This window comes from Leifsonia sp. NPDC077715 (assembly GCF_040686855.1).
Lineage (GTDB): Bacteria > Actinomycetota > Actinomycetes > Actinomycetales > Microbacteriaceae > Leifsonia.
On the sequence record NZ_JBFBOG010000003.1, the window covers coordinates 774,255 to 830,168 of the forward strand.

The window sequence follows — 55,914 nt, forward strand, 5'->3', positions numbered from 1 at the left end:
TGGGGACCGGTGATCCGCTCGGGCAACGGCAACCCGACGCAGGCGCTCGTCCTGCTCGACGAGTGGGCCCCCGCTCCCCCGCCGCTCGAGCCCGACGAGGCGCACGCGCAGTTCCTCCTCCGGTACCTCCAGGGACACGGTCCGGCGACCATCCGCGACTTCGTCTGGTGGACCAAGGGCACCATGGCGGGCGCGAAGACCGGGCTCGCCGTGCTCGGCGACGCCGTGACGACCGTGGAGAGCGACGGCGTCGAGTACCTGGTGACCGCCGAGCTCGCCGATCGTGCCGCCTCCACGCCGGCGACCCGCGCCGAGAAGGATGCGGTGCACCTGCTGCCCGCGTTCGACGAGTACCTGCTCGGCTATCAGGACCGCTCGCCCATCCTGGACGACGGCCACTTCGAGCTGATCGTGCCCGGTGGGAACGGGGTCTTCCAGCCCGTCATCGTCGCCGGAGGCCGCGTGGTCGGCACCTGGCGCCGGGACGGAGCACGGGTCGCTCCGCAGCCCTTCGCGCATCTCACCGAGGCCCGCAGCACCCGGCTGGAGCGCGCGGCGAAGGCGTACGCGCGCTACGCCCGGTAGCGTGGAGTCCGTGGCACGCACCAGCACGAGACGCCGCCGGCTCCCGGCCGGGATCGCGCTCCCCGCCACCATCCGGACCAGCACGCGGGCACCGTTCCTCCAGGTCGTGAAGACCGCGGTCGCCATGATCGTCGCCTGGGCGGTGGCGAGCGTGTTCGTGCACGGCGAGCTGCCGATCTTCGCGACGATCGCGGCGCTGCTGGTGGTGCAGCCCAGCGTCAACCAGTCGGTGGGACGCGCGATCGAGCGCTCCCTCGGCGTGATCGTCGGGGTCGTGATCGCCTACCTGATCGGCCTCGCCTTCGGCACGAACAGCTGGATCGTGCTGCTCGCGGTCGTCGTGTCGGTCCTCCTCGCGTGGGCGCTGAAGCTGACGCCCGGGACCGCCAACCAGGTCCCGATCACCGCAATGCTGGTGCTGGCGATCGGCGCGTCCGACCCCGAGTACGCCCTCGCGCGGATCGTGGAGACGGTCATCGGAGCAGCGATCGGCGTCGTCGTCAACGTCGCCATCGTCCCTCCGGTGCTGACCGCCCCGGCGCGGCAGGCGGTCGTGGCGCTGGGGAACGAGATCGCCTCCACCCTCGACCGGCTGGGCGACGCGCTCCGCACGACGCATACCCGCGGCGAGCTGGATGCGCTGCTCATCGAGGCCAGACTGCTCCGGCCGATGGAGGCGAAGGCGCAGACGGCGATCACCGCGGCCGACGAGAGCCTGTCGCTGAACCCGCGGCAGCGAAAGCACCGCGTCTACCTCGAGCACGACCAGCAGCTGTTCGCCAGCCTGCGTCCGCTGATCAACCGAACGCTGGGGATGACGCGCGCCTATCACGACCATTACGACGACAGCCTCGCGGCCGAGCCGACCATCCATGCCATCAGCGACGAACTGCACCGGGCAGCGCACGACCTGCGGCTCCTGGCCCGCGATCCGGACGAGCCGGTGGTGGAGCCGGGCACCGAGACGGCCGGCGTCCCGGTGCTGACGGCGCCGCTGACCATCGCGACGCCCGACCCGCGGCACTGGGTGCTCATCGGCTCGCTGGTGGAGGATCTGCGCCGCATCCACGTCGAGATCGCCGGCGACGACGAGGCGGCGGCGTAGCGGAGGCGACGCGGCGGCCGGGCGGGGCTAGTGCGACCCCAGTCGCTTGCGGAGGAAGTCGATCCGCGCCTGCAGCTGCGTGACGCTCGCCTGCGCGACGGCCGGACCGCCGCAGACGCGCCGGAGCTCGGCGTGGATGAGGCCGTGCGGTTCCCCCGAGTTCTTCGAGTAGAGCCCCACGAGGCTGTTGAGCAGCTGACGCTGCTCCTTCAACGTCCGGTGCAGCGGCGCCGGCGGGTGACCCTCGGCCGTGGCCGGACGTGACGAGTGGCGGCGGGCCTGGCGCTGCTGGCGCTGCAGCAGCAGCTCGTGAACCTGCTCGGGCTCGAGGATGCCGGGCAGCCCGATGAAGTCGTGCTCCTCGTCCGTCCCGGGCACGGCGAAGCTGCCGAACTCCTTGCCGTCGTACAGGACACGGTCGAAGTTCGCCTCCGATCCCAGCGCCTCGAAGGCGAACTCCTCGGTCAGCGCCTCCGACGCCCGCTCCTCGCGGTTCGCCTCGGCGACCATCGCGTCCTCGGGATTCCACAGGTCGCCCTCGGCGTTCTCCTCGACGACGCGGTCGAGCGCATGGTCGCGCTCCAGCTCCATCGCGTTCGCCAGCGCCATCAGAGTGGGGACGTTCGGCAGGAAGACCGACGCGGTCTCTCCGCGCCGTCGTGCGCGCACGAAGCGGCCGATGGCCTGCGCGAAGAACAGCGGCGTGGAGGCGCTGGTCGCGTACACCCCCACGGCGAGCCGTGGCACGTCCACACCCTCCGACACCATGCGCACCGCGACCATCCAGCGCGAGTCGCCCTTCGAGAACGCCTCGATCCGGTCGCTCGCCTCCTTCTCGTCCGAGAGCACCACCGTCACCGGCTCGCCGCTGATCTGCTGCAGCAGGTCGGCATAGGCGCGGGCGGCGTAGTGATCGGTCGCGATGACGAGGCCGCCGGCGTCCGGGATGGAGTTGCGCACCTCGGTCAGGCGGCGGTCCGCGGCCGACAGCACCGCCGGGATCCACTCGCCGCGCGGGTCGAGGGCGGTGCGCCACGCCTGTGAGGTGATGTCCTTCGTGTTGCCCTCGCCGAGCCGAGCCTCCATCTCGTCGCCGGTCTTGGTGCGCCAGCGCATGTGGCCGGCGTAGACCATGAAGATCACCGGACGGACGACGCCGTCCTCCAGCGCCCGGCCGTAGCCGTAGTTGTAGTCGGTGACCGAGGTACGGATGCCCTGGCGGTCGGGCAGGTACGTGACGAACGGGATCGGCGCCGTGTCGGAACGGAACGGCGTACCGGTCAACGACAGGCGCCGCGTCGCGCGCTCGAAGGCGTCGCGGATCCCGTCGCCCCAGCTGAGCGCGTCGCCGCCGTGGTGCACCTCGTCGAGGATCACCAGCGTCTTGTGGGCCTCGGTGATGTCCTTGTGCAGGGAGGGGCGCATCGCGACCTGGGCGTACGTGACTGCGGCGCCGCGGTAGTGCCGCGCGTACCTGCCGTCCGAGTTCTTGAAGTCCGGGTCGAGGTTCAGCCCGACCCGGGAGGCCGCCTCCGCCCACTGACGCTTCAGGTGCTCGGTCGGCGCCACCACGGTGACCCGCTCCACCACCCGGCGCGAGAGCAGTTCGGTGGCGAGGCGGAGGGCGAAGGTCGTCTTACCGGCGCCGGGCGTCGCGGCGGCGAGGAAGTCCCGCGGCTCGTTCACGAAGTAGGCGTCGAGCGCTTCGGCCTGCCAGGCACGGAGCTTTCCGGCCGTTCCCCACGCCGCGCGCTCAGGGAACGACGGCGACAGGTGCTCGGCGGCGAAGCTTCCGGCGTGCGCGCCGGGTCGCTCGGACTCGTCCGGCTCGGGTGTTGCTGTCGTCTCCACTTGGATCAAATCTACCCGAGAGCACCGACACCCTCGGGCGTTGCAGAATGGAGCAATGGCCGAAGCTCAGCATCCCTGGTCCCGCTACGTCGCCCTGGGCGACTCGTTCACCGAAGGCATCGGCGACCCGGAGCCCGGCAGCCCGGGAGGCCACCGCGGTTGGGCGGACCGCGTGGCCGAGGTGCTGAGCCAGAAGACCGACGACTTCGCGTACGCGAACCTCGCGGTGCGCGGCAAGCTGATCAAGCAGATCCTGGACGAGCAGGTGGATGCGGCCGTCGCGCTGCGCCCCGACCTCATCACCATCTCGGCGGGCGGCAACGACGTCATCCGCCCGGGGACCGACCCCGACCAGATCGCGCTGCTCTTCGACGAGGCCGTGTCGCGCCTGAGCGTCGACGGCGCGACCGTCGTCGTCTTCACCGGCGTCGACGTCGGCTTCTCACCGGTGTTCCGCGGCATCCGCGGCAAGGTGGCGATCTACAACGAGAACGTGCGCGCCATCGCCGCCCGGTACGACTGCATCGTGGCCGACCAGTGGTCGCTGACCGAGATCCAGGATTCCCGGATGTGGGCGCCCGACCGCCTCCACCTCGCGCCGCTCGGCCACCACACGGTCGCCCGCATGGTGCTGGCCGCGCTGAACGTCGAGAACGACCTGCAGCCGATGGAGCCCGAGCCGCTGCCGCCGCGGACGTGGCGACAGGCGCGGTCGGAGGACCTGTCCTGGGCGCGCGAGTACCTGGTCCCCTGGGTGCTGCGCCGCATCCGCCACCAGTCGTCCGGCGACCACATCACGGCGAAGCGCCCGCAGGCCGGGCCGTTCCTGATCAGCGGGGACTGAGCGCGAGGGACGCGCTACGTCCCGAGCCCGCCCGGGTGCGCCAGCCGCCAGCCGAACCCGGGATCGGGCACGTCCTTCGCCAGCGCGAGCGGCACCGTCTCGGTCTTGCCGTTCAGCGTGAAGGTGCCCTGTCCGAGGATGTCGCCCGTGAATCCGGACGACAGCGGCCGGGTCTGCAGGTCCACCGCGATGGGCGTGTCCGACCAGACCACGAACGACTTCGTCTCGGTGGCGATCAGCTTCGAGGATGCGCCCCACGCCGTCGTGTAGGTGCCGAAGACCTGACCCTTCTCGACCGGCGTCACCTGGTGGAAGCCCGCCTTCACACTCGTCAGCAGCGCCTGCACCCCGGCCCAGAGGTCGTCATGGGTCGGCGCACCCAGCACGACGCCGAGGACGCGCACCTTCGTGTTGCCGACGGGAACCTGCGCCGAGAACAGGAGGCAGTTGCCCGCTTCGTCGGTGTTGCCGGTCTTGATGCCGTCCATGCCCTCGAACCCGAGGAGCGTGTTGGTGTTGTCCTGCGCGCCGGCGCCCGGAAGCGTCACGCTCTTCTGCGACACGATCGACGAGAGCGCCGGCGATGCGAGCACGAGCTTCCCGATCCCGATGAGGTCCTTCGTGGTGCTGACGTTTCCCGGGTCGAGGCCGTCGGGCGTCGTGATCTTCGTGCCGGTGAAGCCCTTCTGCGCCAGCCAGTCGTTGGCGGCCTTCACGTACGCGCCGGTGGAGCCGTACGCCCAGTTCGCGAGCGAGATGGCGTAGTTGTTCGCCGACGGCAGCAGCATCGCCTCGAGCGCCTGCTTCTCGGTCATCGACGTCCCCGCGACGACCGGCGCCCACGAGCCGCCCGCTCCGATGACCTGGTTCCAGATGTCGACGTCGCGCTGGGTGAACGCAATGTCCGGCCCCTGGTCGTTCCCGTCGAGCGGCTTCTTCTCCAGTACCACGAGCGCCGTGATCGTCTTCGTTATGCTCGCGATCGGGACGCTGGCCTCGCTGCCGTGCGAGGCCGACGCGCCGGGATAGTTGGGCGCGACGATCGCCGCCGATCCGTACCCGGGCCACGCGAGCTGCGCGGCCGGCTGCGCGATCGTCTTGTCGTGCGCGGTGACGGCGGCGGTCGCCGGCACGGGAGCCACGAGCGACCCGACGACGTACACGAAGGCGACCAGGATGGCCGTCAGCAGCCCGAAGACGACGATCCGGCGGCGGCGATACACCTGACGGGAAACACGGCGCGGCGGATCGGCGAGGACTTGCTGGGGCACGCCTCGATGGTATCCGGGCCTACCGATGCGACGGCTGAGAACGCGCGCGCAGCGCCCACAACGCGACAGCGGAGGCGGACGCGACGTTGAGCGAGTCCACGCCGTGCAGCATCGGGATGGTGGCCACCGTGTCCGCTGCGGCCAGCGCCCGGCGGCTGAGCCCGTCCCCTTCCGCGCCGAAGACCATCGCCACCCGCTCCGGCGGTGCTGCCGCGTACTCGTCGAGCGTCACTGCGTCGTCGGCGAGGGCGAGCGCCGCGATGTCGAAGCCGGCGTCGTGGAGCAGCGGGACGGCGTCATCCCACTCAGGCAGTCGCGTCCACGGCACCTGCAGCACCGTGCCCATGCTCACCCGGACACTGCGCCGGTAGAGCGGATCGGCGCAGCGCGGCGTGACGAGCACGGCGTCGGCGCCGAGACCGGCGACCGCGCGGAAGATCGCCCCGACGTTGGTGTGGTCGACGATGTCCTCGAGCACGACCACGCGCCGCGCGTCCCGCAGCAGCTCCGCGGGATCGGGCAGCTCCGGCCGGTGCATGGCGGCCAGGGCGCCGCGGTGCAGGTGGTACCCGGTCAGCCGCTCCAGCACCTCCGCCGATCCGACGAACACCGGGACGTCCGGATACGGCGCCAGCAGCGGCTCGACGTCCGGCAGCCACTGCTCCTGCAGCAGCACCGACCGGGGCCGGTGCCCGGCGGCCAGCGCCCGGGTGATGACCTTGGTCGACTCGGCGATGTACAGGCCGCCCGCGGGCTCGCTCACCCGGCGCAAGGCCACGTCGGTGAGGCGGGAGTAGTCGGCGAGGCCGTCGGCCTCCAGGTCGTCGATGCGGTGCAGGAGCATGGCGTCCACATTGCCAGGCCGACGAAACAAATCCGAAAACTGGGGTGTTTAGAGTGGAGGAGGATCTGGAGGTGCCTGTGACCACGCTGACGACCGAGCTCCCGCCGGAGCTGGCCCGCGGCATCGACCAGACCGTCGAGCTCCTGAGCGGTCGCCGCTTCGCGGTGCTGACCGGTGCGGGCGTGTCCACCGACTCCGGCATCCCGGACTACCGCGGCGAGGGCGCGCCGAAGCGCACGCCGATGACGTTCCAGCAGTTCCTCGCCGACGACCGCTTCCGCAAGCGCTACTGGGCCGGCAGCCACCTGGGCTACCGCCGGTTCGCGGCCGCGCATCCGAACGCCGGCCACCGCGCGCTCGCGTCGCTGGAGGCGTCGGGCGCGGCGAACGGCGTCATCACCCAGAACGTGGACGGCCTGCACAAGCAGGCGGGATCCCGCCGCGTCGTCGACCTGCACGGCGCGATGGACCGGGTGCTCTGCCTCGTCTGCGGCCAGATCTTCGCCCGCGAGGCGATCACCGCGCGCATCGACGCCGCGAACCCATGGCTGGATACGGAGGGCGCCGTCGAGATCGCTCCGGACGGTGACGCGATCGTCACCGACATCGACGCCTTCATCGTCCCCGACTGCACGGTCTGCGGCGGTCACCTCAAGCCGGATGTGGTGTTCTTCGGCGAGTTCGTCCCGGCCGAGAAGTACCGTGAGGCGAGCGCGCTCGTCCGGTCGGCGGACGCGCTGGTCATCGCGGGCTCGTCGCTGGTCGTCAACTCCGGCATCCGCCTGCTCGAGGAGGCGCGGCGCCGCCGCCTTCCGATCGTCATCGTCAACCGCGGCCAGACCAAGGGCGACGGCCGCGCGACCATTAAGCTGGACGGCGGGACGACGGAGACGCTCGTCGAGCTCGCCAAGCGGCTCGGCTGAACCAGCCGGCACCTGCGCGTCCCGCGGCGAAAGGACGCGCGTGACCTTCATCTCCCTCGTTCGGCACGGTCAGACCGACTGGAACCTCGCGAAGCGCATCCAGGGCTCCAGCGACATCCCGCTCAACGACACGGGCCGCGCCCAGGCGGAGACGACCGGACTCGCGCTCTCGGGAGGCCGGTTCGACGCGATCTACGCGAGCCCGCTGTCTCGCGCGCTCGAGACCGCCCGGATCATCGCCGGGCACGTCGGCCTCGGCGACCCGGAGCGGCTGCCCGCGGTAGCCGAGCGCAACTACGGCGAGGCGGAGGGGTTGACCGGCGAGCAGATCCTCGACCGCTGGCCCGACGGGATGCCCGTCCCCGGCCGCGAGACCCGCGACGAGGTCGTCGCCCGGGCGCTGCCGGCCCTGCGCGAGCTGGGCGAGCAGCATCCCGGCGAGAACGTCATCGTGGTCAGCCACGGAGGCGTCATCTCGTCGCTGGTGCGTCACGTGACCGACCATGCGCTGCCCGGGCCGGGCGAGCTCATCCCGAACGGCTCGGTGCACCGCTTCATCTACGACGACGGCGAGCTGACCCTCGACCGCTTCAACCTCGGGCCGGAGGATCGCGACCTGTTCACCGCGTCGGTGATGTAGCCGTCGTCAGCGCGACCGCGCCGCCGTCGTCTCCAGCACCGTGAGCAGGTGCCGCGCCGACCCGTCCCAGGTGTACCGCTGCGCCTGCGCGCGACCGGCAGCCGACCGCGCGGCCCACACGCCGTCCTCCTCCAGGTGCCGTACGCGCGCGGCGACCTCCTCGGCGTCGTCCGCGGAGAAGAACAGCGCAGCCTCCCCGCCGATCTCGCGGAAGATCGGGATATCGCTGACGACCACCGGCGTCCCCAGCTCCATCGCCTCCACCAGCGGGATGCCGAAGCCCTCGTCGTGCGACGCCGTCACCAGCGCCGTCGCCGCGGCCAGCGTCTCCGCGTACTCCTCGTCGCTCGCGCCGTCGTGGAAGACGATGCGCGCGCCCGGTGCGAGCTCGGCCAATCGCTGACGCTCGTCGTCGGACACCCGGCTCATCAGGTGGAGCGTGTAGTCCGGCAGCAGCGCCGCTGCCCGCACCAGCGTGTCCACGTTCTTATACGGCATGAACGAGCCCATGTAGACGAGGCTCTTCGACTCGGGTGCGGTGCGCTCCGCACGGCCCGGCGCGAGCGCGGGCATGTCTGCCGCGTTCGGCACGACATAGACCGGCTTCTTGGTCAGGTGGTGCTCGGCGATGAGGCCCTCGGTCGTCTCCGACACGGTGACCACCGCGTCGGAGCGGTTCAGCAGCATCCGCTGCGGCCACCACGCCAGGTGGTACAGCCGCCACAGCCCCCGCACGAACGCCGGCAGGTCGCGCGGCGGCGTCGGGTGCCGATAGTAGATGAGGTCGTGGACCGTCAGCACGAGGCGGTACTTCCGGCCGAAGCCGCCCATCGTCTGCATCGGGGTGAAGACGATGTCCGGGTCGAGCTTGTTCACCGTGCGCGCGACCCAGGGCTCCCCGGCGGAGGTCGGCGACGGGATGAGCTCCCACGGCAGGTCGGGCAGCAGCTCCAGCTGGCGGTGGTCGCTGATCAGCATGGTGACCGGGTGCAGCTTCGCCAGCGCGGTCACGACGCCCGCCGTGTAGCGGCTGATGCCGTCGTGTCGGCCGATCCGGGTGTAGCGGCAGTCGAAGAGGATCTTCACGCGGACTCCCCCAGGAAGCGCTCGATCGCCCCGGCGGCCGACACCGGCGTCTCGTAGTGGATGAGGTGCCCGACGTCCGGGATGGCGACCAGCTCCGCGTCGGGGAACAGCGTCTGCAGCCGGAACTCGGCCTCGATCGGCGTGATGTCGTCCTTCTCCGCGGCGACCAGCAGCGTCCGCTCGGGGATGCGCGCCGCGTACTCGCTCACGTCGTGGGACACGGAAGCGCGGAACGCCTCCAGCACCACGCGGCGGTCGCTGAACGCGGAGAAGTAGCGGTCGTGCTGGTCGTGGATCCAACGACGGAGGGACGCATCCCTCGTCTTCGCCATCGCCATGCTCATCACGCGCACGATGACGCGGTTGCGCAGCAGCCCGAAGCCCAGGCGTTCCGGCAGCGCGGCGGCGAGCCAGTAGTAGAAGATCGCGAGACGGGTGAAGACACCGCGCGGGCCCTCCAGCGCGGGCTGGCCGATGGGGTTCACGAGCACCACGGCGTCCGGACGGGCGACGCCGGAGGATGCCGTGGCCAGCGACCCGGACACCACGATCGAGCCGAACGAGTGGCCCAGCAGCACGACGCGTCCGCCCGCGGGCAGCTCCAGCCCGGCCACGAACTCCCGCAGCCACCGGCCGTACCCGTCGATGTCGTGCGCCGCCTCGGTCATCGGCGTCGACTCCCCGAACCCCGGGAGATCGGGCGACACCATCCGCACACCGCGCAGCTGCGCCACCACCGGCTCCAGGCCGTGATGGTCGCCGCGGAAGCCGTGCACGAGCACGAGCGTCGTGTCCGCATCCGGGTCGCCGTAGTCCCAGAACCGGGTGGTCGAGCCGAGGATGCCGAGGGCCCCCTCGCGGACGGGGACGCGCTCGAGGTCGGCGGCGTAGGGGGAGGTGATGAACATCGTCCGCCAGTCTAGGCAACCGAGGCGCGCGGGAGCCCGAATGAACCTTAGACTTCACTGGTTGTAATCGTTTGCACCCGCCTCTTCGCCCCCAAGGAGAACCGTGAGTTTCACCGCGCCCATCACGCTGCCCGGGCTCGCCCTCGATCCCCAGTGGTACCGCCGGTCGGTCTTCTACGAGGTCATGGTGCGGTCGTTCGTCGACAGCAACGGCGACGGGTCGGGCGACATCTCGGGGCTCACCTCCAAGCTCGACTACCTGCAGTGGCTCGGCATCGACGCCCTCTGGCTGCCGCCGTTCTTCCAGTCGCCGCTGCGCGACGGCGGGTACGACGTGTCCGACTTCAAGGCGATCCTGCCCGAGTTCGGGACGATCGAGGAGTTCCGCGAGCTCGTCACCAAGGCGCACGAGCGCAATATGCGCATCATCATCGACCTGCCGATCAACCACACCTCCGACCAGCACGAGTGGTTCCAGCAGTCGCGGTCCGACCCCGAGGGCCCGTACGGCGACTTCTACGTGTGGAACGACACCGACGACAAGTGGCCGGACATCCGCATCATCTTCGTCGACACCGAGGACTCCAACTGGGCGTTCGACGAGGCCCGGCGGCAGTACTACTTCCACCGCTTCTTCTCGCACCAGCCCGACCTCAACTTCGAGAACCCGGCCGTGCACGAGGCGATGTACGACATCGTCAAGTTCTGGCTCGACCTCGGCGTCGACGGATTCCGGCTCGACGCCATCCCCTACCTCTACGAGTCCGACGAGGGCAACGGCGAGGGTGAGCCGAAGACGCACGAGTTCATCATCCGGCTACGGGAGTGGGTGGACCGCGAGTACCCGGGCCGCATCATGATCGCCGAGGCCAACCAGTGGCCGCGCGAGGTCGCCGCGTTCTTCGGCAGCGAGGAGGAGCCCGAGTGCCACATGGCCTTCGACTTCCCCGTCATGCCGCGCATCTTCTACGCGCTGCGGTCGCAGCAGGCCGGCGAGCTCGTCCGGGTGCTGTCCGAGACCACCGACGTGCCCGAGGGCGCCGCCTGGGGCGTGTTCCTGCGCAACCACGACGAGCTGACGCTCGAGATGGTGAGCGAGGAGTATCGCCAGGCGATGTACGGCTGGTACGCCTACGACCCGCGCATGCGAGCCAACATCGGCATCCGCCGCCGCCTCGCCCCGCTGCTCGACAACTCCCGCGCCGAGCTGGAGCTCGCCCACGCGCTGCTGTTCTCGCTGCCCGGCAGCCCGTTCCTGTACTACGGCGACGAGATCGGGATGGGCGACAACATCTGGCTGCCCGACCGCGACAGTTCACGCACTCCGATGCAGTGGACGCCGGACCGCAACGCCGGCTTCTCCAGCGCCGACCCGGGCAAGCTCTACCTGCCCGTCGTGCAGTCGCTGGTGTTCCACTACAACCAGGTGAACGTGGAGGCGCAGCTCGCCCAGTCCCGGTCGCTGCTGCACTGGATCCGCAACGTCATCCACGTGCGCAAGGCGCACCCGGTGTTCGGGCTTGGCGACATCCGCGTCCTGCCGACCGACCACGAGTCCGTGCTCGCGTTCATCCGCTCCTACGAGGGCAGCGGGACGCACTTCGGCGACCAGCCGGAGGACGTGCTGTGCGTGTTCTCGTTCGCGCACAATCCCGTGTCGGTCACGCTGGAGGCGCCGGAGTTCGCCGGGCGGACGCTGTACGACCTGTTCGGCGGGGCGGAGTTCCCGACCGTGGCCGAGGACGGCCGGTTCACCCTGACCCTCGGCACGCAGAACTTCTACTGGCTGCACATCGAGCCGCGCCGCGACTGAGCCTTCGTCGGCACGCCGAAGTGCAGGTAGTTGCGGCCTCCACCGGCGTGTCGACCGCAACTACCTGCCCTTCGGCGTGTGAGCCGTACGAGTGACGGTGGGGGTGCTTAGCGTTGGGGTATGAGCAACTGGCACCACCGGCTGGGGGTCTTCGATCTGGAGACCACGGGGATCGACGTGGAGTCCGCTCGCATCGTCACCGCGCACGTCGGCCTGCTCGACGAGACCGGTGAGGTGCTGCACCGCCGCGACTGGATCCTCGACCCGGGTGTCGAGATCCCGTCCGAGGCGACCGCGGTGCACGGCGTCACGACCGAGCGCGCGCGGGAGCTGGGGATGGATCCGGCGCGCGGTGTCGCCGCGATCGTCGCGCAGCTGCGCAGCCTGTTCGACCGCGACATCCCGGTCGTCGCCTACAACGCGCCGTACGACTTCACCCTGCTCGACCGCGAGGCTCGCCGCTACCGCGTGGCGCCCCTCGTCTCCCCCGGCCCGATCATCGACCCGCTGGTGATCGACAAGGCCGTGGACAAGTTCCGCCGCGGCAAGCGCACCCTCACGGTGACCGCGAGCCACTACGGCGTCGACCTGCTCGCCGCCCACGACGCCGGCGCCGACGCGATCGCGGCCGGCCGTGTCGCGCAGGCGCTCGCACGCATCCACGCCGACGCCCTGGCCCTGGAGGCTGCGGAGCTGCACCTGCGTCAGGTGGACTGGTGCCGGGAGCAGGCGGCCGACTTCCAGGAGTACATGCGGCGCGAGCGCGACCCGGAGTTCACCACCTCCGGAGCCTGGCCGCTGCGCTGACCGTTTTTCGTCGCGCTTCCCCCGCATGCGGGGGCTGGTAGCCGCCCCCGCTGGCCCATTACCCTGTGGGCCATGAGCGACTCCAACCTGAACCCGCAGCCTCTTCCTCCGCAGCAGCAGCCCCAGTACCAGCAGCCCTACGGCGCTCCTGCGCAGCGGGGCTGGAACGTGCTGGCGATCGTCGCGTTCATCGCGACCTTCTTCATCAGCATCCTGGGCATCATCCTGGGCTTCATCGCCCTGTCGCAGATCAAGCGCACCGGCGAGCAGGGCCGCGGCCTCGCCCTGGCCGCCGTCATCATCGGCTTCATCTCGCTGGCCCTCGGCATCATCATCTCGATCATCGTCATCGCGACCATCGCCGCCAACCCGAACGTCTACTACCAGGGTTCCTGACTCCCGCCCCGCGACGACGAAGGCCCCCGTCCACAGGACGGGGGCCTTCGTGCGTGCGTGCGCCCCTGCATTCTCCCGCGATTCGCGACGAACGCACGTCATTCGTCAGGAATGGGGTCCATTCGTCACGAATCGAAGACGAGCCAGTCGCGAACAGCGACCAGGGAGGGCGGGCCCACGTCGGAGATCGGGCGTCGAATCTCCGTCCGACCGCGGTCAGGAAGGAGTTTCGAACACTGAGAGGGCGAAACTCCGACACTGCGGAGGCGGGACAAGGAGCCCCCAGACACGCCGAAGGCCCCCGTCCAGTGGACGGGGGCCTTCGTGCAGCGGCAGGAGCCGCGCGGCTTACTTGCCGAAGTTCTTGTAGCGCGAGTTGAACTTCTCGACGCGGCCGGCCGAGTCGAGGATGCGCTGCTTGCCCGTGTAGAACGGGTGCGACTCGGAGGAGATCTCGACGTCGATCACCGGGTAGGTGTTGCCGTCCTCCCACTCGATGGTCTTGTCGCTCGAGACGGTGGAGCGGGTGAGGAACGTCGCACCCGAGGCCAGGTCGCGGAAAACCACCGGGGCGTAGTCGGGGTGGATGCCAGTCTTCATCAGGACTTCCTTGTTGCGTTGTCGTATTCGGTCGTGTCCGCGCCGGACGGCGTGAGGACGGGAAGCTTGTCGGCCCGGACCGGGCCAGCTACCTACTTTAGCAGATAGAGGCTCGGGTCGCCGTCACGACGTGGCGCGCGCGGCGTAGCGGCCGTCGGTCTCGCTGAGCTCGACCGCGACGCCGAAGGTGTCGCTCAGGTTCTCGCTCGTCAGCACCTCGTCGATCGGGCCGGCGGCGGCGATCCGCCCGTCCGCCAGCAGCAGCGCGCGGTTGAAGCCCTGCGGGATCTCCTCGACGTGGTGCGTGACCATGACGATGGCCGGCGACTTCGGGTCGCTGGCGTACCCGCCGAGCAGCTTCACGAGCTCTTCGCGGCCGCCGAGGTCGAGGCTCGCGGCGGGCTCGTCGAGCAGCAGGATCTCGGGGTCCGTCATCACGGACCGCGCGATCTGCACGCGCTTCTGCTCGCCGTCCGACAGGCTTCCGAAGGTGCGCTCGGCCAGGTGGTCGAGGTGCCACTCGCCGAGCACGCGCAGCGCCCGGCGCTCGTCGATCTCCTCGTACAGCTCATTCCAGCGGCCGGTGACGGCGTAGGCGGCGGTCATCACCACATCCAGGACGCGCTCGTTGCGCGGGATGCGGCGGGCCAGCGCGCTGGACGCGAAGCCGAGCAGCGGCCGCAGCTCCGACAGATCGGTGTGGCCGACCGACTCGCCGAGCACGACGGCCTCGCCCGAGCTCGGGTGCAGCGCCGCCGCGGCGATCTGCAGCAGCGTGGTCTTTCCGGCGCCGTTGCGGCCCAGGATGACCCACCGCTCGTCCGGCTCGACCGCCCAGTCGATTCCCTGGAGGACGGGGTTGCCGTCCCGTACAACGGACACGTCGGTAAGTCGGATAACGCTGTCGGCCATGTCGTCCAGCCTACCTGCGCCGGGCGCCCCTCCGTGACGAAGCGGACGCGTCACCGCGCCAGCAGCGACCGGTAGACGTCGCGGGTCTGCTCGGCGATCGTGGTCCAGCTGAACGACGTCTCGGCGCGCTCCCGCCCGGCCTCGCCCATCTCCGCCGCGCGGGCCGGGTCGCTCACCACCTCGATCAGCGCTGCGGCCAGGTCGTCCACGAACCGCTCGGGGTCCGTCGGCGTCCCCGTGCCGTCCTGCAGCTGCTGGATGGGAACGAGCCGTCCGGTCACGCCGTCCACGATCACCTCGGGGATGCCGCCCGTCGCGGTCCCGACGACCGGCAGCCCGCAGGCCATCGCCTCGAGGTTCACGATGCCCAGCGGCTCGTAGATGGACGGGCAGACGAACACCGTGGACGCGGTGAGCGCGATCCGCAGCTCGTCGTTCGGCAGCAGACGGTCGATCCACACGACACCGTCGCGCTCCGCCTGCAGCTGCTCGACCAGCCCGGTCACCTCGGCAAGGATCTCGGGGGTGTCGGGCGCGCCGGCGCACAGGATGATCTGCACCTCCGGCGGCAGCTGCCGCACCGCGCGGAGCAGGTACGGCAGGCCCTTCTGGCGGGTGATGCGCCCGACGAAGATGACGGCCGGACGGTCGGGATCGATCCCGAGCGCCCGCGCCCGCTCGTCGTCGCGCAGCGGCTGCCAGCGTTCGAGGTCGATGCCGTTGTAGATCGTGACGACCTTGGTCGGGTCGAGCACGGGGTACGCGGCGAGGATGTCCCGACGCATCCCGTCGCTCACCGCGATCACGGTGTCGGCGGCCTCGAAGGCGGTCTTCTCGATCCAGCTGGACACGCGGTAGCCGCCGCCCAGTTGCTCCGCCTTCCACGGGCGCAGCGGCTCGAGGCTGTGCGCCGTGACGACGTGCGGGACGCCGTGCAGCAGCTTGGCCAGGTGGCCGGCGCCGTTCGCATACCAGGTGTGCGAGTGGACGACGTCCGCTCCCCCGCAGTCCTGCGCCATCTGCAGGTCGACGCCCAGCGTCGCGATGGCGCCGTTGGCGTCCGCCAGCTCGGCGGGAACACGGTAGGACGCGGTGTCCGGCTCGTCCCGCGGCTCGCCGAAGGCGCGCACGACGACCTCGGTGTCGGTCCGCAGGGCACGCACCAGCTCGGTGACGTGCACCCCGGCTCCCCCGTAGATGTCCGGCGGGTACTCCCGGGTCAGTAGATCGACGCGCATGACCGAAACGCTAGTACAGCCCCCACTTCGCCTCTACTGTTATGCACATGGCACCAGGCAAGAAGATCTTCGGCATCGTCCTCGCGGGCGGAGAGGGAAAGCGGCTGATGCCGTTGACGGCGGACCGCGCGAAGCCCGCCGTCCCGTTCGGCGGGCAGTACCGCCTGATCGACTTCGCGCTGTCGAACCTCATCAACTCGCAGCTGCGGCAGATCGTCGTGCTCACGCAGTACAAGTCGCACAGCCTCGACCGCCACGTGTCGCAGACCTGGCGCCTCGACGGCATCACCAGCTCGTACATCGCCTCCGTCCCCGCGCAGCAGCGCCTCGGCAAGCGCTGGTTCAGCGGATCGGCCGACGCCATCCTGCAGAGCCTCAACCTGCTGCGCGACGAGAAGCCGGACATCGTGGTCGTCGTCGGCGCCGACCACGTGTACCGGATGGACTTCGGCCAGATGATCCAGGCGCACATCGACTCGGGGGCCCCGGCGAGCGTCGCCGCCATCCGTCAGCCCATCGGGCTGGCCGACCAGTTCGGCGTGATCGAGGTGGAGGCGGAGCGGCCCACCCACATCGGCGCGTTCCGCGAGAAGCCGCGCGACCCGGTCGGACTGCCGGACTCGCCGAACGAGGTGCTGGCCTCGATGGGCAACTACGTCTTCGACGCCGACGCCCTCATCGACGCGGTGATCCGCGACGGCGACCGCCCCGACTCCAACCACGACATGGGCGGCGACATCATCCCCGACTTCGTGTCGCGCAACGAGGCCGCGGTCTACGACTTCAACAACAACGACGTGCCGGGTTCGACCGACCGCGACCGCTACTACTGGCGGGACGTGGGGACGATCGACTCGTTCTTCGAGGCCCACCAGGACCTGATCTCGGCGCTGCCGGTGTTCAACCTGTACAACAACAGCTGGCCGATCTTCAGCCAGGTCCTCAACTCGCCGCCCGCGAAGATCGTGCGGGACGGACGCGGGGCCCTGGGCACGACCATCGACTCCATCGTCTCCCTCGGCTCCGTGATCTCCGGCGCGCACCTCGAGCGCAGCGTCCTCGGACCGTGGGCGAAGGTCGACTCGGGTGCGAAGGTGATCGACTCGGTCGTCTTCGAGCGCGCGGTGATCGAGCCGAACGCGTTCGTCGGCCGCGCCATCCTCGACAAGGACGTGGTGGTCGCCGAGGGCGCGCAGATCGGCGTCGATCCGGAGCGCGACCGGGCCCGCGGCTTCACCGTCACCGAGTCGGGCATCACGGTGGTCGGCAAGGGCGTGCACGTCGTCCCATGACCGACAGCCACAACCGAACAGCGTCCGTCCTCGTCGTGCTCGACGCCGACTCCACCCTGCTCCAGGACGAGGTGATCGAACTGCTCGCCGAGGAGGCGGGGTCGCGCACCGAGGTCGCCGAGATCACCGAGCGGGCCATGCGCGGCGAGCTCGACTTCGAGCGCAGCCTGCGGGAGCGCGTGCGCACCCTGCGCGGGCTGCCCGCGTCCGTGTTCCAGCACGTCGGTGAGCGCATCCGGGTGACGGACGGCGTCCCGGAACTCATCGCGGGCGTCCAGGCCGCCGGCGGTGTCGTCGGCGTGGTGTCCGGCGGCTTCCACGAGCTGCTGGACCCGATCGGCGAGCGGCTGGGCCTCGATCACTGGCGCGCGAACCGGCTCGTGGTCCGGGAGGGACGGCTCACCGGCGACGTCGACGGGCCGGTGATCGACGCCGCCGCGAAGGCGCAGGCGCTGCTCTTCTGGGCCGCGGCGGCGGGGGTGCACCTCACCCAGACGGTCGCCATCGGCGACGGCGCGAACGACCTGCGGATGATGGCGGAGGCCGGTCTCGCCGTGGCCTTCAACGCCAAGCCGAAGGTGCGGGCGGAGGCCGATCTGGTGATCGACCGCCCCGACCTCTCCCAAGTGCTCCCCCTGCTGGGCCTCCGCGGCTAGCATCCATCGCCTCCTCGCTTAATCCGATCGCGTGCGGCGCGGCGAATGAATAAGCGAGGAAGCGATGAACGAATCAGTGACCCATGCCGAGGCCGCCGTCGACGGGGATGACCGCGCCGGAGATGTAGCCGGCGTCGTCGGAGGCCAGCCAGGCGACGACCTTCGCGACCTCGCCCGGCTGCGCGAAGCGGCCGGCGGGGATGCTCTTCTTGTACTCGGCCTGCTGCGCCTCGGGCAGCTCGGCCGTCATGTCGGTCTCGATGAACCCGGGGGCGACGACGTTCGCGGTGATGCCACGCGCGCCGAGCTCGCGGGTGATCGAGCGCGCCATGCCGACGAGGGCCGCCTTCGACGACGCGTAGTTGACCTGGCCGGCGCCGCCGAACAGGCCCACGACGCTCGAGATCAGGATGATGCGGCCGAAGCGCGCCTTGAGCATCCCCTTGTTCGCGCGCTTGACGACGCGGAAGGAGCCGCCGAGGTTGGTCTCGACGACCGAGTCGAACTCCTCGTCGGTCATGCGCATGAGCAGCGTGTCCTTGGTGATGCCCGCGTTCGCAACCACGACCTCCACCGGTCCCAGCTTCTCCTCCACCTCGGTGAAGGCGGCGTCGACGCTCGCGGCGTCGGTGACGTCGGCGCGCACGGTCAGCGCGCCGGCCGGGCCCTCCCCGGAACGCGCGGTGACCGCCACCCGGTGGCCCTGGGCGACGAACTCCTCGGCGATCGCGTAGCCGATCCCCCGGTTGCCTCCGGTGACGAGGACGGTGCGTGGCGTGGTCATGCGCTTCCCTTCAGGAATGGTGCTTGCTGCGTATTCGGCCCGAGCAGGGCCCGACCCAAGTTTATGGACGTACGCTGGAGTCAACGCTCATGAAGAAGCCCTCAGCACCCGCGATCACGAGTCTCCCCCTCTCTCCGGACGAGGAGCGCAAGCACCGGATGATCCGCTATTCGGTCGCCATGGGCATCCGCGTGGTCTGCGTGCTCGTCGCCGTGATCGTGCCGGGATGGTGGGCCCTCGCACCGATCGTCGCCGCCGTCTTCCTGCCGTACTTCGCCGTCGTCATCGCGAACGTGTCGGTGGAGCGCAGCCAGGCGGATGTCCAGCGTCCAGGCGGTATCGTTCCTCTGTACCCTCCGCAGGCTCCGCGCGCCGACCAGAGCGCCGAGAAGCCGCGCGAGGATCCGTAAAACGGGAGGCGCGCAGTGATCGGGATGGACGCGCCGGCGCCGCTGACCTGCTCGCGCGCCGGCTGCCGTGAGACCGCATCCTGGCGGATCGAGTGGCGCAACCCGCGCATCCACACCGAGGACCGCGTGAAGGTCTGGCTGGCGTGCGACGAGCATGTGGAGTTCCTGCGCGAGTTCCTGGCGGCGCGGGAGTTCCCGCTGCGCGTGGTCCCGGCCGTCGGGGCGGACGCATGAGCGGCGCCGACCCGGAAGCGAAGTCCTCCGGCTGGAGTTTCGCGTTCTCACGCCGGTGGTTCGGCTACCTGGCGTTCGCGATCGTCTTCGCCATCGCCTGCGGCTTCCTCTCCAACTGGCAGCTCGCCCGCTCCAAGGAGGCCGCGGCCGCGAACGCCCTGGTCACGGCCAACTTCGACTCGAAGCTCGTGCCGCTGACCGACGAGCTGCCGACGCTCGGGTCGTACTCGCCGAAGCAGGAGTGGACGCGGGTCACCGTCACCGGGACGTACGAGCGCGACCAGCAGCTGCTCGTGCGCAACCGGCCGTTCAACGGCAGCCCTGGCTTCGAGGTGCTGACCCCGCTTCGGACCGCCGACGGCGCCCTGTTCGTCGTCGACCGCGGATGGGTCCCCACCGGCAACAAGACCGATGCGCCCGACCACGTCCCGGCCGCACCGTCCGGGACCGTGACCGTGGTCGCACGGCTGAAGGCGAGCGAGCCGGCCATCGCCGGACGCACGGCGACCGGGAACCAGGTGGGCACGATCCAGCTGTCGGTGGTGAAGCAGAAGCTCGGCGGTGCGGACATCTACACCGGCGCCTACGGGCTCCTCGACAGCGAGGACCCCGCCCCGGCGACCGCGCCGACACCGACCGTGACCTCCCCGCCGACCCAGGACGAGGGCCTGCACTGGTCGTACATGATCCAGTGGATCATCTTCGCGCTGATCGGCTTCTTCGGTCTCGGCTACGCGCTGGTCACGGAGTACCGCAAGCGCAACTCCGACGACCCGGCCGAGCGCGCGCGTGCCGCCGAGCGGGAGCGGCGGCGCCGGGCGAAGCGGACGGACTCGGACGTCGAGGACGAACTGCTCGATGCGACGCGCTGATCGCCGCGCGGATCGCGTGCTATCGTCATCCCGATCGTGTTCCGGAGCCAGGAGGTGAGACCCATGTACGAGACCATAGTGGGCGCTCCCCTCAGCCCACGATCGCGCGGCTAGAGCCCTCGCCGCCGGGAGCGCCGTTCCGCATCATCGCGAAAGGCGACTCCCATGAACTCTTTCTCTTCTCCTTCTGCGCCCACTGAACGCGCGCTCGTCCTCGGGGGCGGCGGCGCGACCGGGAACGCCTGGCTCATCGGCGTGATCGCCGGCCTGGCCGACGCAGGTGTCGACATCAGCGCGCCCGACCTCACCGTGGGGACGTCGGCCGGCTCGACGGCCGCTGTCCAGCTCTCGCTGGCCGACCCGGCGGAGCTGTACGCCGCCGCCCTCACTCCCCCGCCGCCGCGCGGTCCGGCACCGGCCGGTCCGGCGACCGGCGGGCTGGACCGCCCGGCGCCGGTCGGCCGTCCGGCCGGCGGCCTCGACCGCGTGCTGTCGCTCATCGCCGCATCCACCGACATGGACGACTACCGCCGCCGGATGAGCGCATCGGGCCTGGAGCTCGACGCCGAGGACGACGGCTCGCGCTCCGAGCGCTGGCGTGCGGTGGCCGCCTCCCGCCTCCCCGGCGCGGTCTGGCCCGAGCGGCATCTGCTGATCACGGCGGTGGACGCGCGCACCGCCGAGGGCGTCGTCTTCGACCGCGACAGCGGGGTCGACGTCGTGGACGCGGTGGGCGCCAGCACGTCGAGCGCGCACCCCCTGCGGATCGGCGACGCGCGCTACCTCGACGGCGGCTACCGCATCAACGCCGAGAACGCCGACCTCGCGACCGGCTACGCCCGCGTGCTCGTGCTCTCCCCGTTCAACGGCCGGTCGCTCGCGCCGGCGTCCTGGGGCACGCACCTGGCGGCGCAGGTGGACGCGCTCCGCGCCTCCGGAAGCCGCGTCGAGGTGATCGGCCCCGAGTCGGAGGCCCTGCACGGCGCCAACGCGACCGACCCGACCCTGCGCTCCGCTGCGGCCCGAGCGGGCTTCGCCCGCGGCCGCGCCTACGCGCCCGTCGTCGCCGCCCTCTGGGCCTGACCCGCTGGTGATTCGTGCCGAATGTGCGGAATTCGTGACGAATAGCGCACATTCGGCACGAATCCGCGAGCACAATCCGCGGTGCGGGAGCTGACCGCCCTCGCGATTCGGCACGAATGGGCGCCGTTCGTCGCGAATGGCGCGTATTCGTGACGATTCGCGAGGGCGGTTAGGCGAGGGAGATGAGGTCGAGGTAGTCCCGGGACCAGTGGTCCTCGGTGCCGTCGGGCATGATGAGGACGCGCTCCGGGTTCAGCGCCTCGACCGCGCCCTCGTCGTGGCTGACCAGCACGACGGCGCCCTCGTAGTGGGCGAGCGCGTCCAGGATCTCCTCGCGGCTCGCCGGGTCCAGGTTGTTGGTCGGCTCGTCGAGCAGCAGCACGTTGGCGCCCGAGACGACGATCATCGCCAGCGCGAGCCTGGTCTTCTCGCCACCGGAAAGGACGCCGGCGGGCTTGTGCGCGTCGTCCCCGGTGAACAGGAACGACCCGAGCACCTTGCGCGCCTCGGTCTCGGTCAGGTTCGGCGACGACGAGACCATGTTTTGCAGCACGGTCCGGTCGACGTCGATGGTCTCGTGCTCCTGGGCGTAGTAGCCGATCCGGAGGCCGTGCCCCGGCTCGATCTGCCCGGTGTCGGGCGCGTCGACGCCCGCGAGCATCCGGAGCAGCGTGGTTTTACCCGCGCCGTTGAGCCCGAGCACCACGACCTTCGAGCCGCGGTCGATCGCGAGGTCGACCGCCGTGAAGATCTCGAGCGATCCGTAGCTCTTGGACAGGTCGCTCGCCTGGAGCGGTGTGCGGCCGCACGGCGCCGGGGTCGGGAAGCGCAGCTTCGCCACACGGTCGACCTGACGGACGTCCTCGAGGCCGGCGAGCAGCTTCTCGGCGCGGGCGACCATCTGGTGCGCCGCAGCGGCCTTGGTCGCCTTCGCCCCGAACTTCGCGGCCTGCAGCTGCAGTGCGCCCGCCTTCTTCTCGGCGTTGGCGCGCTCCTTCTTGCGGCGCTCCTCGTCGGCGGCGCGCTGGCGCTGGTAGTTCTTCCAGCCCATGTTGTAGATGTCGATCACCTGGCGGTTCGCATCCAGGTAGAAGACGCGGTTGACCGTCTCGCCCACCAGGTCGACGTCGTGCGAGATCACGATGAAGCCGCCGGTGTAGTTCTTGAGGAATTCGCGCAGCCACAGGATCGAGTCGGCATCGAGGTGGTTGGTCGGCTCGTCGAGGATCATCGTGCGGGCGTCCGAGAACAGGATGCGCGCCAGCTCGATGCGACGGCGCTGGCCGCCCGAGAGGGTCTTCAGCGGCTGCTCCAGGATGCGGTCGGGCAGGTTGAGGTTCGAGGCGATGGACGCGGCCTCCGCCTCTGCGGCGTACCCGCCCAGCAGGTGGAAGCGCTCCTCCAGCCGACCGTAGGTCTTCATCGCGGCCTCGGACACGGCGGAGTCGCTGCTCGCCATGTCGACGGTGGCCTTCTGCATCCCGAGCACGATGGACCCGAGACCGCGGGCGTCCAGGATGCGCGTGCGCGCCAGGTCGTCGAGGTTGCCCGAACGGGGGTCCTGCGGCAGGTAACCAAGGTCGCCCGAGCGGTCGACCTTGCCCGCGGTGGGCAGCAGGTCGCCGGCGAGCACCTTGGTCAGCGTGGTCTTGCCGGCGCCGTTGCGCCCGACGAGGCCGATCTTGTCGCCGTCCGCGACGCGGAACGAGACGCCCTCCATGAGGAGGCGCGCGCCCACGCGCAGTTCGAGGTCGTGCACGGCGAGCACAGTTCAGTCCGTTCGTTCAGGGGTGGTCATGCGAGAGTCCCGGCACTCGCGTACCGGGACCCGTCGTTGGTGTTGTCAGATGGCGAAGCCGAGGGCGCGCATCATGTCGCGGCCGTCATCGGTGATCCGCTCGGGACCCCACGGCGGCATCCACACCCAGTTGATGCGGAACGCCTCGACGATGCCGTCGAGCGCTTCGGCGGTCTGCTCCTCGAGCACGTCGGTGAGCGGGCAGCCGGCACTCGTCAGCGTCATGGAGATGATGAGCGCGTTGTTCTCCTCATCGAAGGCCAGGTCGTAGATCAGGCCGAGGTCGACGACGTTGATCCCGAGCTCGGGATCCATCACGTTCTTCAGCGCCTCCTCGACCTGGTCGAAGAGCGCGGGGCTCAGAGTGGCGGGCATGAGTGGATTCTACCTCTCGGCGGTCTCGATCGGCCGGGCGCTCAAGCGCCGGCCAGCTCGGCCTCGTCGGCCACCGCGGGCTCGGGGGCGTCGACGTAGCGGTCGTAGCCCTCCTCCTCCAGGCGCTCGGCGAGCTCGGGGCCGCCCTGCTCCGCAACGCGGCCGGCGACGAAGACGTGCACGAAGTCCGGCTTGATGTAGCGCAGGATGCGCGTGTAGTGGGTGATCAGCAGGATGCCGAGGCCGGTGTTGGTCTTGGCCCGGTTGACGCCCTCGGACACGATCTTCAGCGCGTCGACGTCGAGTCCGGAGTCGGTCTCGTCGAGAACCGCGAACTTCGGCTTCAGGAGCTCGAGCTGCAGGATCTCGTTGCGCTTCTTCTCGCCGCCCGAGAAACCCTCGTTGACGTTACGCTCGGCGAACGAGCTGTCCATGCGCAGCGCGTTCATCGACTCCCGCACGTCCTTCACCCACGTGCGGATGGACGGCGCCTGGCCGTCAATCGCCGTCTTGGCGGTGCGGAGGAAGTTGGTGTTGGTGACACCCGGGATCTCGACCGGGTACTGCATGGCCAGGAAGAGGCCCGCGCGGGCGCGCTCGTCGACGGTCATCGCGAGGACGTCCTCGCCGTCGAGCGTGATCGTGCCGCCGGTGACGGTGTACTTCGGGTGACCGGCGATCGTGTAGGCGAGGGTGGACTTGCCCGAGCCGTTGGGGCCCATGATCGCGTGGATCTCACCCTCGTTGATGGTCAGGTCGACGCCGTTCAGGATGGGCTTGGTGCCCTGTTCCGTCTCGACGGTGACGTGCAGGTCGCGGATTTCCAGCGTGGACATTCTCAGTTCGTTTCTTTCGTGACGCTCGGGTCGATGAAGACGTCTCCGTCGATGATCTCGACGGCGAAGACGGGGACCGGCTCGTAGGCCGGGAGGTTCAGGGGCTTGCCGGTGACGAGCGAGAACTGGGAGCCGTGCGCCCAGCACTCCAGGGTCTCGTCCTCGACGAAGCCCTCCGACAGCGAGATCTCGCCGTGGGTGCAGGTGTCGCCGATGGCGTGGACGTCGCCGGCCGAGTCCTTCACGACGGCGATGGGCACGCCGTCGAGCACCACGCGCGTCGCCTGGTTCTCGACGAGCTCGGCGACGGCCGCGACCCGCTGGCCCGCCATCAGTGCGCGGCCTCGGTCGAGGCGGCCGTCACGGACGTCGTCTCGAGCTCGGCCTCGATCTTGGCCTGCAGGCGCTCCTGCAGCGCCGGCGAGCCGATCTGCTGCACGATCTCGGCGAGGAAGCCGCGCACGACCAGGCGGCGCGCCTCCTCCTCCGGGATGCCGCGGGACTGCAGGTAGAACAGCTGCTCGTCGTCGAACCGGCCGGTCGCGCTGGCGTGGCCGGCGCCGACGATGTCGCCGGTCTCGATCTCGAGGTTCGGCACCGAGTCGGCGCGGGCGCCGTCGGTGAGGACGAGGTTGCGGTTCTGCTCGTAGGTGTCGGTGCCGACGGCCTTCGGGCCGATGAGCACGTCGCCGATCCAGACCGTCCGGGCGCCCTCGCCCTGCAGCGCGCCCTTGTAGGTCACGCGGCTGCGGGTCTCGGGACCGTCGTGGTAGACGTACACCTGCTGCTCGAGGTGCTGTGTCGCGTCGGCGAAGTAGGCGCCGAGGAGCTCGGCGTCCGACCGCGCGCCGGCGAGGTGCGCCGACGGGTTGAGCCGCACGACACCGCCGCCGAGGGTGATCGCCACGTGCTTGAGGCGAGCGCCCTCCGCGAGCCGCGCGAAGTGGGCGGCCACGTGGAGCGCGTCGTCGTCCCACTCCTGGAGCGAGACGACAGTCAGGTCCGCATCCTTGCCCAGCAGGAACTCGACGTTCTCGGTCAGGTGCGCGGCGCCCGTGTTCTGGAGGATGAGGGTCGCGGTCGCGCCCTCGGCCACCTCGACGACGGTGTGCGCCGCACGCGGAGCCGAACCCAGGCCCGACCGCGAGACGGTCACCTCGCGGTGGTCGCCGCTCAGGTCGGCCGAGATGCTGACCAGCAGTGCCTGCTCGAACGCCGTCCAGGCGTTGGCGGACGCGCGGTCCTCCGGCGTGCCCGCGCGACCGATGCGCGAGTCCTCGCGACCGACCCAGAGGGTCGAGACGCCCTTGGCGCTGGTCACGTCGTAGACGTACGGCGAACCGTCGAGGTCGCCGGTGGTCAGCTCCTGGATGCGGGCGACGGGGGTGTACTTCCACATCGGCTCGCGGCCGGTCACCGCGGGGAACTCCGACACGTCGGTCGAGGTGAAGCGCTCGGAGCGCGTCTGCACCGGCACGGGTGCCCGCATGTGGGTCGGCGCGACGGCCTCAGTGGTCTGCGTCGACTGCGTCATCCGACGGAGCCCTCCATTCCCATCTCGATCAGCTTGTTGAGTTCGAGCGCGTACTCCATCGGGAGCTCGCGCGCGATCGGCTCGATGAAGCCGCGGACGATCATGGCCATGGCCTCGTCCTCCGGCATGCCGCGCGACATGAGGTAGAACAGCTGCTCCTCGCTCACCCGCGACACGGTCGCCTCGTGGCCGAGCTGCACGTCGTCGACGCGGATGTCGATCGCCGGGTACGTGTCGGACCGCGAGATGGTGTCGACCAGCAGGGCGTCGCAGCGCACGGTGTTGGCGGAGTGGTGCGCGTTGGCATCCACCCGCACCTCGCCGCGGTAGCCGGCGCGGCCGCCGCCGCGGGCGATCGACTTCGAGACGATGGACGACTGTGTGTACGGCGCCATGTGGATCATCTTGGCGCCGGCGTCCTGGTGCTGGCCGGGGCCGGCGAACGCGACGGACAGGGTCTCGCCCTTGGCGTGCTCCCCCATCAGGTAGATCGACGGGTACTTCATCGTGACCTTGGAGCCGATGTTGCCGTCGATCCACTCCATGGTCGCGCCCTCGGCGGCGGTGGCCCGCTTGGTGACGAGGTTGTAGACGTTGTTGGACCAGTTCTGGATGGTCGTGTAGCGCACGCGGGCGTTCTTCTTGACGATGATCTCGACGACCGCGGAGTGCAGCGAGTCCGACTTGTAGATCGGCGCGGTGCAGCCCTCGATGTAGTGGACGTAGGAGCCCTCGTCGGCGATGATCAGCGTCCGCTCGAACTGGCCCATGTTCTCGGTGTTGATGCGGAAGTAGGCCTGCAGCGGGATCTCGACCTGGACGCCCTTCGGCACATAGACGAAGGAGCCGCCCGACCAGACGGCGGTGTTGAGCGCCGCGAACTTGTTGTCGCCCGCGGGGATGACCGTGCCGAAGTACTCCTCGAAGAACTCGGGGTGCTCGCGCAGCGCGGTGTCGGTGTCCATGAAGATGACACCCTGCTCTTCGAGGTCTTCCCGGATCTGGTGGTAGACGACCTCGGACTCGTACTGGGCGGCGACGCCGGCCACGAGGCGCTGGCGCTCGGCCTCGGGGATGCCCAGCTTCTCGTAGGTGTTGCGGATGTCCTCCGGCAGGTCCTCCCAGCTCTGGGCCTGATTCTCGGTGGAGCGGACGAAGTACTTGATGTTGTCGAAGTCGATCTCCGACAGGTCGGCACCCCAGGTCGGCATCGGCTTGCGCTCGAAGAGCTGGAGGGCCTTCAGGCGGCGCTGGAGCATCCACTCGGGCTCGTTCTTGAGCCCGGAGATGTCTTTCACCACCTCGGGCGAGAGCCCGCGACGGGCGGAAGCTCCCGCGGCGTCGGAATCAGCCCAGCCGAACTCGTACTGCCCCAAAGAGGCGAGCTCAGGCCGATCGATCAGGATGTCTGACATATCTACCTCGTTTCCTACCATCCGTAACCGGATATCAGTCCGGCTCATTCCCCTCGGCGCGCGGCGCGAGGCCGTCAGCGTGAGAGTCGTGATTGTGCGAATGGCGCAACTGCGTACCTAGACTGTTCGTGGAGGCGGGCCGTGGCGCACCGCCTGACGGCCGCGCACCGAGGCGCGTTCCTCGAACCCACCAATTCTACAGGTGCGACGAGGTAAGAACAGAGGCGCGCCTGCGCATTGACCGAGTATCCGCATCCCCGACACCGAGAGACACCATGAACCGCTTCATCGCCTGGCTGCCGGACCGCGTGGATGCGCGCCTCAGGGTGATCGCGTGGATCTACCTCGTCGGGCAGGTGATCCTGGTCGGCACCGGCGGCCTGGTCCGCCTGACGGCCAGCGGCCTCGGCTGCCCCACCTGGCCGAAGTGCACGGCGGACTCTCTGGTGAACACGCCGGAGATGGGCGTCCACGGCATCATCGAGTTCGGCAACCGCGTGCTCAGCGTGCTGCTCGGGCTCGTGGCGATCGTCGCGTTCCTCGCCATCCTCCGGCTGCGCAAGCAGCGCCCCGACCTGTTCTGGCTGACCCTGATCGCCGGGCTCGGCATCCCCGCCCAGGCCGTCGTCGGCGGCCTCAGCGTGCTCAGCGGGCTGAACCCGTACGTCGTCGGTCTGCACTTCGTCGTCTCGATCGTGCTCGTGGCGCTGTGCACCGCGTTCGTCTTCCGTCTCTCCACCGTGCCGGGACCGCGCGTCCGCGCCGTGCCGGGCTGGTTCGCGGGAATCGCGCACCTCACCAGCGGTTTCGTCGCACTGACCATCCTGGTCGGCATCCTCACCACCGGCAGCGGCCCGCACGCGGGCGACGCGCACGCGCCGCGCAACGGGCTGAACTCCGAGATCCTGCAGCATGTGCACGCCATCCCGGCCTACGTCACCTTCGCGCTGACCGTCGTGCTGGTGATCGGATCGTTCCGGTACCGGACCACGCGGGTGCAGCTCTTCACCCGCCTGCTGCTGGCGGTGGAGCTCGTGCAGATAGCGGTGGGCCTCATCCAGGCGAACACCGGCCTGCCGGGCATCCTCGTCGGTGTGCACATGATGCTCGCCGCTCTGCTGGCGTCCGCGATGACCGCCGTGGTGCTGTCGCTCAAGGCGCCGGCCGCGCAGCTCGGGCTGGAGGCCGATTCAGAGGCCGACGTCGTCGCGGCGTAGCGTCCCGACGCGCGCCTCGCGCCGCTCGCCGTGGAGCTCGACCACCGTGCGGATCCCCTCGGCGAACGTGAAGCCCGCGGCCTCGGCGAGCCGTCTGCTGGACTCGTTGCCCGGCACGTACTCCCAGTTCAGCCGGTCGAAACCCAGGCCGTGCGGGTCGAGCGCGTGCCGCGTCACCGCGACGAGCGCTTCCCGCATGTAGCCGCGTCCGCGCGCCCACGGCCCCGACCAGCAGCCGAGGGACGCCGAACCCGCCCGTTCGTCGCGGCGCACCTCCAGCGCTCCGAGCATCCGACCGCCCGTGCTGAGGTGAAGCGCCCACACCGTGTACCGGTGGCTGGCCAGACCGTGCGGACAGTACGAGCGCACGAAGAACTCGGCGCTCTCCCGCGTGTACGGCAGCGGGAGCGGGACCCAGGCCCGGGTCTCGGCGTCCTGGCAGGCGTCGAGCACATCCGGGATGTCGGCCTCCCCAGGCTGGTCGAGCACGAGCCGGGGCGTCAGCAGGCGGGTCGTCAGCAGCGGTGCCGTCATGCGCACATGCTAGGGGCGCGCGAGGCAGCGCGCCACTGGATGTCGAAGAATCCTCAGAAGGGAAGCAGCGGGTCGATCGCGACCGCGAGGAAGATCAGCGTCAGGTAGGCGATCGAGCCGTGGAACACGCGCATCGGCGAGACGGACTCGTGACGGATCGCCAGGTTGTACAGGCGGTGCGACTCGTAGATGAACCAGCCGCCGGCGACCAGCGCCACCGCGGTGTAGAGCAGGCCCATGTGCGCGACCGGGATGAGCAGCAGCGAGCACGCGACCATTGCCCACGCGTAGAGGATGACCTGCAGGCCGACCACCGCGCGGCCGCGGACCACCGCGAGCATCGGGACGCCCGCCTCCTGGTAGTCCGAGCGGTACTTCATCGACAGCGGCCAGTAGTGCGGCGGCGTCCAGAGGAAGATGATCCCGAACAGGATGAAAGGCGCCCAGTCGAGCGACCCGGTCACCGCGGCCCAGCCGATCAGCACGGGCATGCAGCCGGCGACGCCGCCCCACACGATGTTCTGCGGGGTGCGGCGCTTCAGGATCAGCGTGTAGAAGACGACGTAGAGCAGGATGGCCGCGACCGAGAGCCCGGCGGCGAGCCAGTTCGTGAAGAACCCGAGCACCAGCACGGACGCGATGCCGAGCGCCCACGCGAAGACCAGGGCCTCGCGGTCGGACAGCTCGCCGGTCACCAGCGGACGGTTCTTGGTGCGGCGCATCACCCGGTCGATGTCGCGGTCGATGTAGCAGTTGAATGCACCCGCCGAACCCGCGCTCATGTAGCCGCCGATGACGGTCGCGAGAACGAGCCAGAGGTTCGGGATGCCGTTCGCCGCGAGGATCATCGTGGGGACCGTGGTCACCAGCAGCAGCTCGACCACCCGCGGCTTGGTGAGCGCGAAATACGCCCTCACCTTGCGAGCGACGCCGATGCGGCCCGGTTCGACACGGCTCTCTACAGCGACGTCCATTGCTCCTCGTGGGGTTTCGGCGGATGATGCCTGCATCAGTCTACGACACGCTGTAGAGGGGTACCCCGAACAGGTGGCTGGCACAACCGGCTGAGGGAACACCCCGTGTTTCATGCGTGTTACCTATACTGGGAGGTGCTCGCCAGCCGACGCCTCCAACGGCGCGGCGCCGATGACGTCCACGGCGCGCACTACCTCAACCGGTGCGGGTACCACGACGACCCTCACCTATTTCTACGAAGGGTCAGTTTTCACGTGGCAGCACTGCAGTGGGATCCCATTGACAACAAGGCGGTAGACACGGCTCGCGTTCTCGCGGCCGACGCGGTGGAGAAGGTGGGCAACGGGCATCCCGGCACCGCCATGAGCCTCGCCCCCGCCGCCTACCTGCTCTTCCAGAAGGTGATGCGCCGCGACCCGCACGACCAGCATTGGCTCGGCCGCGACCGCTTCATCCTCTCGGCGGGACACTCCTCGCTGACCCAGTACATCCAGCTCTATCTGGGGGGCTACGGTCTCGAGCTCGACGACCTCAAGGCGCTCCGCACCTGGGGCTCCCTCACCCCCGGCCACCCCGAGTACGGACACACCGACGGCGTGGAGATCACCACCGGCCCCCTGGGCCAGGGCATCTCCTCCGCCGTCGGTTTCGCTTATGCGGAGCGTTTCGAGCGCGGGCTCTTCGACCCCGACGCCGCTCCCGGCACGAGCCCGTTCGACCACCACGTGTACGTGATCGCGTCGGACGGCGACCTGGAGGAGGGCGTCAGCTCCGAGGCCTCGTCGCTCGCCGGCCACCAGGAGCTCGGAAACCTCATCGCGATCTACGACAGCAACCAGATCTCGATCGAGGACGACACCGACATCGCCTTCACCGAGGACGTCCAGAAGCGTTACGAGGCGTACCACTGGGACGTCCAGGTCGTCGACTGGAAGAAGACCGGCGTCTACCAGGAGGACGTCGAGGAGCTCTACCAGGCGATCGAGAACGCGAAGGCCGTCACCGACAAGCCGTCGCTCATCATCCTGAAGACGATCATCGGCTGGCCGTCGCCGAAGAAGCAGAACACCGGCAAGATCCACGGCTCCGCCCTGGGCGCCGACGAGCTGCGCGCCGTCAAGGAGGTGCTCGGCTTCGACCCGGAGCAGACCTTCGAGGTCGCCGACGAGGTCATCGAGCACACCCGCAAGGCGATCGAGCGCGGCGCCGAGCAGCGCGCCGAGTGGCAGAAGGGCTTCGACGCCTGGGCCGCCGCGAACCCGGAGCGCAAGCAGCTCCTCGACCGCCTGCTGTCCGGCGAGGCGCCGGACCTCGAGAGCGTCATCCCGGTCTTCGAGCCCGGCAAGGACGTCTCCACCCGCGCCGCGAGCGGCAAGGTGCTGAACGCCATCGCGCCGGCCATGCCGGAGCTGTGGGGCGGCTCGGCCGACCTCGCCGAGTCGAACAACACCACCATCGAGGGCGCGCCCTCCTTCGTGCCGAGCGAGCGCTCGACCCACGAGTGGACCGGCAACCCCTACGGTCGCGTGCTGCACTTCGGCATCCGCGAGCACGCCATGGCCGCGATCATCAACGGCATCGTGCTGCACGGCCCGACGCGTCCGTTCGGCGGCACGTTCCTCATCTTCAGCGACTACCAGCGCCCGTCGCTGCGTCTGTCGGCGCTGATGAACATCCCGTCGATCTTCGTCTGGACGCACGACTCGGTCGCCCTCGGCGAGGACGGCCCGACGCACCAGCCGATCGAGCAGCTGTCGACGCTGCGCGCCATCCCGAACTTCACGGTCGTGCGTCCCGGCGACGCCAACGAGGTCGCGTGGGCGTGGAAGACCATGCTGGAGCGCCGTCAGGGCCCGGCCGGCATCGCGCTGACCCGCCAGAACATCCCGGTGTTCGAGCGCGGCGACGGCGAGGCGGAGGGCGACACCCTGGCGTCGGCGTCGAACGTCGCGAAGGGCGCGTACATCCTGGCCGAGGCGCCGGGCGGCACGCCGGACGTGATCTTCATCGCGACCGGCTCCGAGGTGCAGATCGCGCTCGAGGCCCGCGAGGTGCTGCGCGGCGAGGGCGTCAACGCCCGCGTCGTCTCCGCCCCGAGCCTGGAGTGGTTCGCCGAGCAGCCCGCCGAGTACCAGGAGAAGGTGCTCCCCGCCGAGATCAAGGCCCGCGTCTCCATCGAGGCCGGCCTCGCGCTCGCCTGGGACAAGATCGTCGGCGACCACGGCCGCAGCGTGTCCATCGAGCACTTCGGCGCCTCGGCGGACTACAAGACCCTGTTCCGCGAGTTCGGCATGACCACCGAGCACGCCGTGTCCGCCGCGAAGGAATCGCTCGCGTCGCTCTGAGCGCGGGCAAGAGGAGAAGAAGAAGACAATGACCGACACCACCTCCACCACCCAGACCCCGACCGCCGCTCTGTCGGCCGCGGGCGTCAGCATCTGGCTGGACGACCTCTCCCGTGACCGCATCAACACCGGCGGCCTGCAGAAGCTGATCGCCGAGAAGAACGTCGTCGGCGTCACCACGAACCCGACGATCTTCGCCGCCGCCCTCTCCAAGGGCGAGGCCTACGACGAGCAGGTCCGCCAGCTCGCCGCCGCCGGCGTCTCGGTCGACGACGCGATCTTCGAGATCACCACCGACGACGTCGCCAACGCGAGCGACATCTTCCACGAGGTCTTCGAGCGCTCGAACGGCGTCGACGGCCGCGTGTCCATCGAGGTCGCCCCGGGCCTCGCCCACGACACGCAGGCGACCATCCACGCCGCCAAGAAGCTGTCGGACAAGATCCAGAAGCAGAACGTGATGATCAAGATCCCGGCCACGGTCGAGGGTCTGGAGGCCATCACCGAGACGATCGCGGCGGGCATCAGCGTCAACGTGACCCTGATCTTCAGCCTCGAGCGCTACCGCGAGGTCATCAACGCCTACCTCACCGGCCTCGAGAAGGCCAAGGAGGCGGGCATCGACCTCTCCGGCATCCACTCGGTCGCCTCGTTCTTCGTCTCGCGCGTCGACACCGAGGTGGACAAGCGCCTCTCGGCCATCGGCACCGACGAGGCCGAGGCCCTGAAGAGCAAGGCCGGCATCGCCAACGCCCGCCTGGCCTACGAGGTCTACGAGAAGGAGTTCGCCACCGACCGCGCGAAGCAGCTGGTCGCCGCCGGCGCCAACGAGCAGCGCCCGCTCTGGGCGTCCACCGGCGTCAAGGACCCGAGCCTGCCCGACACGCTGTACGTCGAGGCGCTGGTCGCGCCGAACGTTGTCAACACCATGCCGGAGAAGACGCTCGACGCGACCTTCGACCACGGCAACATCACCGGCGACACCGTCACGGGCACCTACGCCGAGTCGAACGACGTGCTCAACAAGCTGGCCGACCTCGGCATCAGCTACGACGAGGTCACCGAGCTCCTGGAGCGCGAGGGCGTCGAGAAGTTCGTCGTCTCCTGGGACGAGCTCGTCGAGACCGTGAAGAACGCCCTCGAGGGAGCCGCCAAGTGACGTTCCGCATTCACGTCACCGGTGCCGCGGCCGAGGCCGTCCGCACTGTGGTGCCCCAGCTCGTCGCCGACAGGGTGGCGTCCGGCATCACCGCTCAGGACCCGGCCCTCTGGGGCCCGGCGGCCGAGCCCGAGGCGAGCAAGCGCCTCGGCTGGACCGAGGCGGTCGCCATCTCGCGGCCGCTCGTCCCCGAGATCGTCGCGCTGCGCGAGGAGCTGCACGCCAAGGGCGTGAACCACATCGTCCTCGGCGGCATGGGCGGCTCGTCGCTGGCACCAGAGGTCATCACCCGGACGGCCGAGGCCGAGCTGACCGTGCTCGACTCGACCGACCCGGGCCAGGTGCTCTCGGCGCTGCGCGACCGGCTCGAGGCCACCGCGGTGGTCATCTCGTCGAAGTCGGGTTCCACGCTCGAGACCGACAGCCAGAAGCGCGTGTACGAGAAGTGGTTCCAGGACGCGGGCATCGACCCGCGGGAGCGCATCGTGGTCGTCACCGACCCCGGTTCGCCGCTGGACCAGTCCGCCCGCGAGGCCGGCTACCGCGTCTTCAACGCCGACCCGAACGTCGGCGGCCGCTACTCGGCGCTGACCGCGTTCGGCCTGGTCCCCTCGGGCCTCGCCGGCGTCGACATCTCAGAGCTGCTCGACGAGGCCGAGGCCACGCAGATCGAGCTCGCCGTCGACAACGAGCAGAACCCCGGCCTCGTGCTGGGCGCCGCGATCGCGGGCACCAGCCCGCTCAAGGACAAGCTCGGCATCGTCGCGGACGGCACCCACATCGTCGGCTTCGCCGACTGGGCCGAGCAGCTGATCGCGGAGTCCACGGGCAAGGAGGGCACCGGCCTCCTCCCGGTCGTCCTCGACACGCTGGCCCCGGAGCTGGAGTCGAAGCCCGCCGACCTGCAGGTCGTCCGCCTCGTCGCCAACGCGGAGGCGCACCACCTCTTCCCGGCCGACCGCCACGAGGGCGAGATCCTCGTCTCCGGCAGCCTCGGCGCGCAGCTCCTCGTGTGGGAGTACGCCGTCGCGGTCGCGGGCCGCCTGCTCGGGATCAACCCGTTTGACCAGCCGGACGTGGAGGCCGCCAAGGTCGCCGCGCGCGCCCTGCTCGACAACCGGCCGGAGCCCGTCGCCCCCGCATTCACCGCGGGCGGCATCGAGGTCCGCACCACGGGGTCCTTCCTCGGCGAGGCGAACACCCTCGACGCCGCGGTGGACGCGCTGCTCGCGCAGCTCGGCCCGGACGGCTACGTCGCGGTGCAGGCCTACGTCGACCGGCTCGCCCTCCCCCAGCTCGCCGGCATCCGCGACCTGCTCGCGGCCAAGGCGAACCGCCCGGTCACGTTCGGCTGGGGCCCGCGCTTCCTGCACTCCACCGGCCAGTTCCACAAGGGCGGTCCGGCGGTCGGCGTGTTCCTCCAGATCACCGCGACCGCGCCGGAGGACCTCGAGATCCCCGGCCGTCCCTTCACCTTCGGCCAGCTCATCCAGGCCCAGGCCGCCGGCGACGCGAGCGTCCTCGGCGAGCACGGCCGCCCGGTGCTGACCCTGACGCTCACGAACCCCGAGGCGGATGTCGTCTCGCTGTTCGAGGCCGTCAACTGACCCTCGACTAAGGAGATCAGACACTTGTCACCGGTGGAGATCACCCCGGAGTTCAACCCGCTGCGGTTGCCCTCCGACCGCCGACTGAATCGCATCGCGGGGCCCAGCAGCCTCATCATCTTCGGAGTGACGGGTGACCTGTCGCGCAAGAAGCTGATGCCCGCGGTGTACGACCTCGCGAACCGCGGCCTGCTGCCGCCCGGGTTCTCCCTCGTCGGGTTCGCCCGGCGCGACTGGGAGGACCAGGACTTCGAGAAGGTCGTCTACGACGCGGTCAAGCAGTACGCCCGTACGCCGTTCGACGACGACGTGTGGCAGCAGCTCGCGCAGGGCATCCGGTTCGTACCGGGAGAGTTCGACGACGACGATGCGTTCCGGCGCCTCAAGGAGACCGTCGAGCAGCTGGACGCGGAGCGCGGAACGATGGGCAACCACGCGTTCTACCTGTCCATCCCGCCGAAGGCGTTCCCGATCGTCACCGAGCAGCTGAAGCGATCCGGCCTCGCCGACCAGTCCGGAGAGGGCTGGCGGCGCGTCGTCATCGAGAAGCCGTTCGGGCACGACCTGCAGTCCGCACGCGAGCTGAACGCCGTCGTCGAGACGGTCTTCCCGCCCGACTCGGTGTTCCGCATCGACCACTACCTCGGCAAGGAGACGGTCCAGAACATCCTGGCGCTGCGCTTCGCGAACGAGCTGTACGAGCCGATCTGGAACGCCAACTACGTCGACCACGTGCAGATCACCATGGCCGAGGACATCGGCGTGGGCGGCCGTGCCGGGTACTACGACGGCATCGGAGCGGCGCGCGACGTCATCCAGAACCACCTGCTCCAGCTGCTCGCGCTCACCGCGATGGAGGAGCCCATCTCGTTCAACGCGGCGGACCTGCGCGCCGAGAAGGAGAAGGTGCTCGCCGCCGTCCGGCTGCCGAAGGACCTCTCGAAGTCCACGGCGCGCGGCCAGTACGGCAGCGGCTGGCAGGGCGGCGAGAAGGTCGTCGGCTTCCTCGAGGAGGACGGGATGAACCCGCACTCCACAACGGAGACCTATGCGGCCATCAAGCTGGAGATCGGTACGCGCCGCTGGGCGGGCGTCCCGTTCTACCTGCGCGCGGGCAAGCGCCTGGGCCGTCGGGTCACCGAGATCGCCGTCGTGTTCAAGCGGGCTCCGCAGCAGCTCTTCGCGGAGTCGCAGACCAGCGCGCTCGGCCAGAACGCCCTCGTCATCCGCGTGCAGCCCGATGAGGGTGTGACCATCCGCTTCGGCTCGAAGGTCCCCGGCGCCGGCATGCAGGTGCGCGACGTGAGCATGGACTTCGGCTACGGCCACGCCTTCACCGAGGCGAGCCCGGAGGCGTACGAGCGGCTCATCCTGGATGTGCTGCTCGGCGACCCGCCGCTGTTCCCCCGCCACGAGGAGGTCGAGCTGTCCTGGAAGATCCTCGACCCGATCGAGGACTTCTGGGCCACGCAGGGCCAGCCCGAGCAGTACCGCCCCGGAACCTGGGGCCCGAAGTCGGCCGACGAGCTCCTGGAGCGCGACGGCCGCGTTTGGAGGCGTCCATGATCGTCGACCTTCCCGCGACGACCGTCAGCAACATCTCGAAGGCCCTGGTCAAGATCCGCGAGGAGGGCGGCGCCGTCGCCCTCGGCCGCGTGCTCACCCTGATCATCGCCACCCACCTCGGGCAGGAGGAGGAGGCCATCGAGGCCGCCAACGACGCCTCCCGCGAGCACCCGATGCGCGTCATCGTGGTCTCGACCGAGGAGGACGACGAGCGCAAGAAGGGCGACGCCCGCCTCGACGCGCAGATCCGCGTCGGTGGCGACGCCGGGGCCAGCGAGGTCATCGTGCTCCGCGCCTACGGCGAGACCGCGAGCGACGAGGAGGGACTGGTCACCGGCCTGCTCCTCCCCGACGCGCCGGTCGTGGTGTGGTGGCCAGGGGTCGCGCCTGAGAAGGCGTCCCACTCCCCTCTCGGCCGCATCGCGACCCGCCGCATCACCGACGCCTCCGCCCAGCCGAACCCGCAGGATTTCCTGTTCCACCTCGGCAAGACGTACGCGCCGGGCGACACGGACTTCGCCTGGACGCGCCTCACCCTGTGGCGCGCCCAGCTCGCGGCCGTGCTCGACCAGCCCCCGTACGAGCCGATCACCTCCGTCGAGGTGGCAGGCGCTGCGGACTCCCCGTCCACCCTCCTCCTCGCCGCGTGGCTGCGCCTGCAGCTGCAGGTGCCTGTGCAGTACGACCTCGCCTCGCGCAAGATCGGCTCCGGCGGCATCCACGGCGTGAAGATGGAGCGCGCCTCCGGCGAGATCGAGCTGGAGCGCGAGGTCCCCAACGTCGCCCGCCTGTCGCAGCCGGGACAGCCCACCCACGATCTCGCCCTGCCACGCCGCAACCTGCGCGACTGCCTGGCCGAGGAGTTGCGTAGGCTGGACCCGGACGACCTCTACGGCGAGGTGATCACGAAGGGTCTCGCACTGCTGGAGACCGCTGACGAAGGAGCAGGCGCCAGGGCATGACGAACGAACGGCGGGTGCTCGTTCACCCGGACAAGGAGGCTCTGGCCGCGTCGGTGGCCGCGCGCTTCCTCACCAAGACGATCGACATCCTCGACGACCTCGGCCGTGCGAACATCGCGCTGACCGGGGGCACGATGGGGATCGCGGTGCTGGAGGCGGTCAACGCCTCCCCCGCCCGCGACACCATCGACTGGTCGAAGGTGCACTTCTGGTGGGGAGACGAGCGGTTCGTGCCGCGGAACGACCCCGACCGGAACGAGCGCCAGGCGCGCGAGGCCCTGCTGGACCACATCGCGGTGCCGCCGGAGAACGTCCACCCCTTCCCCGCATCCGACGAGATCGCGGACATCGACGAGGCGGCACGCGTGTACGCGGCCGAGCTCGAGGCGTTCGGGCACGAGGACTGGCCGGTGCCGAAGTTCGACATCACGTTCCTCGGCGTCGGCCCCGACGGGCACATCGCGTCGCTGTTCCCCGACCGCGCGGGCATCCGCGAGGAGAAGGCGTCGGTCATCGCCGAGCGCAACTCCCCGAAGCCGCCGCCGCAGCGGCTGAGCCTGACGCGCCCGGTGATCAACTCCTCCGACCGCATCTGGCTGGTGCTCGCCGGCAGCGACAAGGCGAGCGCCCTCGGCCTCGCCCTCGCGGGCGCGAGCTACACCGAGGTGCCGGTCGCGGGCGCCAAGGGCCGCAAGCGCACCGTGTTCTTCGTGGACAAGGATGCGGCGGTCGACGTGCCCGAGAACCTGATCGCGCCGTCGTACTGATCTGCACGACACATGAAGGCCCCGTCGGTCCGCCGACGGGGCCTTCATCGTGTGCGCGATAGCGACTGCGGCGATTCGTAACATCTGCGGCGACGCGCGCACGCGCAGACGTTACGTGAAGCCGCAGACGCGGATGCTTCGCGAGGGCGTCACGCGGAGCCGCGCACGCGCTCACGCAGGGTCGCGAGGCGGGCGGCCGGGGCGCCGGTGAGCGGGCCGCGGCTGCGGATGGCGAGGCGATCCCGTTCGGGCGGGCGGATGCCGCGGCCGAAGGCGTGCGTCAGCAGGTGCAGGTAGAACGCGAGCAGCCGCGACGCCTCGTCTCTGACGTCGGTCTGCGCGGCGGGCAGGTCGAGTTCGTCCACCCAGCGCTGCAGCTCGGCGAAGGCGACACGGAGGCGCAGGCAGCGACGCGCCTCCCCGCTGCTCAGGGGTTCGCCGTCCTCGTGGCGGGTGAGCAGCGCCTCCGCCTGCTCGGCGCGATCCACGGCCTCGTCGAGGAGCGCCACCAGGCTGAGCCGCCCGACCTCGTCCCCGAGCGCGCGGGAGGCGGGCATCCGATCGTCGGCGGGTCCGCGCATCTGCCACCTCCTGCTGTGGCACGCAGTCTAGCCGGACGACGAAGGCCGTCCACCCATCGGGTGAACGGCCTTCGTGCGAGAGTCGCGTCAGTTCGTGGTCGGACGACCGCGGCGGGCGCGCAGCTGGTTGAGGGCGTCTTCGAGCAGCTGCTCGGCCTCCTCCTCGCTGCGCCGCTCCTTCACGTACGCGAGGTGCGTCTTGTAGGGCTCGGTCTTGGCGACCGACGGCGGGTTCTCCTTGTCGCGGCCGGCCGGCAGACCGGTCGACGGCGAGTCGATGACGTCGGGGATCTCCTCCTCGGGGAGGTTCGCCGCGAAGTAGCGGACGGTCTCGTTGCCGAGAGCGTCCCAGTACGAGATGGCGATGCGCTCCGCGTGGAAACCGCGGTCCTGCTCCCCCATGGGGCCCGCGCCGACGCGCGAGCCACGGATGGCACTTCCTCCGGAAGCCATAGTGTTCCCCTTCCCAGCGCTCAGGCGCTGAACTTGGTGATCAGGCCGAGGACCACGATGCACGTGATCCAGATGAGCCCGAGAATGACCGTGATCCGGTTGAGGTTGCGCTCAGCGACACCGGATGCGCCGAGGTTCGAGGTGACGCCGCCGCCGAACATGTCGGAGAGGCCACCGCCGCGGCCCTTGTGCAGCAGGATGAGCAGCGTCAGCAGGAGGCTGGTGATGCCCAGCAGCACCTGCAGGACGACCTGGAGAATGAGCACGGGGAACCTTTCGGGAAGCGTCCGGGCCGAGCCCGGGGAAAACCAACGACCAGTATAACTCGCGGGCCGCTCAGAGGCCGACGTGCTTCTGGTACCGCACGATCGCGGCGAACTCGTTGACGTCGAGGCTCGCACCGCCGACCAGCGCGCCGTCCACGTTGGGCTCGCGCATGAAGCCGGCGATGTTGCCCGACTTCACCGATCCGCCGTAGAGGATGCGGGTCTTGGCGGCCACGTCGTCCCCCAGCACGTCGGCGATCACCGCGCGGAGCGCGGCGCAGACCTGCTCGGCCTGCTCGGGTGTCGCCGCCTGACCGGAGCCGATCGCCCAGACCGGCTCGTAGGCCACCACGATGTCGGCGGCCGAGTCGACCTTCGACAGCGCGGCGCGTAGCTGCGCGACAGGAACGGCGCTCGCGCCGTGGACCTCGAGGTCTTCCGCCGTCTCGCCGACGCAGATGATCGGCGCGATGTTGTGCTTCAGGGATGCGGCCACCTTCGCGGCCACCTGCTCATCGGTCTCGCCGTGCAGCGTGCGGCGCTCGGAGTGGCCGATGATCACGTAGCGGGTCTCGAGCGCCTCCAGGAAGGCGGCGGAGATCTCGCCGGTGTACGCGCCGGACTCGTGCTCGGAGACGTCCTGGCCGCCGAAGGCGAGCGGGAGCTTGTCGGCTGAAATCAGCGTCTGCACGCTGCGGAGGTCGGTGAACGGCGGGAAGACCGCCACCTCGACCGCGGAGAAGTCGTGGTTCGCGTCCTTCAGCGTCCATGCGAGCTTCTGCACGAAGGCGATCGCCTGGAGGTGGTCCAGGTTCATCTTCCAGTTGCCGGCGATGAGCGGCACACGCCGCACCGACGGGCTCACTGCTGCCATCCGAGGACCTCCAGTCCGGGGAGTCGCTTGCCCTCGAGGAACTCGAGGCTCGCGCCTCCGCCCGTCGAGATGTGACCGAACTGGTCGTCGCGGAAGCCGAGCGCACGGACCGCCGCGGCCGAGTCGCCGCCGCCGACGACGCTCAGGCCGTCGACCTCGGTCAGCGCCTGGGCGACCGCCTTGGTGCCCGCCGCGAACGGCGCGAGCTCGAACACGCCCATCGGACCGTTCCAGAACACCGTCTTGGCGCCCCGGACGTACTCGGAGAACAGCTCGGCGGTCTCGGGGCCGATGTCGAGCCCGAGGCCCTTGTCGCCCCACTCGGTGTCCTCGATCGCGTCGATCGGGCGCACCACGTGCTCCGCGTCGGCGCCGAACTTCGACGCCACGACAACGTCGCGCGGCAGCACCAGCTCCACACCCAGCTCCTCGGCCTTCGCCAGGTAGCCCTTCACGGTGTCGATCTGGTCGGCCTCCAGCAGGCTGGATCCCACCTTGTGGCCCTGCGCCGCGAGGAACGTGAACAGCATCCCGCCGCCGATGAGCAGCGAGTTCACCTTCGGCAGGAGGTGGCCGATGACGCCGAGCTTGTCGGAGACCTTCGACCCGCCGAGCACGACCGCGTACGGGCGCTCGGGGTTCTCGGTCAGCCGGTCGAGCACGTCGAGCTCCGCCTGGATGAGCGTGCCCGCCGCGCTCGGAAGCAGCTGCGCGAGCTCGTAGACGCTCGCCTGCTTGCGGTGCACGACGCCGAAGCCGTCGGACACGAAGGCGTCGCCGAAGGCGGCCAGCTTCTCGGCGAACGCCTTCCGCTCGGCGTCGTCCTTCGCGGTCTCCCCCGGGTTGAAGCGGAGGTTCTCGAGCAGGGCGACGTCGCCGTCCTTCAGGCCGGCCACCGCGTCAGCGGCGCCGCCGCCGACAGTGTCCTTGGCGAAGGTCACCGGCTTGCCCAGCAGCTCGGAGAGCCGCTGGGCCACCGGCGCCAGGCTGTACTTCGCGTCGGGCGCGCCCTCGGGGCGGCCCAGGTGGGAGATGACGACCACCTTCGCGCCCTGGTTGATCAGGGCGTTCAGGGTGGGAATCGACGCTCGCACACGGCCGTCGTCGGTGATCTTCGAGCCCTCCAGGGGCACGTTCAGGTCACAGCGAACGATGACGCCCTTACCAGCAAGGGAGTCCAGCCCGGCGAGCGAACCGAGTGCGTCGAGTGTGCGGAGCGTCACGTCGGTTCCCTGTCGTTAGAGGCGCTCGGCCACGTACTCGGTCAGGTCGACGAGACGGTTGGAGTAGCCCCACTCGTTGTCGTACCAGCTCGAGAGCTTGACCTGGTCGCCGATGACGCGCAGCAGACCCGAGTCGAAGATCGAGGAGTGCGGGTCGGAGACGATGTCGCTCGAGACGATCTCGTCCTCGGTGTACTTGAGGATGCCCTTGAGCGGACCCTCGGCGGCCTTCTTGTAGGCGGCCTTGACCTCGTCGACGGTGACCGGGCGAGAAGCCGTGACGGTCAGGTCGGTGATCGAGCCGGTGGGCACCGGCACGCGGAGGGCGAAGCCGTCGAGCTTGCCCTTCAGCTCCGGGAGAACCAGGCCGATGGCCTTCGCGGCACCGGTCGAGGTCGGAACGATGTTGATCGCGGCGGCGCGGGCACGGCGGAGGTCGGAGTGCGGGCCGTCCTGGAGGTTCTGGTCGGCGGTGTAGGCGTGGACCGTGGTCATCAGACCGCGCTCGATCCCGAACTCGTCGTTGAACACCTTGGCGAGCGGCGCGAGGCAGTTCGTGGTGCACGACGCGTTGGAGATGATGTTGTCGGTCTCCGGGTTGTACAGGTGCTCGTTCACGCCCATGACGAAGGTGGCGTCCTCGCCCGTCGCCGGAGCGGAGATGATGACCTTCTTGGCGCCGGCCTGGAGGTGCTTGCGCGCATCGTCGGCCTTGGTGAAGCGGCCGGTCGACTCGATGACGATGTCGACGCCCAGCTCGCCCCAGCCGAGGTTGGCGGGGTCGCGCTCCTCGAGGACCTTGATCGGCTTGCCGTTGACGACGATGTTGTCGCCGTCGAGCTCCACGGTGGCGTCGAGACGGCCCGTGATGGAGTCGTACTTGAGCAGGTGCGCGAGCGTCTTGTTGTCGGTGAGGTCGTTCACCGCGACGATCTCGAGGTCGCTGCCCTTCGCGAGGGCGGCGCGCAGGTAGTTACGACCAATGCGACCGAACCCGTTGATTCCGATCTTTACGGACACAGATGTCTCCAGTTACTCGATGGGCGCCGGACGGCGCACTTTGGTGGGTGGTTGTTGCGGACGTCGGCGTCCCGGGAGGCTCCCTCCCGGGACGCCATCCTGCCTACGACAGTAGCAGCAGACCCGCGGTCTTCTCGCGCGCCCGGAGGAAGCGGTCGTTGACGTCGCCCCAGTTGGTGATGTTCCAGAACGCCTTGACGTAATCCGCCTTCACATTGACGTAGTCGAGGTAGAAGGCGTGCTCCCACATGTCGAGCATGAGGAGCGGGACGGTCGCCGCGGCGAGGTTGCCCTGGTGGTCGTACAGCTGCTCGATGATGAGCTTCTGGCCAAGGGAGTCCCACACGAGGATCGACCAGCCGGAGCCCTGGATGCCGAGCGCCGACGCCGTGAAGTGGGCGCGGAACTTGTCGAACGACCCGAAGAACTCGTCGATCGCGGCCGCGAGCTCGCCGACCGGCTTGTCGCCGCCGTCCGGGGAGAGGTTGTTCCAGAACACGGTGTGGTTGACGTGGCCGGCGAGGTTGAACGCCAGGTCCTTCTCGAGCTTGTTGACGTAGGTCAGGTCGTCGGCGTCGCGGGCCTCCGCGAGCTTCGCGAGGGCGGTGTTGGCGCCGTCCACGTACGTCTTGTGGTGCTTGTCGTGGTGCAGCTCCATGATCCGGCCGCTGATGTTCGGCTCGAGGGCCGAGTAGTCGTACGGCAGGTCAGGCAGCGTGTAGTCAGCCATTACTCATCTCCACTTGTGGTTGGGGTTCGACGTTTGAAAACTACACCTCGTCCAGATCGGCCGGGAGGCTCGCCTCCGTACCCGGGATGCCCAGGTCGGAGGCGCGCTTGTCGGCCATCGCGAGGAGGCGGCGGATGCGGCCGGCGACCGCGTCCTTCGTCATCGGCGGGTCGGCGTGGTGGCCGAGCTCGTCGAGGCTCGCGTCGCGGTGGGCGAGGCGCAGTTCGCCTGCGTACTGCAGGTGCTTCGGCACGTCGGGGCCGAGGATCTCGAGCGCGCGCTCGACGCGCGCGCAGGCGGCGACGGCGGCCTGCGCGGAGCGGCGCAGGTTGGCGTCGTCGAAGTTGACGAGACGGTTGGCGTTGGCGCGCACCTCGCGGCGCTGGCGCAGCTCCTCCCAGTTGGCGACGGTCTGCGCGGCGCCCATGGCGACGAGCATCGCGCTGATCGCCTCGCCGTCGCGGATGACGACGCGGTGCACGCCGCGCACCTCGCGCGCCTTCGCGGCGATGCCGATGCGGCCGGCGGCGCCGACGAGGGCCATCGCGGCCTCGTTGCCGGGGCAGGTGACCTCCAGCGCGGCCGAGCGGCCCGGGTCGGTCAGCGAGCCGCTGGCGAGGAACGCGCCACGCCACACGGCCGCGAGCTCTTCCCGCGACCCGGTGGTGAGCCGGTTCGGGAGGCCGCGGATCGGGCGGCGGCGGGCATCCAGCAGGCCGGTCTGGCGGGCCAGCGTCTCGCCGCCGTCGAGCACGCGGACGAGGTACTGGCTGGTGCGGCGGACGCCGGAGGGCGAGGTCACCGACACGTCGCTGCGGACGCCGTACAGCTCCGCGAGGTCTTTCCGGACGCGCCGGGCGAGCTCGGGCGTGTCCAGCTCGCTCTCCACCGCGATGCGGCCGCCGATGAGGTGCAGGCCGCCCGAGAACCGGAGGATGGTGGCCAGCTCTGCTGCCCGGACGGTGGTCTTGCCGACCTCGACCTTCGTGAGCTCGTCCTTGACGTCGGCGGTGAGAGCCAATCGGATTCCTTACTGTCTCAAGGCGGGGTGGTGCCGTGGATGGATGGGCCGGGATCATTCACGGCCGAGGTCGCGGTGTTTGGTGTTCACCGCCAGACCGGGGAAAGTGCGCAACCGTGCCGCGAGCTCTTCCGCAATCGCGACGGACCGGTGCTTTCCGCCAGTGCAGCCTATCGCGATCAGCGCGTGGCGTTTGTTCTCGCGCTGATAGCCGGCGACGATCGGCTTCAGGGCGGCCATGTAGCCCTGGATGAACTCGGCGGCGCCGTCCTGGGTCAGGACGAAGTCGCGGACGACCTCCTCGAGGCCGGTGTGCGGCCGGAGCTCGGGGTTCCAGAACGGGTTCGGCAGGAAGCGCGCGTCGGCGACCATGTCGGCGTCGGCGGGCAGCCCGTACTTGAAGCCGAAGCTCATCACGGTCACCTGGACGTCGGCCGCGTCCTCTGCCGCGAACGTGTCGGTGATGTTGGTGGCCAGCTGATGGATGTTGAGGTCGGTCGTGTCGACGATGATGTCGGCCGCCTCGCGGATCTCGCGCAGGCGCGTGCGCTCGGCGTTGATGCCGTCGAGGATCGTGCCGTCGCCCTGCAGCGGGTGCGGGCGCCGCACCTGCTCGAAGCGGCGCACGAGCACCGCATCCGACGCCTCGAGGAACAGCACGCGCACCTTGGTGCCCTCGCGCAGGCTCTGGATCATGTCGCGCAGGTCGACGAAGAAGTTGCGGCCGCGCACATCGACCACCGCGGCGATGCGCGGCAGCCCGGACTCGGCGCGGTTCGCCAGCTCGACCAGCGGGCGGAGCATCTGCGGGGGCAGGTTGTCGACCACGTACCAGTCGAGGTCTTCCAGCGCGTTGGCGACCGTCGAGCGGCCGGCGCCCGACATCCCCGTGACGATGAGCACTTCCTGCTGCTCTGCGCTTGCGTTCGTCTCACCGTCGGTGGCCATCGACCGGTCTCCTCCGCTTTCCTGCTGTGCCTCCAGCCTAGCGACTGCTGTCCACCGGTTGGCCGTCCTGGGGCTGCGCATCCGGTGCCGAGGCGCCGTCGGCCAGCCGCTCGTACACGGCGGCCGCGAGCCGGGGCCCGACGCCGCGGACCTCGGCGATCTGCTCGGGCGTGGCCTTGCGCAGCTGGGCGACGGAGCCGAAGTGCTTCAGCAGCTCCTTGACGCGCGACGGACCGAGGCCCGGGATCTCACCCAGCACGGTCCCGATGTCGCGCTTGCGACGCGCGCGCTGGTACGTGATGGCGAACCGGTGCGCTTCGTCGCGGAGACGCTGGATGAGGAACAGCGCATCGCTGTTCCGCGGCAGGATCACCGGGAAGTCGGAGTCGGGCAGCCAGATCTCCTCCAGCCGCTTCGCGATGCCGGCGAGCTGGATGCCGGTGACGCCGGACTCGTCCAGCGCCCGCTTCGCGGCGGCGACCTGGGGCTGGCCGCCGTCGACGATCAGGAGGTTCGGCGGGTACGAGAACTTGCGACGGCGGCGCTCTGCCGCGTCCTCGACGACCTCGTCGGCGCCCGCGGCCCCTTCGGCGTCCAGGGCGGTCTCTTCGTCCAGCGTCTCGACCACGGCCGCCGGGGTCTCCTTCAGGTACGCCAGCCGTCGGGAGATCACCTGGTAGATCGACTCCGTGTCGTCCGTCGACTCCGGGATGCTGAAGCGGCGGTACTGGTCCTTGCGGGGCAGGCCGTCCTCGAAGACGACCATCGAGGCGACGATGTTGGTGCCGCTGAGGTGCGAGACGTCGTAGCACTCCATCCGGAGGGGCGCGTCGGTCATCCCGAGCGCGTCCTGGATGTCGTTGAGAGCCTTCGAGCGCGCGACGAAGTCGGAGCTGCGGCGCGTCTTGTAGAGCACCAGCGCGTTCTTCGCGTTCATCTCGACGGTCTGGGCGAGGGCGGCCTTGTCGCCGCGCTGCGCGGTGCGGAGCGACACCCGGCCGGTCAGCCGCCCGCGCGGGGCGGACGGGTCGGGCGTCTCACGACGGCGCTGGGTGAGCCATTCGTCGAGCTCTGCGGTGTCGTCCGGAAGCTCGGGCACCAGGATCTCGCGCGGCGGCGCATCCGGGCCGTCGTAGGCGTTCTGCACCACCGTCTCGACGAGCTCGCCGAGGCCCATGTCGAGCTCCTTGTCGACCACCCAGCTGCGGACACCGCGCACACGACCGCCGCGGACGAGGAACTGCGTCACCGCGGCGGCGAGCTCGTCGTGGGCGATGCCGAACACATCGGCGTCCACATCCTCCGGCAGCACGACAGCGCTCTTGCCGAGCACGCCCTCCAGCGCCTGGATCGCGTCCCGGTGACGGGCCGCGGACTCGTAGTCCATCGTGCTCGCCGCCTGCTTCATCTTGTCGTTGAGGTCGCGCAGGTAGCCGCTGTCGTTGCCCGCCATGAAGCTGGCGAAGTCGATCGCCAGCGACTTGTGGTCCTCCGGCGAGATCCGCCCGACGCAGGGCGCTGCGCACTTGCCGATGTCGCCGAGCAGGCACGGCCGTCCGGTGAGCTCGGCGCGCCGGTAGACCCCGTCGGAGCAGGACCGCATCGGGAACGCCTTCAGCATCAGGTCGACCGTCTCGCGGATGGCCCAGACCTTGGTGTACGGGCCGAAGTAGCGAGCGTCCTTGATGTTGCGGTTGCGCGTGATCATCACCCGCGGGATGCGGTCCCCGAGGGTCACCGCCAGGTACGGGTACGTCTTGTCGTCCCGGAACTTGACGTTGAACGGCGGGTTGAACTCCTTGATCCAGGTGTATTCGAGCTGCAGCGCCTCGTACTCGGTGCCCACCACCGTCCACTCGACGCTGGACGCCGTGGTCACCATCCGCCGGGTGCGCTCGTGCAGGCTCCGCAGGGGCTGGAAGTAGTTGCTCAGCCGCGCGCGCAGGTTCTTCGCCTTGCCCACGTAGAGCACGCGCCGGTTCTTGTCACGGAACCGGTACACCCCCGGCTGGGTCGGGATCTCGCCGGCCTTCGGCCGGTAGCTGACGGTGTCGGCCATCCCTTACGCAGCGCCCCGGGCGGACTCGCCCTGCAGGATCTCCTTGAGGAAGAACCCGGTGTGGCTGCCCGGCGTCTCGGCCACCTGCTCCGGAGTGCCCGTCGCGATGACCTCGCCGCCGCCGGCGCCGCCCTCCGGCCCCATGTCGATGATCCAGTCGGCCGACTTGATCACGTCGAGGTTGTGCTCGATCACGATCACGGTGTTGCCCTTGTCGAGCAGCCCGTTCAGCACGAGCAGGAGCTTGCGGACGTCTTCGAAGTGCAGACCCGTGGTCGGCTCGTCGAGCACGTACACGCTGCGGCCGTTGGAGCGGCGCTGCAGCTCGGTCGCGAGCTTGACGCGCTGCGCTTCACCGCCCGAGAGGGTCGTCGCGCTCTGGCCGAGACGGACGTACCCGAGGCCCACGTCGACCAGCGTCTGCAGGTAGCGGTGGATGGCCGAGATCGGCTTGAAGAACTCCGCGGCCTCGCTGATCGGCATGTCGAGCACTTCGGCGATGTTCTTGCCCTTGTAGTGCACCGACAGGGTGTCGCGGTTGTACCGCGCTCCCCCGCAGACCTCGCACGCGACGTAGACGTCCGGCAGGAAGTTCATCTCGATCTTGATCGTTCCGTCACCCGAGCACGCCTCGCAGCGTCCGCCCTTGACGTTGAAGCTGAACCGGCCGGGCAGATAGCCGCGGGCCTTCGCCTCCGGCGTCTCGGCGAACAGGTTCCGGATGCGGTCGAAGACGCCCGTGTAGGTCGCCGGGTTGGAGCGCGGGGTGCGGCCGATCGGCGCCTGATCGACGTGCACGACCTTGTCGAGGTTCTCGAGCCCGGTGATCGTGCGGTGCTTGCCGGCCACCTTGCGAGCGCCGTTGAGCTTGTTGGCCATCACCCGGTAGAGGATGTCGTTGACCAGCGATGACTTGCCGGAGCCCGAGACGCCCGTCACGGCGACGAACGTGCCGAGCGGGAAGTCGACCGTCACGTTCTTCAGGTTGTTGGCCTGCGCGTCGACGACGCGGATCATCCGCTTCTTGTCGATCTTCCGACGCTTCGCCGGAATGGCGATCTCGCGGCGTCCGGCCAGGTAGTCGCCGGTCAGCGAGGCGGTGTTCTTCAGCAGCTCGTCGTACGAGCCGGAGTGGACGACGTGGCCGCCGTTCACGCCGGCGCCGGGACCGATGTCGACGATCCAGTCGGCCGTGCGGATGGTGTCCTCGTCGTGCTCGACCACGATCAGCGTGTTGCCGAGGTCGCGGAGGGCGACCAGGGTGTCGATCAGGCGGCGGTTGTCGCGCTGGTGCAGGCCGATGCTCGGCTCGTCGAGCACGTACAGCACGCCGGTCAGGCCCGAGCCGATCTGCGTGGCCAGGCGGATGCGCTGCGCCTCTCCGCCCGACAGCGTGCCCGCGGCGCGGGCCAGGTCGAGGTAGCTCAGGCCGACCTGGATGAGGAAGTCGAGCCGGATCTTGATCTCGCGCAGCACCTGCGCGCCGATCTTCTGCTCGCGCTCGGTCAGGTGCAGCTTCTCCATGAACGCGCGGGCGTCGCTGAGGCTGAGCAGCGACGCGTCGGCGATGCTCTTTCCGTGCACGAGGACGGCCAGCACCTCGGGCTTGAGGCGCTTGCCGCCGCAGACCGGGCACGGCACCTCGCGCAGGTACTCCGCCCAGCGGGCGCGCTGCGTGTCGGTCTCGGCCTGGATGTACTGGCGCTCGATGTAGGGCACCACGCCCTCGAAGCCGGAGGTGTACGACATCTCGCGGCCGTAGCGGTTCTTCCACTTGACCTTGACCTCGAAGTTGTCGCCGTGGAGGACGGCGTCCTTCACGTTCTGCGGCAGCTTCTTCCACGGGGTCTTGAGCGAGAACTTGAGGTCGCGCGCGAGGCCGTCGAGCAGCTTCTCGTAGTAGTTGAACAGGCTCTTGCCCTGGCTCGTCCACGGCACGATGACGCCGTCGGCGATGCTGAGCTCGTCGTCGTCGAGCAGCAGCTCCTCGTCCACCGACATTCGGGTGCCGAGACCGGAGCACTCGGGGCACGCTCCGAACGGCGCGTTGAACGAGAAGGTGCGCGGCTCGATCTCGGTCAGCTGGATGGGGTGGCCGTTCGGGCAGGACAGCTTCTCGCTGAAGTTCTGCCACGCCGCCGCGCCCTCGCGGTCGACGTAGTTGACCTGCACCAGGCCGTCGGTGAGCCGCAGCGCCGTCTCGAGCGAGTCGGTGAGGCGGCCCAGGATGTCGGGGCCGGCGACCAGACGGTCGATGACGACGGAGATGTCGTGCTTGACCTGCTTCTTCAGCGTCGGCGGGTCGGACAGCTGGATCTGCTCGCCGTCGACCAGCGCGCGCGAGTAGCCGCTCGCCGCGAGCTCCTTGAAGAGGTCGACGAACTCGCCCTTCTTCTGCGAGACGACCGGGCTGACGACCATGTAGCGGGTGCCTGCCTCGAGCTCCATCAGCTGGTCGGCGATCTGCTGAACGGTCTGGCGCTGGATGCGCTCACCGCAGATCGGACAGTGCGGCACGCCGATACGCGCCCACAGCAGACGCATGTAGTCGTAGATCTCGGTGATCGTGCCGACGGTCGACCGCGGGTTGCGGTTGGTCGACTTCTGGTCGATCGACACGGCGGGGCTCAGACCTTCGATGAAGTCGACGTCCGGGCGGTCGACCTGGCCGAGGAACTGTCGCGCGTACGCGGACAGCGACTCGACGTAGCGGCGCTGACCCTCGGCGAAGATCGTGTCGAACGCGAGCGACGACTTCCCCGACCCGGAGAGTCCCGTGAAGACCACCATCGAGTCGCGCGGGATCTCGAGGTCGACGTTGTGGAGGTTGTGCACCCGCGCACCGCGCACGCTGAGGTGCGAGCCGGTCACCCGGCTGATGGTGCTGCCGATGTCGCCGTCCCCGTGCACCCGATCGTTGTTCACTCGCCCGCTGCTCACTCGCTCTATTCTCCGCCATCCGTCATTGTTCGAGGGGGCTGTTCGCCCACCGCGCACCGCACTCCGGCGTCTCGAACATCCGTTCGATTCTACCCTGCCGAGCGCGGTGATCCCCGCACGCGTGAGTCTAGGAGCGACCACCGACATTCGAGCCGGGCGGCCGCCGCGAGCGCTCCTCAGCGGTTCGGACGGCGCAGCAGAGCGGGGACGAGCATCCCGACCAGGGCGAGCGCTGCGAGTCCGGAGACGATCGCGAAGGCAGGCACGGAGATGCGCCCGGCCGGGAGCAGCACAGCCACGGCCACCACCTGCACCGGCACCTGCAGGAGCACGAACCGGCGCAGCGACGGCAGCAGCACCGCGGGCTGGAGCCGCGCCGCCGCCGGGACGACCAGCATCCACGATCCGAGCAGGTGGAGCGCGTGCGCGCCGGCGATCAGCGCCAGCATCCGGACCGTCAGCGTTCCGGGTTCGACCAGCGACGACAGCACCAGGACGCCGATCAGCACCCACGCCGTCAGCCAGCGCGGGCGCCACACGGCCACCCCGACGAGCAGGGCCCCGATCGCCGTCCACGGGCCGCTGGGCACGCCCGCGAGGACCAGCGTCAAGCCCACCACGGCGAACAGCGCGCGCACCGACCATCCCGGGACGGTGTGCGTGCCCAGGTCGGGCGTCGTACGTGCGGGGTCGCTCATCCGCGCCTCCCCGCCGTCAGCGCGCGCAGGCCGGCCTCGCGGGCGACCGGGTCCTGCCATCCGAGCAGTTCGACACCGCCCGCCTCCAGCCGGCGCAGGCGCAGGCGCCGTTCGAGCTCGACGGTGCGCAGGGCCAGCCGCTCCCGGGCGGTGAGCTCCCGCGCATCCCGGACCGGGAGCACGTCGATCGCGATCACCCGGTGCCCGGACGCGCGCCAGCCGAGAGCCAGCGTCGACGGCTGGTCGTCGAGGAAGGTCGAGAGCACGTAGACGATCGCGCCCGGCGACAGGCGCGGCGAGCGGACGCGCTGGAACGTCGTGCCCGTGGCCGTCGTCAGCTCGATCTCGCGCAGCACCCGTTCGCGATGGCGGGCGCCGGCGCGCGGCGGGAGGACGCGACGCGACTCCCCCAGGTCGTCGAAACCGACGCGGTCCCCCACGGCCGCGTACGCGACCGTCAGCGACGCCGCCGCCTCGCGGGCGAGGTCGAGCGAGGACAGCGCAGGCCGCGGATAGGCGCGCGACCAGTCCGCGACAATCCCGGTCACGTCGTCGCGCGCGTCGAGCACCACGTGCACGGCGGCGTCGGAGGTCGCTGTGGTCCGGCGCACGTACAGCTCATCCGAGCGGCCGGCGCGAGCCGTGGCCCGCCAGTCGATCCGGCGGAGGCGGTCGCCGGGATGGAAGAGGTCGATGTCACGGAACTCGCCGCCGTCGCCGGGTCGCGTCGACACGTGCTGGCCGGTCAGTCCGAGCAGGCGCGCCGGCAGCGGGAGGCGGCGGAGCGGCAGCCGGCGCGGACGCACCACCCGCTCGACGGACGCCTCCTCGCCCGGGGCGGCGACCCACGCGGCGTCGGCGCCGATCGCGCGAGCGGCGACCTCGGCCACCCGCTGCGGACCCGAGTGGACAACAGGGACCTCACCCGTCGTGCGCGCGGCCGCGCGCGGGGTGAGCACGGCATCCACCGGCGCGGCCCCGCCGAGGGCGAGCCGCAGCTGGATCGCGTCCGGACGTTGCGTGACTACGGCGTGGATGTCGACGGTGAGGGCCGTCGACCCGTCCGGTGCGGGATGCGCCCGGCCCGTCGAGGCGACGGAGGTCTCGGTGCGGAGTTCGTCCGAGCCGGCCGAATCGTCGAGCCGGCGGGGCCTGCGATCCCAGCTCAGCGCAGCGGCGAGCAGCAGCGGCGCGCCGACGAGAGCGGGCTCGACGCGTGTCATCACGAACGCGGCCACCACACCGACCATCCCGACGACGACGGCACCGGCGAGGGCCGGGCTCAGCGTCCACCCGCCGCGCGTGGCGGTATGCCTGCGTTCGGTGTGCGGGTGGTCGGCGCTGTCGGTCATCGGTGCTGCGCGTCCGTCTCCACCGCATCCGGTGCCTGCTGCGCGCGGCGCCCCGACCCGACCGCCGGGGGACCGGCGACCGTGTTGACCACCTCGGCGACGACCTGCTCGGCGCGGACGCCGCCCGTCCACGCCTGGACGGTCAGCGTGAGGCGGTGCGCGAGCACGGGCACGGCGACCGCCTTCACGTCGTCGGGGAGCACGAAGTCGCGGCCGTCGAGCACGGCCAGCGCACGGGCTACGAGCAGCAGACCCTGCGACCCGCGGGGCGACGCGCCGACCTCCACCGACCGGTGGCCGCGTGTCGCGGCGGCGAGGCGGACGCAGTAGGCGGCGATATCGGGGTCCACATCCACCGCCTCGATGCCGGCCTGCATGGCCGCCAGCGTCGGCGCATCGATCACCGGCTCGACGGTGGCGACCTCGTGGCGGCGGGCCACACGCGCGAGCAGCACCCGCGACTCCCCCGCCTCGTCCGGGTAACCGACGCTTAAGCGCACCATGAACCGGTCGAGCTGCGCCTCGGGCAGCGCGTACGTGCCCTCGGACTCGATCGGATTCGCCGTCGCGACGACGTGGAACGGCGACGGCAGCGGGAAACTGCGGCCCTCGACCGACACCTGCCCCTCGGCCATCGCCTCCAGCAGCGCAGACTGCGTCTTCGGCGACGTGCGGTTGATCTCGTCGGCGAGGAACAGCCCGGTGAACACCGGACCGGGCCGGAACTCGAAGTCCGCCGTGCTCGGGAGGTACACGAATGAGCCGGTGATGTCGGACGGCAGCAGGTCGGGCGTGCACTGCAGGCGGCGGAACTCGAGCCCGACCGCGGCCGCGATGCTCCGGGCGGCGAGTGTCTTGCCGAGGCCCGGGACGTCCTCGAAGAGCACGTGCCCGCCGGCAAGGATGGTCGCGAAGGCGATGCGGAGCGGTTCTCGCATGCCGACCACGACGCTGCTCACGCGGTCGAGCACCTGGGCGCCGAGACGGGCGACCTCGGGGACGCCGAGGGCTGCCGAGGGTGACGGTGCTGTCGCCGGGTCGTGCGGGTGGACGGGTTCAGCGGGCATGCGGTGGCTCCTGGATGCTCGGGGCGGGCTGTCGGGATGCTGCGGGCGGCGCGGCGGGGTCGGCTCTCGTGGAGGAGAAAGAGGCGGCGGCCGCGTCCTCCCGCTCCAACGCCTCGAGCCGGGTGAGCGCCGATGACACCTCCGACGTGCGCGGCGGGGCGACACCCGACCCGCGGCGCAGCAGCCGGAGCGCGTCGGCCCCAAGCAGCTCCTCGAGGCGGGCGTCGGCGGCGCGGTCCTCCAGGTCGAGTCCCCGGAGCAGCAGGGCGCGCTCCGCGACCAGCCGCAGGCGGCGCACCCCTTCGGGCGACGCGCGTCCGCCGCGGGCGCCGAGCGACCATCCGAGCTGCACGATGTCGCGGCGCACTCCAGGACGGGGCTGGGGCGCGGGGACGGCCCAGACCACGTCGGCGGCCTCCCCCAGTGCCGAGAGGCAGGTGGTGAGGGCGAAGGCGGCGGCGCCGAGTCCGATGGCGTGGGCGGCGTCCATCCCGAGGTACCAGGCGGCCACGCCGAAGGCGATCCCGAGCACCGCGCTCAGGATGAGGCGGCGCAGCATGCGGGGCGGGAGGCGGCGGGTCATCGACGCGCTCCGAAGCGGTCGGCCGACGTCGACGCGCGCGAGCGCGGGGCGTCGCTCCACGAGGCCCGGAGCGCGTCGACCGCCGAGCGCGCGGCGGCGACGTCCTCCGGCGTGACCGGGGCGCTGCTGAACCGCGCCCGCTGGTACAGGGTGAGGAAGCGCTGGGCCGCCTCGCGATCGGCCGCCACCCGGGAGAGAACGCGGGCGGTGAACTCCGCGGGCGTCTCGGCAGGCAGGCGGCGCACACCGGAGTCCGCCGCGCCCTCCTCCAGCCCGACCCAGGCGCGTTCGATCGCGTCCCGGGGCTCGCGCACGTCGACCAGCTCAGCGGACGCGCGCTCGAGTCCGCGGCGCACGTGCTCCGGTTCGGCATGGCGGGCCGGCTCGGGGTGGGCGTCGCCGACCTCGGCATCGGTCACGTCGATCAGTGGTGGCAGCTCCCGCGGCGGTGCCGGCCGGCGGCGCAGACGCCACAGGAGGGCCAGGGCGATCACGACCGCCAGAACGATGAGCGCGACGAACAGCCAGGAGAGGTCGAGGCGGAGCACCTGCGTCTGCTGCTGCGGTTCCGGGCTGCCGGAGAGCTGCGGCTGCGGTGGCGCGGAGCGGATCGGCGCGGGCGGGAGGAACATCCGCGGCCCGGTGAACTCCGGCGCGCCCTGGAAGGCGACCGCGATCACCGCGACGCCGACCAGGACGGCGCACACCGCGAAGGTCCAGCGCCGTCCGGTCGTCCTCGATGCCACTCTGCCACCGTAGCCCGCCCGTGCGTCGAACGCGTTGACGACTCGGCAGGCCTCAGCCCAGGTGGCCGGCCTTCTCCATCTGCCGCAGGTCGCGCTTCAGGTCCGAGAGCTCGTCGCGCAACCGCGCCGCCAGCTCGAACTTGAGCTCGCCGGCGGCCGCCAGCATCTGCTGGTTGAGGTCGGCGATGATGCCCTCGAGCTCGGCCGCTCCCTGCGCGGCGATGCCGCCGTTCCGGAGGTTCGGGGTCGGGCTCTTGCGCTTCTGGTCGCGGCCCGCCAGCATCCGGGCGGTGTCGGCCTCCTCGCGCGCGAGGATGTCGGTGATGTCGGCGATGCGCTTGCGCAGCGGCTGCGGGTCGATGCCGTTGACGCGGTTGTACTCGATCTGCTTCTCGCGGCGGCGCTCGGTCTCTTCGATGGCGTTCTTCATCGAGTCGGTGAGCACGTCGGCGTACATGTGCACCTGGCCCGAGACGTTGCGGGCGGCACGGCCGATCGTCTGGACCAGCGAGGTGGACGAGCGGAGGAAGCCCTCCTTGTCCGCGTCGAGGATCGCGACCAGCGAGACCTCCGGGAGGTCGAGTCCTTCACGCAGCAGGTTGATGCCGACCAGCACGTCGTAGACGCCCGCGCGGAGCTCGGTGAGCAGTTCGACGCGGCGCAGAGTGTCGACGTCGGAGTGCAGGTAGCGCACCTTGACGCCGGCCTCCGCGAGGAAGTCGGTGAGCTCTTCCGCCATCTTCTTGGTCAGCGTCGTGACGAGAACGCGCTCGTCGCGCTCGACCCGCAGGCGGATCTCCTCGAGCAGGTCGTCGATCTGGCCCTTCGTCGGCTTGACGACGATCTCGGGGTCGACCAGTCCGGTCGGTCGGATGATCTGCTCCACCACGCCGTCGGCGATGCCCAGCTCGTACTTGCCCGGTGTGGCGGACAGGTACACGGTCTGGCCGACGCGGTCCTTGAACTCGTTCCACCGGAGCGGCCGGTTGTCGAGTGCGCTCGGGAGCCGGAAGCCGTGCTCGACGAGCGTGCGCTTGCGCGACGCGTCGCCCTCGTACATGGCGCCGATCTGCGGCACGGTGACGTGCGACTCGTCGATCACGACGAGG

55 protein-coding genes (2 of these 55 running past the window's edge) are annotated in these 55,914 nt (G+C 70.1%); 21 read left to right on the top strand and 34 right to left on the bottom strand.

The annotated features are described in order from the left end of the window. Positions 1-585: the 3' portion of a winged helix DNA-binding domain-containing protein gene (locus AB0P25_RS17580; protein WP_363809075.1), read on the top strand. It extends 525 nt beyond the left edge of the window; 585 of the gene's 1,110 nt are visible here — the last part of the coding sequence; its start codon lies beyond the left edge, outside the window; its stop codon occupies positions 583-585. A 10-nt stretch (positions 586-595) separates the two neighbouring features. Further along, positions 596-1,690, top strand: coding sequence for an FUSC family protein (locus AB0P25_RS17585; RefSeq protein ID WP_363809076.1), 1,095 nt, complete (start codon positions 596-598; stop codon positions 1,688-1,690). 27 nt (positions 1,691-1,717) lie between these two features. Here the strand turns inward: AB0P25_RS17585 and AB0P25_RS17590 are convergent, their stop codons facing one another. Beyond that, entirely contained in the window at positions 1,718-3,541 is a 1,824-nt protein-coding gene (locus tag AB0P25_RS17590) for a DEAD/DEAH box helicase (protein ID WP_363809077.1), read from the bottom strand. Between the two features lie 55 nt (positions 3,542-3,596). Here AB0P25_RS17590 and AB0P25_RS17595 point away from each other — a divergent pair, with 55 nt between their 5' ends. After that, positions 3,597-4,385, top strand: a complete 789-nt coding sequence (locus AB0P25_RS17595; protein ID WP_363809078.1) for an SGNH/GDSL hydrolase family protein — start codon at positions 3,597-3,599, stop codon at positions 4,383-4,385. Positions 4,386-4,399: 14 nt separating this feature from the next. Here the strand turns inward: AB0P25_RS17595 and AB0P25_RS17600 are convergent, their stop codons facing one another. After that, entirely contained in the window at positions 4,400-5,656 is a 1,257-nt protein-coding gene (locus AB0P25_RS17600) for a D-alanyl-D-alanine carboxypeptidase (RefSeq protein ID WP_363809080.1), read from the bottom strand. A 19-nt stretch (positions 5,657-5,675) separates the two neighbouring features. Further along, positions 5,676-6,500 (bottom strand): RNA methyltransferase, encoded by an 825-nt coding sequence (locus AB0P25_RS17605; RefSeq protein WP_363809081.1) that lies wholly within the window; start codon positions 6,498-6,500, stop codon positions 5,676-5,678. A 77-nt stretch (positions 6,501-6,577) separates the two neighbouring features. Between AB0P25_RS17605 and AB0P25_RS17610 the strand changes: the two genes are divergently transcribed. Together AB0P25_RS17610 and AB0P25_RS17615 are read left to right on the top strand one after the other, a co-directional pair. Next, positions 6,578-7,423, top strand: coding sequence for a Sir2 family NAD-dependent protein deacetylase (locus tag AB0P25_RS17610; protein ID WP_363809341.1), 846 nt, complete (start codon positions 6,578-6,580; stop codon positions 7,421-7,423). A 40-nt stretch (positions 7,424-7,463) separates the two neighbouring features. Continuing rightward, complete coding sequence (locus tag AB0P25_RS17615) at positions 7,464-8,063, top strand: histidine phosphatase family protein (RefSeq protein WP_363809082.1); 600 nt, start codon at positions 7,464-7,466, stop codon at positions 8,061-8,063. Between the two features lie 6 nt (positions 8,064-8,069). On the opposite strand, the gene AB0P25_RS17620 is transcribed toward AB0P25_RS17615, so the two are convergent. After that, positions 8,070-9,149 carry a glycosyltransferase family 1 protein gene (locus AB0P25_RS17620; protein ID WP_363809083.1) on the bottom strand — a complete coding sequence of 360 codons (1,080 nt, stop codon included), beginning with the start codon at positions 9,147-9,149 and terminating at the stop codon, positions 8,070-8,072. Beyond that, on the bottom strand, positions 9,146-10,057 hold the full coding sequence (locus tag AB0P25_RS17625) for an alpha/beta hydrolase (RefSeq protein WP_363809084.1): 912 nt from the start codon (positions 10,055-10,057) through the stop codon (positions 9,146-9,148). The genes AB0P25_RS17620 and AB0P25_RS17625 overlap by 4 nt, the downstream gene beginning before the upstream one ends. A 103-nt stretch (positions 10,058-10,160) precedes the next feature. On the opposite strand from AB0P25_RS17625, the gene treS reads away from it, so the two are divergent. The 3 genes from treS to AB0P25_RS17640 all read left to right on the top strand — a co-directional run bounded on the left by treS (position 10,161) and on the right by AB0P25_RS17640 (position 13,073). Next, the gene (gene treS / locus AB0P25_RS17630; protein WP_363809085.1) at positions 10,161-11,870 is read left to right on the top strand and encodes a maltose alpha-D-glucosyltransferase; all 1,710 of its coding nucleotides are present in this window, start codon (positions 10,161-10,163) and stop codon (positions 11,868-11,870) included. A 120-nt stretch (positions 11,871-11,990) separates the two neighbouring features. Then, entirely contained in the window at positions 11,991-12,677 is a 687-nt protein-coding gene (locus AB0P25_RS17635) for an exonuclease domain-containing protein (RefSeq protein WP_363809086.1), read from the top strand. Between the two features lie 72 nt (positions 12,678-12,749). Continuing rightward, positions 12,750-13,073, top strand: a complete 324-nt coding sequence (locus tag AB0P25_RS17640; protein WP_363809087.1) for a DUF4190 domain-containing protein — start codon at positions 12,750-12,752, stop codon at positions 13,071-13,073. Between the two features lie 348 nt (positions 13,074-13,421). Here the strand turns inward: AB0P25_RS17640 and AB0P25_RS17645 are convergent, their stop codons facing one another. The 3 genes from AB0P25_RS17645 to glgA form a co-directional block, all read right to left on the bottom strand. Next, complete coding sequence (locus tag AB0P25_RS17645) at positions 13,422-13,673, bottom strand: type B 50S ribosomal protein L31 (RefSeq protein WP_115696813.1); 252 nt, start codon at positions 13,671-13,673, stop codon at positions 13,422-13,424. Between the two features lie 123 nt (positions 13,674-13,796). Continuing rightward, complete coding sequence (locus AB0P25_RS17650) at positions 13,797-14,585, bottom strand: ABC transporter ATP-binding protein (RefSeq protein WP_363809088.1); 789 nt, start codon at positions 14,583-14,585, stop codon at positions 13,797-13,799. Between the two features lie 50 nt (positions 14,586-14,635). Continuing rightward, positions 14,636-15,823 carry a glycogen synthase gene (gene glgA / locus AB0P25_RS17655; RefSeq protein ID WP_363809090.1) on the bottom strand — a complete coding sequence of 396 codons (1,188 nt, stop codon included), beginning with the start codon at positions 15,821-15,823 and terminating at the stop codon, positions 14,636-14,638. 47 nt (positions 15,824-15,870) lie between these two features. Here glgA and AB0P25_RS17660 point away from each other — a divergent pair, with 47 nt between their 5' ends. Both AB0P25_RS17660 and serB read left to right on the top strand, forming a co-directional pair. Beyond that, complete coding sequence (locus AB0P25_RS17660; protein ID WP_363809091.1) at positions 15,871-17,115, top strand: glucose-1-phosphate adenylyltransferase; 1,245 nt, start codon at positions 15,871-15,873, stop codon at positions 17,113-17,115. Then, positions 17,112-17,771 (top strand): phosphoserine phosphatase SerB, encoded by a 660-nt coding sequence (serB, locus tag AB0P25_RS17665; protein ID WP_363809092.1) that lies wholly within the window; start codon positions 17,112-17,114, stop codon positions 17,769-17,771. The genes AB0P25_RS17660 and serB overlap by 4 nt, the downstream gene beginning before the upstream one ends. A 73-nt stretch (positions 17,772-17,844) precedes the next feature. Here the strand turns inward: serB and fabG are convergent, their stop codons facing one another. Next, a complete protein-coding gene (gene fabG, locus AB0P25_RS17670; protein ID WP_363809094.1) occupies positions 17,845-18,555 on the bottom strand; it encodes a 3-oxoacyl-ACP reductase FabG in 711 nt (236 codons plus the stop codon). 89 nt (positions 18,556-18,644) lie between these two features. Here fabG and AB0P25_RS17675 point away from each other — a divergent pair, with 89 nt between their 5' ends. From AB0P25_RS17675 to AB0P25_RS17690, 4 genes are all read left to right on the top strand, one after another. Beyond that, positions 18,645-18,965 carry a DUF3099 domain-containing protein gene (locus AB0P25_RS17675; protein ID WP_363809095.1) on the top strand — a complete coding sequence of 107 codons (321 nt, stop codon included), beginning with the start codon at positions 18,645-18,647 and terminating at the stop codon, positions 18,963-18,965. A gap of 24 nt (positions 18,966-18,989) precedes the next feature. After that, complete coding sequence (locus tag AB0P25_RS17680; protein ID WP_363809344.1) at positions 18,990-19,199, top strand: hypothetical protein; 210 nt, start codon at positions 18,990-18,992, stop codon at positions 19,197-19,199. Beyond that, positions 19,196-20,071, top strand: coding sequence for an SURF1 family protein (locus AB0P25_RS17685; protein ID WP_363809097.1), 876 nt, complete (start codon positions 19,196-19,198; stop codon positions 20,069-20,071). The genes AB0P25_RS17680 and AB0P25_RS17685 overlap by 4 nt, the downstream gene beginning before the upstream one ends. A 165-nt stretch (positions 20,072-20,236) precedes the next feature. After that, positions 20,237-21,154, top strand: a complete 918-nt coding sequence (locus AB0P25_RS17690) for a patatin-like phospholipase family protein (RefSeq protein ID WP_363809098.1) — start codon at positions 20,237-20,239, stop codon at positions 21,152-21,154. Positions 21,155-21,323: 169 nt separating this feature from the next. Here AB0P25_RS17690 and AB0P25_RS17695 read toward each other — a convergent pair whose 3' ends face one another. From AB0P25_RS17695 to sufB, 6 genes are all read right to left on the bottom strand, one after another. Continuing rightward, positions 21,324-22,922: an ABC-F family ATP-binding cassette domain-containing protein gene (locus AB0P25_RS17695; protein WP_363809099.1), complete on the bottom strand. Its 1,599-nt coding sequence runs from the start codon at positions 22,920-22,922 to the stop codon at positions 21,324-21,326. Between the two features lie 75 nt (positions 22,923-22,997). Then, positions 22,998-23,327: a metal-sulfur cluster assembly factor gene (locus AB0P25_RS17700; RefSeq protein ID WP_064109127.1), complete on the bottom strand. Its 330-nt coding sequence runs from the start codon at positions 23,325-23,327 to the stop codon at positions 22,998-23,000. 41 nt (positions 23,328-23,368) lie between these two features. Continuing rightward, a complete protein-coding gene (sufC, locus tag AB0P25_RS17705; RefSeq protein ID WP_363809101.1) occupies positions 23,369-24,163 on the bottom strand; it encodes a Fe-S cluster assembly ATPase SufC in 795 nt (264 codons plus the stop codon). 2 nt (positions 24,164-24,165) lie between these two features. Next, complete coding sequence (locus tag AB0P25_RS17710; protein ID WP_363809102.1) at positions 24,166-24,495, bottom strand: non-heme iron oxygenase ferredoxin subunit; 330 nt, start codon at positions 24,493-24,495, stop codon at positions 24,166-24,168. Next, the gene (gene sufD / locus AB0P25_RS17715) at positions 24,495-25,697 is read right to left on the bottom strand and encodes a Fe-S cluster assembly protein SufD (protein WP_363809103.1); all 1,203 of its coding nucleotides are present in this window, start codon (positions 25,695-25,697) and stop codon (positions 24,495-24,497) included. Before sufD ends, AB0P25_RS17710 begins: the two co-directional genes overlap by 1 nt. Next, positions 25,694-27,112, bottom strand: coding sequence for a Fe-S cluster assembly protein SufB (gene sufB, locus AB0P25_RS17720; RefSeq protein WP_363809105.1), 1,419 nt, complete (start codon positions 27,110-27,112; stop codon positions 25,694-25,696). The genes sufD and sufB overlap by 4 nt, the downstream gene beginning before the upstream one ends. A gap of 275 nt (positions 27,113-27,387) precedes the next feature. Between sufB and AB0P25_RS17725 the strand changes: the two genes are divergently transcribed. Further along, entirely contained in the window at positions 27,388-28,329 is a 942-nt protein-coding gene (locus tag AB0P25_RS17725) for a COX15/CtaA family protein (RefSeq protein ID WP_363809106.1), read from the top strand. Here AB0P25_RS17725 and AB0P25_RS17730 read toward each other — a convergent pair. Then, the gene (locus tag AB0P25_RS17730) at positions 28,303-28,863 is read right to left on the bottom strand and encodes a GNAT family N-acetyltransferase (RefSeq protein ID WP_363809107.1); all 561 of its coding nucleotides are present in this window, start codon (positions 28,861-28,863) and stop codon (positions 28,303-28,305) included. The genes AB0P25_RS17725 and AB0P25_RS17730 overlap by 27 nt on opposite strands. Positions 28,864-28,916: 53 nt before the next feature. Further along, entirely contained in the window at positions 28,917-29,837 is a 921-nt protein-coding gene (locus tag AB0P25_RS17735; protein WP_363809109.1) for a heme o synthase, read from the bottom strand. 255 nt (positions 29,838-30,092) lie between these two features. On the opposite strand from AB0P25_RS17735, the gene tkt reads away from it, so the two are divergent. The 6 genes from tkt to pgl are packed head-to-tail and all read left to right on the top strand — an operon-like array spanning position 30,093 to position 38,244. Further along, on the top strand, positions 30,093-32,183 hold the full coding sequence (gene tkt, locus AB0P25_RS17740) for a transketolase (protein ID WP_363809110.1): 2,091 nt from the start codon (positions 30,093-30,095) through the stop codon (positions 32,181-32,183). A 28-nt stretch (positions 32,184-32,211) separates the two neighbouring features. Next, entirely contained in the window at positions 32,212-33,342 is a 1,131-nt protein-coding gene (gene tal, locus AB0P25_RS17745; protein WP_363809111.1) for a transaldolase, read from the top strand. Continuing rightward, positions 33,339-34,949, top strand: a complete 1,611-nt coding sequence (locus AB0P25_RS17750) for a glucose-6-phosphate isomerase (protein ID WP_363809112.1) — start codon at positions 33,339-33,341, stop codon at positions 34,947-34,949. Before tal ends, AB0P25_RS17750 begins: the two co-directional genes overlap by 4 nt. Before the next feature lie 24 nt (positions 34,950-34,973). Beyond that, the gene (gene zwf / locus AB0P25_RS17755; RefSeq protein WP_363809113.1) at positions 34,974-36,515 is read left to right on the top strand and encodes a glucose-6-phosphate dehydrogenase; all 1,542 of its coding nucleotides are present in this window, start codon (positions 34,974-34,976) and stop codon (positions 36,513-36,515) included. Then, positions 36,512-37,477: a glucose-6-phosphate dehydrogenase assembly protein OpcA gene (locus AB0P25_RS17760; protein ID WP_363809114.1), complete on the top strand. Its 966-nt coding sequence runs from the start codon at positions 36,512-36,514 to the stop codon at positions 37,475-37,477. Before zwf ends, AB0P25_RS17760 begins: the two co-directional genes overlap by 4 nt. Further along, positions 37,474-38,244, top strand: coding sequence for a 6-phosphogluconolactonase (pgl, locus tag AB0P25_RS17765; RefSeq protein ID WP_363809115.1), 771 nt, complete (start codon positions 37,474-37,476; stop codon positions 38,242-38,244). Before AB0P25_RS17760 ends, pgl begins: the two co-directional genes overlap by 4 nt. Before the next feature lie 149 nt (positions 38,245-38,393). On the opposite strand, the gene AB0P25_RS17770 is transcribed toward pgl, so the two are convergent. From AB0P25_RS17770 to uvrB, 17 genes are all read right to left on the bottom strand, one after another. Then, complete coding sequence (locus tag AB0P25_RS17770; RefSeq protein ID WP_363809116.1) at positions 38,394-38,825, bottom strand: hypothetical protein; 432 nt, start codon at positions 38,823-38,825, stop codon at positions 38,394-38,396. 87 nt (positions 38,826-38,912) lie between these two features. Continuing rightward, positions 38,913-39,278 carry an RNA polymerase-binding protein RbpA gene (locus AB0P25_RS17775; protein ID WP_064109140.1) on the bottom strand — a complete coding sequence of 122 codons (366 nt, stop codon included), beginning with the start codon at positions 39,276-39,278 and terminating at the stop codon, positions 38,913-38,915. 20 nt (positions 39,279-39,298) lie between these two features. Continuing rightward, positions 39,299-39,544: a preprotein translocase subunit SecG gene (gene secG / locus AB0P25_RS17780; protein WP_018191139.1), complete on the bottom strand. Its 246-nt coding sequence runs from the start codon at positions 39,542-39,544 to the stop codon at positions 39,299-39,301. 70 nt (positions 39,545-39,614) lie between these two features. After that, positions 39,615-40,418 (bottom strand): triose-phosphate isomerase, encoded by an 804-nt coding sequence (gene tpiA / locus AB0P25_RS17785; RefSeq protein WP_363809118.1) that lies wholly within the window; start codon positions 40,416-40,418, stop codon positions 39,615-39,617. Then, positions 40,406-41,641 carry a phosphoglycerate kinase gene (locus tag AB0P25_RS17790; protein ID WP_363809120.1) on the bottom strand — a complete coding sequence of 412 codons (1,236 nt, stop codon included), beginning with the start codon at positions 41,639-41,641 and terminating at the stop codon, positions 40,406-40,408. The genes tpiA and AB0P25_RS17790 overlap by 13 nt, the downstream gene beginning before the upstream one ends. A 15-nt stretch (positions 41,642-41,656) precedes the next feature. After that, entirely contained in the window at positions 41,657-42,661 is a 1,005-nt protein-coding gene (gene gap / locus AB0P25_RS17795; RefSeq protein ID WP_363809122.1) for a type I glyceraldehyde-3-phosphate dehydrogenase, read from the bottom strand. Positions 42,662-42,764: 103 nt separating this feature from the next. Beyond that, a complete protein-coding gene (locus tag AB0P25_RS17800; RefSeq protein WP_363809124.1) occupies positions 42,765-43,391 on the bottom strand; it encodes a superoxide dismutase in 627 nt (208 codons plus the stop codon). A gap of 40 nt (positions 43,392-43,431) precedes the next feature. Beyond that, positions 43,432-44,412, bottom strand: coding sequence for a DNA-binding protein WhiA (whiA, locus tag AB0P25_RS17805; RefSeq protein WP_363809125.1), 981 nt, complete (start codon positions 44,410-44,412; stop codon positions 43,432-43,434). A gap of 54 nt (positions 44,413-44,466) precedes the next feature. Continuing rightward, positions 44,467-45,360, bottom strand: coding sequence for an RNase adapter RapZ (gene rapZ / locus AB0P25_RS17810; RefSeq protein ID WP_363809127.1), 894 nt, complete (start codon positions 45,358-45,360; stop codon positions 44,467-44,469). A 37-nt stretch (positions 45,361-45,397) separates the two neighbouring features. Further along, the gene (gene uvrC / locus AB0P25_RS17815; protein ID WP_363809128.1) at positions 45,398-47,419 is read right to left on the bottom strand and encodes an excinuclease ABC subunit UvrC; all 2,022 of its coding nucleotides are present in this window, start codon (positions 47,417-47,419) and stop codon (positions 45,398-45,400) included. A 3-nt stretch (positions 47,420-47,422) separates the two neighbouring features. After that, positions 47,423-50,329 carry an excinuclease ABC subunit UvrA gene (gene uvrA / locus AB0P25_RS17820; protein WP_363809345.1) on the bottom strand — a complete coding sequence of 969 codons (2,907 nt, stop codon included), beginning with the start codon at positions 50,327-50,329 and terminating at the stop codon, positions 47,423-47,425. A gap of 206 nt (positions 50,330-50,535) precedes the next feature. Continuing rightward, positions 50,536-51,057 carry a hypothetical protein gene (locus AB0P25_RS17825; RefSeq protein WP_363809129.1) on the bottom strand — a complete coding sequence of 174 codons (522 nt, stop codon included), beginning with the start codon at positions 51,055-51,057 and terminating at the stop codon, positions 50,536-50,538. Further along, complete coding sequence (locus AB0P25_RS17830) at positions 51,054-52,409, bottom strand: DUF58 domain-containing protein (protein ID WP_363809132.1); 1,356 nt, start codon at positions 52,407-52,409, stop codon at positions 51,054-51,056. The genes AB0P25_RS17825 and AB0P25_RS17830 overlap by 4 nt, the downstream gene beginning before the upstream one ends. Continuing rightward, entirely contained in the window at positions 52,406-53,476 is a 1,071-nt protein-coding gene (locus AB0P25_RS17835) for a MoxR family ATPase (RefSeq protein ID WP_363809134.1), read from the bottom strand. The genes AB0P25_RS17830 and AB0P25_RS17835 overlap by 4 nt, the downstream gene beginning before the upstream one ends. Next, the gene (locus tag AB0P25_RS17840) at positions 53,466-54,059 is read right to left on the bottom strand and encodes a hypothetical protein (RefSeq protein WP_363809135.1); all 594 of its coding nucleotides are present in this window, start codon (positions 54,057-54,059) and stop codon (positions 53,466-53,468) included. Before AB0P25_RS17840 ends, AB0P25_RS17835 begins: the two co-directional genes overlap by 11 nt. Beyond that, a complete protein-coding gene (locus tag AB0P25_RS17845) occupies positions 54,056-54,805 on the bottom strand; it encodes a DUF4129 domain-containing protein (protein ID WP_363809136.1) in 750 nt (249 codons plus the stop codon). The genes AB0P25_RS17840 and AB0P25_RS17845 overlap by 4 nt, the downstream gene beginning before the upstream one ends. Before the next feature lie 52 nt (positions 54,806-54,857). Next, on the bottom strand, positions 54,858-55,914 hold the 3' portion of the coding sequence (gene uvrB, locus AB0P25_RS17850) for an excinuclease ABC subunit UvrB (RefSeq protein WP_064109152.1). It continues 1,010 nt past the right edge of the window; 1,057 of the gene's 2,067 nt are visible here — the last part of the coding sequence; the start codon falls outside the window, past its right edge; it ends in the stop codon at positions 54,858-54,860.

Coding starts and splice junctions, on each gene's coding strand:
- AB0P25_RS17595 (WP_363809078.1), top strand. CDS start 3,597: ATGGCCGAAGCTCAGCATCCCTGGTCCCGCTACGTCGCCCTGGGCGAC.
- AB0P25_RS17605 (WP_363809081.1), bottom strand. CDS start 6,500: ATGCTCCTGCACCGCATCGACGACCTGGAGGCCGACGGCCTCGCCGAC.
- AB0P25_RS17625 (WP_363809084.1), bottom strand. CDS start 10,057: ATGTTCATCACCTCCCCCTACGCCGCCGACCTCGAGCGCGTCCCCGTC.
- AB0P25_RS17635 (WP_363809086.1), top strand. CDS start 11,991: ATGAGCAACTGGCACCACCGGCTGGGGGTCTTCGATCTGGAGACCACG.
- AB0P25_RS17640 (WP_363809087.1), top strand. CDS start 12,750: ATGAGCGACTCCAACCTGAACCCGCAGCCTCTTCCTCCGCAGCAGCAG.
- AB0P25_RS17645 (WP_115696813.1), bottom strand. CDS start 13,673: ATGAAGACTGGCATCCACCCCGACTACGCCCCGGTGGTTTTCCGCGAC.
- AB0P25_RS17650 (WP_363809088.1), bottom strand. CDS start 14,585: ATGGCCGACAGCGTTATCCGACTTACCGACGTGTCCGTTGTACGGGAC.
- glgA (WP_363809090.1), bottom strand. CDS start 15,823: ATGCGCGTCGATCTACTGACCCGGGAGTACCCGCCGGACATCTACGGG.
- AB0P25_RS17660 (WP_363809091.1), top strand. CDS start 15,871: ATGGCACCAGGCAAGAAGATCTTCGGCATCGTCCTCGCGGGCGGAGAG.
- serB (WP_363809092.1), top strand. CDS start 17,112: ATGACCGACAGCCACAACCGAACAGCGTCCGTCCTCGTCGTGCTCGAC.
- fabG (WP_363809094.1), bottom strand. CDS start 18,555: ATGACCACGCCACGCACCGTCCTCGTCACCGGAGGCAACCGGGGGATC.
- AB0P25_RS17675 (WP_363809095.1), top strand. CDS start 18,645: ATGAAGAAGCCCTCAGCACCCGCGATCACGAGTCTCCCCCTCTCTCCG.
- AB0P25_RS17680 (WP_363809344.1), top strand. CDS start 18,990: ATGGACGCGCCGGCGCCGCTGACCTGCTCGCGCGCCGGCTGCCGTGAG.
- AB0P25_RS17685 (WP_363809097.1), top strand. CDS start 19,196: ATGAGCGGCGCCGACCCGGAAGCGAAGTCCTCCGGCTGGAGTTTCGCG.
- AB0P25_RS17690 (WP_363809098.1), top strand. CDS start 20,237: ATGAACTCTTTCTCTTCTCCTTCTGCGCCCACTGAACGCGCGCTCGTC.
- AB0P25_RS17700 (WP_064109127.1), bottom strand. CDS start 23,327: ATGCCCGCCACTCTGAGCCCCGCGCTCTTCGACCAGGTCGAGGAGGCG.
- sufC (WP_363809101.1), bottom strand. CDS start 24,163: ATGTCCACGCTGGAAATCCGCGACCTGCACGTCACCGTCGAGACGGAA.
- AB0P25_RS17710 (WP_363809102.1), bottom strand. CDS start 24,495: ATGGCGGGCCAGCGGGTCGCGGCCGTCGCCGAGCTCGTCGAGAACCAG.
- sufD (WP_363809103.1), bottom strand. CDS start 25,697: ATGACGCAGTCGACGCAGACCACTGAGGCCGTCGCGCCGACCCACATG.
- sufB (WP_363809105.1), bottom strand. CDS start 27,112: ATGTCAGACATCCTGATCGATCGGCCTGAGCTCGCCTCTTTGGGGCAG.
- AB0P25_RS17725 (WP_363809106.1), top strand. CDS start 27,388: ATGAACCGCTTCATCGCCTGGCTGCCGGACCGCGTGGATGCGCGCCTC.
- AB0P25_RS17730 (WP_363809107.1), bottom strand. CDS start 28,863: ATGACGGCACCGCTGCTGACGACCCGCCTGCTGACGCCCCGGCTCGTG.
- AB0P25_RS17735 (WP_363809109.1), bottom strand. CDS start 29,837: ATGGACGTCGCTGTAGAGAGCCGTGTCGAACCGGGCCGCATCGGCGTC.
- tal (WP_363809111.1), top strand. CDS start 32,212: ATGACCGACACCACCTCCACCACCCAGACCCCGACCGCCGCTCTGTCG.
- AB0P25_RS17760 (WP_363809114.1), top strand. CDS start 36,512: ATGATCGTCGACCTTCCCGCGACGACCGTCAGCAACATCTCGAAGGCC.
- pgl (WP_363809115.1), top strand. CDS start 37,474: ATGACGAACGAACGGCGGGTGCTCGTTCACCCGGACAAGGAGGCTCTG.
- AB0P25_RS17770 (WP_363809116.1), bottom strand. CDS start 38,825: ATGCGCGGACCCGCCGACGATCGGATGCCCGCCTCCCGCGCGCTCGGG.
- AB0P25_RS17775 (WP_064109140.1), bottom strand. CDS start 39,278: ATGGCTTCCGGAGGAAGTGCCATCCGTGGCTCGCGCGTCGGCGCGGGC.
- tpiA (WP_363809118.1), bottom strand. CDS start 40,418: ATGGCAGCAGTGAGCCCGTCGGTGCGGCGTGTGCCGCTCATCGCCGGC.
- AB0P25_RS17800 (WP_363809124.1), bottom strand. CDS start 43,391: ATGGCTGACTACACGCTGCCTGACCTGCCGTACGACTACTCGGCCCTC.
- rapZ (WP_363809127.1), bottom strand. CDS start 45,360: ATGGCCACCGACGGTGAGACGAACGCAAGCGCAGAGCAGCAGGAAGTG.
- uvrC (WP_363809128.1), bottom strand. CDS start 47,419: ATGGCCGACACCGTCAGCTACCGGCCGAAGGCCGGCGAGATCCCGACC.
- AB0P25_RS17825 (WP_363809129.1), bottom strand. CDS start 51,057: ATGAGCGACCCCGCACGTACGACGCCCGACCTGGGCACGCACACCGTC.
- AB0P25_RS17830 (WP_363809132.1), bottom strand. CDS start 52,409: ATGACCGACAGCGCCGACCACCCGCACACCGAACGCAGGCATACCGCC.
- AB0P25_RS17835 (WP_363809134.1), bottom strand. CDS start 53,476: ATGCCCGCTGAACCCGTCCACCCGCACGACCCGGCGACAGCACCGTCA.
- AB0P25_RS17840 (WP_363809135.1), bottom strand. CDS start 54,059: ATGACCCGCCGCCTCCCGCCCCGCATGCTGCGCCGCCTCATCCTGAGC.